Below are 57,671 nucleotides of genomic sequence, written 5' to 3'. Positions count from 1 at the left end.
TGCTCCTGCTAAAACCAGTAAAAGGACAATGATCAGTGCAATGAGCCAAACCGGAAACCGGTCTCTCTTTTCGACTATTACCTTTTCTTTATTTTCCTTTACAGAAGGTTTTGTCTTGGATTGAACAACTTCTGATTTCACCTTGACGGGCTGAGGTTTTGGCGCATCAGGTTTTTTCTCTACCGAAGGAACCACAGGCGGCGCAGTATATTTTTTATGATCATCAGGAATCTCCTTAGTCTTTGGCTTGCTGGCTATATCCTCAACAGCATCTGTGTCCAGATCCAATAAATCTTCATCGGCGCTAATAGCACCGTCCGTATTATCCTGCGGATCAGATTTTATCGAATCAGTTTCCTGAGTGGCGCTCACCTCTTGTTCAAATCGTAAGACTCCGTTATCATCTTTAGTAAAAACGCCAATACCTTTTATGGTATATAATCCCTCTGAATCCAAAGAGCTTTTAATGGTATTGACATACTCCTCCACTTTTTGAGCGGCAGTGGCAGAATCAATGCTTTCAACCGCACAAATATGACTGATGAGCAAGCCATCATTAAAACTCAAAAAATTATTAAACAATATATTCTGACCCTTCTCTCTGGAAACAATAAATGCTCCGAAATTGGGAATAATTATACGATTGTTCTCTTTAATTAGATCCAGTAAATAATTTTCCATATTCAACAGTTTTTGTGAATGGCGGATTATTATTATTTATATAAAAACAAATATCTTATCAATAATCTCTCAATAGAAGCAAATATAGTTATTTTTCAGATAATTGCTCATTTTGTTTACAAGATTCAATTTTTATACAATAAATCTTATAAGTATATAAAAAACGGGGCGGCTCTGCGAAGCCGTCCCGTTGTAGTACAATAAATATCTGTTATAGAATCTGCTATTTATTCAGCAGAGAAACAACTTTTTCAAATACCGCCTCACCGGTGAAACCAAACTCTTTATCCAGCACCGTGAAAGGAGCAGAATATCCGAAGTGATCCAATCCGGCTACAACTCCGTCGGCACCAACAAGACCTTCAAGATTTACAGGAAGACCGGCGGTTAATCCAAACTTCGGAGTTCCTGGAAGCAATACCTCATCCTGATAAGATTTTGGCTGGTTTCTAAGCAAACCTTCAGAAGGAACAGAGATGATCTGGATTTTTAATCCTTTCTTCTCTCGCAATAACTTTGCACCTTCAACCAAAGTAGATACCTCAGAACCGTTTCCAACAAGAACCACATCTATCTTTCCTTCATCCTTGCATACAATGTATGCACCTTTCTTAGCCTGAAGTGACTTCTCATAATTATTATCAGGAAGATTGGTAATGTTCTGACGAGAAAGAATCAGTGCAGTAGGTGTGGCATTATTCTCCATAGCCATTTGCCAAGCAACGGTGGTTTCAATGGCATCGCCAGGACGAACAACCAACATGCTGTTGTGTCCTTTATGGTTTTTCAGTTTTTCCAACAAACGGATTTGCGCCTCTTGCTCTACAGGTTGGTGCGTAGGGCCATCCTCTCCTACTCTGAAAGCGTCATGCGTCCATACATACTTAACAGGAAGCTCCATTAAAGCAGCCAAACGAACTGCAGGTTTCATGTAATCACTGAACACAAAGAAGGTTCCACACACCGGAATAACTCCGCCATGAAGTGCCATACCGTTGGCAATGGCAGCCATGGTAAGCTCAGCAACACCTGCCTGAAGGAATGAACCTGAGAAGTCTCCTTTTGTGAAAGAAGTTGTTTTCTTTAGAAAACCGTCAGTTTTATCAGAGTTAGCAAGGTCAGCAGACATTACGATCATGTTTTCAACCTTACCGGCAAATTCGCTCAAAACCTTCGCTGAAGCTGATCTGGTGGCATCGTTTTCCTTCTGTTCAATAGCAGAGAAGTCAAATCCGGTCACTTCTCCTGAGAAGAATTTGTTAAATTTCGCCGCCAGTTCAGGATTCTTAAGCTCCCATTCTTGCTGTGCAGTTTTACGCTCACGAGCGATTTTTGCTTTCTCTTCATTTACTTTGGCGTAATATTCAGCCACATCGGGGAAGATCACAAATGGATTCTCAGCATCACCACCAAGGTTTTCAATGGTTTTTGCGAAAGAGGCGCCAGCTGCGCTCAAAGGCTGTCCATGGGTGCTTACCATCTTCTCGAAAGATGATCCGTCTTCTTTAACAGCTCCTTTACCCATAATGGTTTTTCCAATAATCAGGAAAGGCTTTTCTGTTTCACCAGCAGCTTCTTTTAAAGCAGCTCTAATTTCATCATGGTTATGGCCATCAATTGTTTTAACTTTCCAGCCCCAGGCTTCGTATTTTTTTTCTGTATCTTCAATGGTTACAGCATTGGTTTCAGTAGATAACTGAATATCATTGCTATCATAAAACATCACCAGGTTGCTCAATCCCAAATAACCGGCTATTCTACCAGCTCCCTGAGAAATCTCCTCCTGAATACCACCATCAGAAATGAAAGTATAAGTTTTATGTTGTAACCACTCACCAAAACGATCAGCCAGAAAACGTTCGGCAATAGCAGCTCCAACGGCCATGGTATGCCCCTGTCCCAGAGGTCCTGATGTATTCTCAACCCCACGAGGGATATCAACTTCAGGGTGTCCGGGTGTTGGACTACCCCACTGTCTGAAGTTGGACAGTTCTTCCATGGTATAGGTTCCGGTTAGTGCCAGAATAGAGTATAGCATGGGCGACATATGACCGGGATCTAAAAAGAATCGATCTCTGTTGATCCAGCCTCTGTCGTTGGGATCGTAGTTTAGAAATTCTGAAAACAGGATGTGCACGAAATCTGCTCCACCCATTGCTCCACCGGGATGACCCGATTTTGCCTTTTCTACCATTGCTGCAGACAATATACGAATGTTATCTGAAGCTCTTATTCCAATCTCTTTATTCATGTTTTGTGACTATTATTTAAGATTTATGCAAATTTAATTCATTATTATGTAGTTATAGGTGGACATTTATGGATAATACCACCACAAAAAAGGAAAGTTAAATACAAAAATAGCTTTTTTATTAGAACCTAAAAAATCAACTTTCATCACTTTAAATTGATTTGAAGGAATATAATCCCATGAGACAAGGGTTTTCAATTGATTATGTATAATTTACTTTTATTTAAAATTTACAAATTAAATTGATTCTGACGACAATTCTTTGCATTAAAACCACTAAATTTGATTATTAGAAAGACTTAACAAACTCTTCCAGATCAAGATGAAGATAATAGCCGATGATAAAATTCCTTTCCTTAAAGGAGTATTTGAACCATATGCAACCGTTGAATACTACACCGGAAAAGATATTCAACCTGAACATGTTAAAAATGCCAACGCGTTAATTGTCCGCACAAGAACAAAATGCAATGAACAGCTATTAAAGGATTCGTCAGTTAAAATAGTTGCTACTGCAACCATTGGAACCGATCATTTTGATATTCCTTGGCTGGAGAAAGCAGGCATTGATTGGTGTAACTCGCCGGGATGTAATTCAGGTTCAGTTCGACAATACATTGCATCTGTTTTTGCTCACCGGATAAAAGAAGGTTTAAAGCCGGAATCAACCACATTAGGAATTGTTGGTGTAGGCATGGTTGGTTCTAAAATTGAAGCATTGGCTCGCAATCTTGGATTCAATGTATTGCTGAACGATCCCCCACGGGAAAGAAATGAAGGCTCCGATAAATTTTGCTCATTGGAATCCCTTCTAAATAAATCAGACATTGTAACTTTTCATACCCCTCTAAACATGGAAGGTCCTGATGCAACCTTTGACCTTCTGAACAATGATTCAATCAAATTTTTAAAAAAAGGGGCAATTATCATCAACTCCTCACGCGGAGAGGTAACATCATCCAACACATTATTGAGTGGTTTGGATAGTGGAGATATTTCACGTTTGGTTCTGGATGTTTGGGAAAACGAACCGCACATACACCCTGAGTTACATAAAAGAACCTGGATTGCAACGCCTCATATTGCAGGTTACTCAATGGATGGAAAAGCAAACGGCACCACAATGGCAGTTCAAAAAGTGGCCTCAAAGTTAGGATTTCCTCTTACCGAATGGGCGCCGGAATCAATCCCGTCGCCTGCAAATCGTTACATATGCCTTGATGCTCATGATAAACATCCATCCTTAGTTGCAGCAGATGCCATTTTATCAACGTATGATATTAAGGATGATGATCTTGAACTAAGAAACCACCCCGAAGAATTTGAAAAAATCAGAGGTAGCTATCCGATCCGAAGAGAATTTGAGGCATGGATCATTCATCCTGATTCATACCTGAATCAGGAATCTGTAAAAACACTAAAAAATCTGGGGTTTCAGTTTGTAATAGATCGTTAGAGATTTAGAAATTTAGATGTTAGACAATAGTAAATACTTAATTTTAAGCAAATTACATACCTGACCAATAACTTTACATATGCGTGAAAATCAAACAAATATAAAAGTTTAACGAACTATTAAGTTTGAACAATGATCAATTTTACATTAACACCGAACCAAAAACGACACTCCAACCTAACAAAAACCCAGCATACACCTGAGCCGGTGTATGTGCACCAAGGTGCAAACGGGCTGTAGCAGTAATACCGGATGCAAGGAAAAGAAGTACCATCCACCCCGACATATCAAGACCATACCTTAAAGCCAATGCCATAACCGCACCGGTTACACCTCCAATTCCTATCATATGCATGCTTATTTTCCAAAAAATGGTAATGCCAACCGCCAATAGGAGAGCAAGCAAGGTAACAAGCATAAAATTTCCGATGAGTACCGGCACTCCCATTTTTTTCAATAAAGCATACCCTAAATAGTAAAAAAGTCCGGCAAAAAACACCGGAAACAGCCTCTCACGAGCTGTTTCCATGTTAAAACTCTTTATCAGTTTAAACTGATAAAGTAAAGGCAGTAATGAAAGAGGTAATATGGCCGTAGAAAGAAACACAGTAAAATATATGATCCTTTTTGCATCCATCGACATATAAGAAACATGCGTGCCGGCTTGGAAAATCAAATAAATTCCAATGGTCGGCATCAACATAGGGTGAAAAAGAATGGAAACAATCTTACTGGCTAACTTCATATGGATTTTTCTTTAAAAAAGTCAAAATGCAACCACTCAAACATTATTCAAATAAGAGAAATAAACCTGTCTCAGAATTTCGTCATGACACACTTCTATAGCTCTTTCCTAAGTCGTGCAACGGGAATATTCAACTGCTCACGGTATTTTGCAACGGTACGGCGGGCAATATTATAGGATTTTTCTTTAAGTATCTGTGCCAATCTGTCGTCGGTGAGCGGTTTTCGCTTGTCTTCTGCTGCAATACACTCTTCCAGGATTTTTTTAATCTCCCGTGTTGAAACCTCCTCACCCGAATCGGTTTGCAGTCCTTCTGAAAAGAAATACTTCAAAGGGAAAATTCCGAAATGCGTTTGAATGTACTTACTGTTTGAAACCCGTGAAATGGTACTAATATCCAGCTGGGTAACATCTGCAATATCTTTAAGAATCATGGGGCGAAGGCGGGTTTCATCTCCCTCTACAAAATACTCCTTCTGATAATCGAGAATGGCTTCCATAACAGTCATCAGGGTATTTTGTCGCTGTCGGATGGCATCTATAAACCATTTAGCCGAATCAAGTTTTTGCTTCACAAACATCACAGCCTCTTTCTGCTCTTTGCTCTGATTCTTTTTATTGGCCTGGTAGTCGGTAAGCATTTCTGAATAGGTATGACTGACGCGTAGTTCCGGGAGATTTCGGGAGTTCAGACTAAGTTGAAGCTGACCATCCTCCACCTCAAGCATAAAATCAGGTATGATATGCTGAACTGTCTTGGTCATAGGATTGCTGTATGCACTTCCTGGCTTGGGATTCAGTTTCAGAATTTCATCTATTGCATCCTTCAATTCCGCATCTTCCATATGAAGACGCTTTAAAATCTTATCGTAATGCTTCCTGGTGAACTCCTCAAAATGATTCTTAAGAATGTTGTAGGCACTTTCAATGGCCGGATTAGACCGATCCTTTTTAACAATCTGCAAAAGCAGGCACTCCTGCAAATCACGTGCACCCACCCCTGCCGGATCAAAATCATGAATCACCTCCAGGATATCCAGTGCTTCTTTTTCGTCTACCTCAATGTTTTGTGAAAAAGCCAAATCGTCAATTATTTCATCCACTTCGCGCCTCAGATAGCCATCTTCATCGATGTTACCAATCATATATTCCGCAATCATGCGTTCATGCTCAGTCATGATTCTGAGTCCCAACTGCGCCACAAGATGTTCGTGAAAAGTAGTCCCTGTTGAAAAAGGAATGTCTTCATACTTATCATCCTTCGAGTAGTTATGGCTTTGCAGTTTATACGTAGGAATATCGTCTTCCCTTATATAATCATCGATGGACAGCTCATCTTTCTCCACTTCATTTTCAGCGGGTGCATCGTTGTTGTCCTCATAATTATCATCGGAATTATTTTGGCTATCCTTTGAATATTCAAGAACAGGGTTTACCTCCAACTCCTCCTTGATCCTTTGCTCAAGTTGCGCAGTTGGAATTTCAAGCAGCTTTATCACCTGAATTTGAAGGGGCGACAATTTCTGCAATAATTTATGTTGTAAACTCTGTTTAAGCATACTTTATCGAAATATTGGAAACAATAACGCTTCAATACAAAAATACAGTTATTTCCTCAATTTCGAAACACAATTGAATTGGGAATGATATTTTATATCATTAAGAAGGAAATGAAAATCATGTTTACTTCCTATTTTCTCAAAATGCCTTAAACAAAAAAGCACCCCCAAAAACCGTGTGAATTGGAAACTCGGTTTCGGAAAGTGCCTTTTTCAACAACCTGTTTTTTGTTTTGCTTTGGTCTAATAGATTAAGGGAAGGGATTTACTCCTTGTTTGTTATCTCTATATCAAAAGTAGGATATTTCCTAAAAAAAGTATTTGCAAATGGTAAAAAGCATTTGCATAACGTAAAAAATGCACCAAATGGTGCATTTTTTTATAAAGGATCAACATCGTTAACAATCTGTACATATTTCCACCTCTCATTTGCCAAAGTCTGGTTAATGCAATCCCGAATCAGCTTTTTAACCTGCGATGGGGAAGCCTTCCGTTCATATTTAATCATAATTCTTTGGAGGTGATGATCCTGAATTCTGTTTACAGGTGGCACTTGCGGGCCAAGAATTCTTGATCCAAATACCGACCGCAACAATCCTGCAAGATAATTTGCTGCCTGATTGGTCACATTTTGGTTTTTGTGTTTTATGGTGAGATGGATGATCCTGTAAAATGGCGGGTAATTGAATTGCTCACGTTCTTCGATTTGTTCCTGATAAAAGGCCGCGTAATTGTTACTTCGAACCTTCGCAATAACTGGATGCTCAGGATCTGATGTTTGAATAATCACCGTTCCACGTTTATGTTTTCGTCCGGCACGACCGCTCACCTGTGCCATCATCTGAAAACTCTTCTCAAAGGCTCTGAAGTCTGGATGATTCAACATTTGGTCGGCATTTAAAATGCCGACCAGACTAACCCGGTCAAAATCAAGGCCTTTTGTCACCATTTGTGTGCCTACCAAAATGTTATATTCACCCTGCTCAAATCCTGAAATGATGTTTTCATATCCTTTACGTGATCGCGTGGTGTCGTAATCCATACGTGCAATGGATGCATCGGGAAAAATCTGCCCTATCTCCTCCTCAATTTTTTGTGTTCCAAAACCTTTTAAATTCAGGGTCGGACTTTCACATGCCTGACAGGTTGCGTGGACATTTGATGAATAACCACAATAGTGGCAAATAAGTTGATGAATATGTTTATGATATGTTAAACTTACATCACAATGTTTGCATTTGGGAATCCAGCCACATGACATACACTCCATGAACGGTGCAAAACCGCGTCTATTCTGAAAAAGAATGACCTGTTGTTTATTGCTCAAAGCCTCGCTTATGTGTTCAAGCAACTGAGGAGAAAAATGAGATTGCATCATTTTTTTTCGCTGCGCCTCGCGGGTATTCACCACAATGATTTCTGGCATCATCATTCCTTCAAAACGGGTGGTAAGCTCAACGAGTCGGTACTTGTTATTCTGAACATTATAATAGCTTTCGATGGAAGGAGTGGCAGTTCCCAACAGAACGCTCGACTTGAATCCCTGCCCCAACACGAGCGCCACATCTCTGGCATGATAGCGTGGTGCAGGATCAAACTGTTTAAAAGAATTCTCGTGCTCCTCATCAATAATGATCAAACCGAGGTTGCTAAACGGCAGAAAAACTGAAGATCGCACACCCAGAATGACCCTATAGCTTTTATTGTTCAGCAGATTATTGTAAACTTCAACCCTCTGATCGTCGCTGAACTTACTGTGGTAAATTCCTAGTTTTTCTCCAAAGTGCGCCTTTAATCTGTTGGTAATTTGAGTAGTGAGTGCTATTTCAGGAAGGAGATACAAAGCTTGTTGACCCTTCTTTATTGCTTGATCAATCAGATGTATATAAATTTCGGTTTTACCGCTTGAAGTAACCCCGTGCAAAAGTACCGGCAAATTTTCATCGAAGCCTTTAAGGGTTTCCTGCAATGCTGAGTCCTGTTCGGGCGATAAAGTTTTTACTTTCTGAACATTCTCTATTTTACTGGTCAATAAACGATCCACATTCCGTTTTACCTGAACCAGCATCTCTTTCTTAATAAGCTCATTAATAGCAGTACTGGAATTCACTGCTTTTGATGCTAACTCTTTTTTAAGGACTTCTTTCCCTGTCATCGCTTCACTTACCCCCCCGGTACTTTGAAGGAAAAGCATCAAAACCTCCAGTTGTTTTGGAGCCCGGCTGAGACTGTCAAATGCATCCCTGAGAGAATTCTCATTTCGCACGTTGTTATGCAACGAAAGAAAAACTTCTGTTTTTGGTCGCCAGGAGCCCTTAAGTTGCTCATTAACAACTACAGCATCCAGTTCAATTAACTGCTTAATAATGTGATGACAACTCTTAAGTCCCGAAAACTGGTTGATCTCACTAATGGTACTATATTTTTTTGCAGCGAGAAAATCCAATATCTGTTGAGTTTTTTCAGGCATCTCCGTTTCGGCTTCAAACTCATCGTTGTAAAAAATGCGAGTTTCACTTTCGAGTTTCAAACCCGATGGCAGCGCTGCTTTATAAACCTCTCCTAAGGTACATTGATAATAATCGGCCATCCACTCCCAAACCTTTAATTGGCTTAAAGTTACAATGGGTTTGTCGTCGAGAATTGATATAATAGGTTTGGTTTCATAAGCCTCAGGCTTGTTGTTGTGAAGCGAGAATATGATTCCAGACAAAAGTTTCTTTTTCCCAAACGACACTACAACCCTCTGGCCTGCTGCTAAGGTTCCATGATATTCATTTGGAACTTCGTAGGTAAACAATTTTGGCAATGGTACCGGCAGCACTATATCAGCATATCTCATATTCTTACCTCTTACTGGAATTAATCGGAGAAAACAATCATTCATAGCAAATATAGTAATTCGAAATTACTCCTTAATTGAATTCCTTACTATTTACGTATGAAAAATGGGTAAAAATACCCATTTTGAAACCTCAAATATTTGTTAAAATTACATCTTGAAATAAAATGCCCAAATCAATAACCAAACAAAAGCATCCAAATGCTTTTGTTATGAATGCTGTAATTCTCTGTAAGCAAAAATTTAAACCAACTAAATCGAACCCATAGAATGCCATTTGAAGCCTGTATTGTAATTATAGTCATTGCATTAATGGTTGTAGCTCTGATGAAAGAGCTCGTCAGACCGGGTATGATCCTGTTTTCTGCCATGATTCTGTTGATGGTTATGGGAATCATCAGTACTGACGAAGCATTATCGGGGTTCTCAAACAGGGGAATGATTACAGTTGCTGTACTTTTTATTGTTAGTGAAGGTATCAGTTTAACCGGAGCTCTGCGGTTTACAGCAAGAATGATACTTCCGAAGCGCAGAAAAGCCATTCACTGGCTATATCTGCAAATTGCACTACCCATTTCATTTTTCTCAGCATTTCTGAACAACACACCGGTTGTAGTCATATTTGCTCCCATCATAAAAAACTGGTCGGAAAAGTTACAACTTCCCGCATCCAAATTCCTGATGCCTCTCTCTTATGCAGCCATACTGGGCGGAATGTGTACTCTCATTGGTACTTCTACCAACCTTGTGGTACATGGTCTGATGCTTGAAAATGGGATGAAAGGTTTTTCCATGTTTGAACTTGGAAAAGTGGGACTTCCAATTGCCATTGCAGGGCTTTTGTACATTGCTTTGATGGGTGGACTGCTTTTACCCGGAAAACGGGCAAAACACATGACAAAGAACCAGTTCAAGGAGTATTTTTATGATGTATATGTTACCGAAAAAAGTCGGCTAATTGGTCAGAAACCAGTACGAGGATTTCTTCCCGACCTGAGAACCGTAAAAATTGAAAAACTGGTACGCAATGGTAAAGAGTACAATCTTGAAGATGAAGAAACAACCATTGAAGAGAACGATAAACTTTTATTGCGAGGCACGTCGGAAACATTTTATGATTTAATGAACAGCCCTTACGTTAAACTCAAGGGCATTGACAATCTGGACGAATCATTAAAAAATAAGAAGCTGAAACAGGTTGAGGCCGTTTTGGCACCTCGTTTTCCGGGGTTGGGACAAACTATTGGTGACTTTGATTTCTATCACCACTATCAGGCTGTCGTAATGGCTATAAATCGCAATGGCGAACGCATTACCGACAACATTGAAAACATTGTACTTCAGGAAGGAGATACTGTTATATTATTGGCTACCGAACAGTTTATCAAGAACTGGAGTGAGTCCAAGATTTTTTATCTCACCTCATACATTGGCGATGTGAGCAACGGAACCAATAAAAACAAAAAAATACTTGCGGCAGTTATTGTTCTGTTGATGGTCATAGGTGCCACCATTGGCGAACATTTGCCACCAATTGGGCCAAACAAGCTGGACATGTTCTGGTTTGCTTCTCTGGCAGCCATTATTATGGTGTGGACATCGATTGTTCCCCACCAACGTTATACCAAAGCCATCAGTTGGGACGTTCTGATTACCATTGCCGCCTCATTGGGTATCAGTAAAGCCATGCAAAATTCCGGTGTGGCAGAGCTGATTGCCTCAACAGCCATTAGTTTTTCCCAAAATCATGGTCCAATTGTAGTATTAGCAACAATTTATATAATTACCAATGTTTTCACAGAACTAATAACCAACAATGCAGCAGCTGCTTTGGTATTCCCCATTGCACTATCCGCCGGTCAGCAAATGGGAGTTGATCCCAAGCCATTTTTCGTTGCCATTTGCATGGCCTCATCAGCCAGTTTTTCCACACCAATTGGTTACCAAACAAATCTGATTATTCAATCGATAGGTAATTACAAGTACACTGATTTTGTAAAAATTGGTTTGCCTCTGAATATCATAGCATTTATTGTTTCGTTAACGGTAATTCCGCTTTTGTGGAATTTTTAATAATAAATATCGCAGAATAACGCATAGCATCGTACGTGTAAGGTGTTTGATATTTGTCATATACTATATGAAACTCAAATTAATCCATTAGTAAACGGGTCGTTTTTTTGAGTCAGCTTTCAGAGATATAACAAGCAGTTAACAATTTCTTGATTCTTAGGTAACACAGTCTGAATAGCTTTAGCTATTCAGAAGCATAAATAACCATTCGAATTAAGAACAAAAATGTAGGTGAATTAGTTATTTACCTGTATAAATTGAGATGTTTTCCTAATTACCATTAACCTATACTGATTTTATGCTGCAATCGAATATCACACTATCAGAAAGTAACTCTTTTTGCAATCAGGTTATGCCATCTTGGTCAAACCGATATTATGAGCCGGATCGGTTTTATCAGTCCGGATATGAATTAATAAGAACAAATAGCAACCGAAATCAGGCCTTCCTGATGGTTCTCTCGTCCATCACATCATGGGACGAGGAGGTGATTATTTGTGGTAAACAAAAGGAAAGAGATGAAACGGAGTCTCTGACAAAAAACCTGGGCATTGTTTGCCAGGCATATTTCGAATATCCCGATGACCTGGAGCCAATCAATAATATTCTGAAAGCGCGTCCGGGTATTTCCCACATGGTTTTGAATATAAACTCGGGATTCAGAGTTACAGATAAATTTCTTTCATCCATTAATTGGTTAAAGGAAGTTCATCGTCTGAACCTGATAGTTAATTGTCACTCTGCTTTCTCCGGTATAAACGATGTTTTCAACGGAAACATCGATTTTCTGATTGGAGAAACTCCCGATGGGGATTCCTACGTGATAGCCAGACGCAACCGTCTGGTACAAACCGAAGGAAATTCAAGATCTCTGCAATTGGATCTATACGATCTGTGGCAAAAGCAGGTAACTTCCCGCAAAGCCATTATTGAACCTATGGATTTGTGCGAAATATAGTATTATACAAATACGCCGAAAAAATAAGCTGCCAATAGCAGGTAAACAAACATTCCTGAAATATCATTAAGCGTTGTTATAAAAGGGCCAGTGGCCATCGCCGGATCAATCTTCAACTTGTGTAGGAACAGCGGCAAGAAAGTTCCAAACAGAGAAGCAAACATCACCACAGAAAACATGGCTGAAGCAACGGTTAGAGTAAGGGCAAACACCGACCCTATGGCCATGTTATAAGCAAATACAAGAAGTGCAAGAGCAGTGGCATTTAACAATGCCACGGACAACTCTTTCAGCAGTTTTTTCAGATTACTTTCAATACCAAGACTTCCACTGGCCAAAGACTGAACCATAATAGCTGAGGACTGTATCCCGACATTTCCTCCCATGGCGGCAATAAGTGGCATAAAAAATGCCACTTGCGGATTGTCATCTATATTTCCCTCAAAAACACTGATCACCCTGGAGCCAAAAAGACCGCCAACCAATCCAATCATTAACCAGGGAATACGGGCTTTGGTGTGCCGGAACACGCTATCGGACACTTCAACATCATGGGTAATACCCGATGCAAGCTGATAATCCTTCTCGGCTTCCTCGCGCATTACATCCACCACATCATCGATGGTTATGCGGCCAACCAACCGACCTATGCTATCGGTAACCGGAAGAACAACCAAATCGTACTTATTCATAATGTTGGAAACCTCCTCCGAGGTAACATCGGCGTTTACTGAGATAACGTCAGGATTGTAGATGTCTTTAACGATGGTATCTGTAGCGCTTAGAAGCATTTTTTTCAATGACAGGGTTCCTTTCAGAATGCCATCATTATCTACTACATAAACAAAATAAACCTCATCCACCTCTTCGGCTTGTCTGCGCATACTGCGCAGGCAGGTTATAATGCTCCATGATTCTTTAACCTTGATTAACTCCTTGGCCATCAACCCACCGGCAGAATTTTCCTTGTAGTGAAGCAAATCTACAATGTCGCCGGCAACAGAGATGTCATTCAGGAAAGAGAGTACCTCCTTTTGTCGCTCTTCGTCAAGTTCGGAGAGAACATCTACGGCATCATCCGAATCCATCTTGTCGATGAATCGGCGGGCAATGACCTCACTAGGTAAAGCTTTCAGGAATCTTAACCGATCCTCCTCTTCAAGTTCAATCAGAACGTCGGCGGCGGTGTCGTCGTCGAGTAGAAAATAGAGGTATTTGGCCTCTTCTATACTGAGTTCTTCGTATATTTCAGCTATATCGGCAGGGTGTAACTCTCCGAGCAACTGTAACAAAGTCTCCTCATCTTTCTGTTCAATCAGAAGTCTGAGATTCTCAATGTATTCCCTTGTGAGTTCAAAATTTGCCATAGACCGGAGTTTTATTCGGTTACACAATTAAGTACACATCATTCACAAAGCGGATGCTCCTGAATCAGTGATGTGAGTTCCTGAAATCCCTCTACAGATAACTGCTCAGGACGAAGATTAAACACCGGGAGGTGTTTAATCGCTTCCATGTTACATGGAATATTCTTCAAGCTGTTTCGCATCGTCTTTCGACGTTGGTTAAAAGCAGCCTTCACAACCTTAATAAACAGTTTTTCATCGCATGGAAGTTTTTCCACATCGTTTCTTAGCAGCCTGATTACACCAGATTTTACTTTGGGAGGCGGAATAAAAACATGTTCATCTACGGTAAAAAGATATTCAGCCGTGTAAAATGATTGTAAAAACACGCTCAGAATGCCATACTCTTTTGAACCTGGACCTGAGGTTATTCTTCTTCCTACTTCTTTTTGTACCATACCAACCAAAGCTTCCACCTGATGGCGATTCTCAAAAGCCTTAAAGAAAATCTGGCTGGAAATATTATATGGAAAATTCCCGATGATACTAAACTTTCCAGGGAATAACTTTTGAAAATCCAATTTTAGGAAATCCCCTTCAATGATTTTGTCCTGCAGTTGCGGATAATGCTTATGAAGGTATACAACAGATTCGGTATCTATTTCAACCAGTTGAAGTTCAATATCGGGTCTTTTAACAAGGAATTGTGTAAGCACACCCATCCCCGGCCCCACCTCAATGACATGAGCTGGAGGGGTTGATAGACTTTCTGTTATTCTTTCGGCAATGGCCGGTTCGTTCAGGAAGTGTTGCCCCAGATGTTTTTTTGCTCTTACACGCTTCATCGTCCATGGTTCACCGGTTTATAAAGACATTCATTCTCGGTTTTGGCCAATATCATTTCATTTCGTAACATTGTAAATAAAATAAAAATTAGCGGAACAAAGGTAAGACTATTTTTGTAACCTCTTTTAGCTTTACATATTTCTTTATTCAACCTGAAATAAAAAACCGGTAATTTGAAAACCCAAAAGTATAAAGCGCTCCAGTTTGTCTTTTTTTTGCTCCTGGGACTTGGAATATTGTGGTGGTTGTACAAAGACCAGGATCCGGAGGAACTCATGAATGCTCTGCAAAAAGAGGTGAATTACTTTTGGATTGCTGCCATGATATTTATTGCGTTCCTAAGCAATTTAAGCCGCACCATACGCTGGCAAATGCTGGTTGCACCTGTTGACCGGCGTCCCGGATTCATCAACACTTTTCTGGCTTTGATGATAGGCTATATCGCCAATTTGGCCATTCCCAGAATGGGCGAACTTTCGAGATGTGCAGTGTTAAGCCGATACGAAAACATCTCGTTTTCAAGATTGGTAGGTACTGTGGTAACAGAGAGAATTTTAGATTTGATTATGTTGATCATCTCCTTTTCTCTGGTTTTAGTTCTTGAATTTGGATTGCTTCGAAGAATGCTTGCAGGAATGATTGATATTAGTGCGTTCAAAAGATATTTTCTGACTCCTGCGCCTTATATTTTCATCTTTCTGCTTTTCATGTCGTTTTGGTTCTTCAGAAAAAAGATTAAGGCAAGCGGCCTGTTCTTTAGAATACAAACACTGTGGGAAAAATTCAGAGAGGGACTGCTCTCTTTTCGGAAAGTGATACACAAGCCTTGGTTCATCATACATACTCTTCTTATTTTTTTCTTCTATTTTTTAATGATGTATATAAGTTTCCAAGCTTTTCCGGCAACTCAACACCTATCTCTTCTTGCCGGGTTAACTGTCTTTGTTTTTGGGACTTTGGGCATGGTCGCACCGGTTCAGGGAGGAATCGGCCCATGGCATTTTATGGTTATAACGGCTTTGGTCGGTTACCACGTTCCAACGTCGCAGGCTGCTGTTTTTGCCCTGGTAACACATGGTGCTTTCAATTTAATGGTAGTGGTTTGCGGTCTTATTTCATTGCTGGTTCTACCCCTTATTAATCCGAAAAAAGGCAAAAAATGAATGATCAGAAAAATCAATCCGTCATCAGATTTGCCAGATTAATAATTACTGTTGTATCTCTGGCGTATGTATTTTACCGGATTTATAATTTCCAAAAATGGGATGAATTTTTACAACATCTTTCTGACAATCGCGCTCTCTTTTATCTCTTGCTGATTGTTCAATTCCTGATGCTGGCTATCAACATCTCCTTTGAAGGAGCAAAATGGAAATATCTTTTAACGCCGGTTAGAATTCAAAATTTTAAATCGTCAGTCATCCAGGTTTTGAAAGGACTTCAATTGGGAGTTATAACGCCTGCACGAATAGGAGAACCAGTGGCCAGAGCGCTAATGCTTCCGCAGGGATCGCGCGTTAAAGCTTTTCTGTTATCATCAGCCGGGAGCATCCTGCAAAACATAGTATTGGGATTTAGCGGAATTGGCGGGATGGTTTACCTCGCCTCTACAAGTGATTTTAATTCAACCCTATTATCGGTGCTGAAGGAACAGATCATTTTCTATGTCGGGATATTTTTTGCAGCCATGCTGATCGTTCTGGGAGTCCTTTTTAGAATCATTTCTTCCAAAAAAAACAAACGATATCTGAAAAAAGCAGCACAACATATTGTTGTGCTTCAACAGTTAACAATTAAAAACATACTCATCGTAACTGGGTTTACAGTTCTAAGATACCTGGTGTATACTTCTCAACTATGGTTAATGTTATGGTTTTTCGACATCTCCATACATCCTTCCGATCTTAATCTGATTTTCATCTATTTTGCAACCATTACATTTATACCTGCAATTGCAATTGCTGACATAGGCATAAGAGGATCGGTGGCGCTTTTTCTCTTTGGAATGATATCTGCTAATCATGAAGCCATTATGGTTTCGGTATTTATTCTCTGGGTTATTAATGTTGGAACCCCTGTAATTATAGCTTCATTTTTAAAAAGTCCGGAGAAAGCGAAATCTCTGCCAATAAACCAAACATGAATTGAAAGTAAAATTTGGCTTGCACTATTATAAATTTTCCTGACCATAAATATTTACTTAAAGAATTAATCTTAAAACAAATTCATATATTTGTTACTTATATGATCCAAATTCTGTTTTACCCAAGCCGGGATCATCTGTAAAACACTTACAAGAAGCCAAATAAAACACCATTGGTATTTAATCATCTGAAACGATAGTTTTTCAGGCAATGCTAAAAACTAATTTCGAATGAGTAAAAAGAAAGTAAAACTAAACATATTAGGATTATCATATTCACAAACCCAATCGGGTGCTTATGCACTGGTTTTGGCAGAAGAGGAGGGTGAACGGCGAATCCCAATCATCATTGGTGGTGTTGAGGCGCAATCCATAGCCATCAAACTTGAAGGCCTTGAGCCTCCCCGTCCATTAACGCACGATCTGTTTCTTAAATTTGCCAGAGCTTTTCAGGTTGAACTGTTGGAGGTGGTCATTTACAAACTGGAAGAGGGTATTTTCTACTCTGAACTGGTTTGTGTAAAAGAGGGAGAAGTAATCAGAATTGATTCCCGCACTTCCGATGCAGTTGCTTTGGCGCTGAGATTTAACTGTCCCATTTATACTTATGAGGAGATCTTATCAAAAGCAGGCATTGTTCTTGACTTTGGCGATCCCAAAGATGAGCCGGCCGAAAGCAGTGGGGCAAAAGCCGGAAAATCGTCGTCAGGAACTTCCAGTGCCTATGCAGCCAAGTCGCTGGATGAATTGAAGGTACTGCTGGAAGAAGCTGTTGAAAGTGAGAATTATGAAAAAGCTTCAGAAATAAGAGATGAGATAAAACGCCGGGAAAAATAAAGAATCCCCTAAAAAATGAAAAATTAAGGCCTGAATTATGAAGAGATCTGCTGCTCTGCTGTTTTTCCTGATGATTTTGATCCTCCCCATTACCGGAGAAAATGTGGTAGTTCCGATACCCGAAAGCATGGGATTTACTTTTACAGGGTTATTTAGAGGCCTTCTTGGTATGTTGAGCATCATGGCTATTGCATGGTTGTTTAGTTCCAACCGCAAAGCCATCAACTGGCGGGTAGTTGCAATCGGATTAGGAATACAAGTCGCTTTAGCTCTAAGCATTCTTCACATCCCTTTTGTTGAATCCATCTTTGATTTTGTAGGAAAAATATTTGTAAAACTTTTAAGTTTTACTGAAGCCGGTACGCATTTCCTGTTCAGCAGCTTTCAAACGGATACCATTGAATCGCCATTGCTGAATTTTGCCATCACCATACTTCCAACCATAATCTTTTTCTCGGCCATTACCAGCGTACTTTTTTACTTCGGAATCATTCAACGGGTTGTCTATTATCTGGCGCTGGGTATGAGCAAGTTGTTGCGCTTATCGGGTGCTGAAAGTTTATCGGTAGCCGGAAATATATTTTTGGGTCAAACCGAATCCCCGCTAATGATAAAGGCCTATCTGGAAAAAATGAATCGTTCAGAGATGCTTCTGGTTATGTCTGGAGGCATGGCAACCCTGGCAGGCGGAGTTCTTGCAGTATATATAAAAGTACTGGGAGGCGGTGATCCGGTTCAGGAATTGATTTATGCTAAGCATTTATTGGCGGCATCCATAATGGCAGCTCCGGGAGTTGTTGTCATTGCCAAAATGCTGATTCCACAGACCGAGGCTATCTCAAAAGAAGTTGAAGTAAGCAAGGATCGAATTGGAAAAAATGTGTTGGATGCCATATCCAATGGAACCACTGAAGGCATTCGTCTGGCAGTAAATGTAGCAGGGATGCTGCTGGTTTTCATCTCATTTATTGCCATGTTTAATTTTATATTTCTTAAAACCGGCGATTGGTTTGGATTAAACGAGAGAATTGCAGAAATGACCAATGGTCAGTATACCGAGTTATCGTTACAATTTCTTCTGGGATATATTTTTGCTCCTTTAATGTGGCTTTTGGGGGTTCATGCGCAGGACATTGATTTGGTTGGACGGGTTTTGGGAGAGAAAATCATCATGACCGAATTTATTGGTTATGTCAGTTTGGGCGAATTGAAACAAACCGGGGCATTTTTTCAGGAGAAGTCAATTATAATGGCCACTTACATTTTGTGCGGTTTTGCTAATTTTGCCTCAATTGGTATACAAATTGGAGGAATTGGATCACTGGCACCGGGAAAAAGGATTCTTCTTTCTCAGCTTGGATTAAGAGCTTTGCTTGCAGGAACACTGGCTTCCCTTTTATCAGCTACAATTATTGGCACCATATTAGGTTAAAAGAGATTTCTGATATCCACAGAATAATAACACAAAAGGCGATTCGTAGGAATCGCCTTTTATTCTTTACTCTCAACTATTTCTTAGTTACAGAATTGCATCAAGTTTAGAAGCCAAAATTGTTTTAGGAACAGCTCCTACCTGCTTATCTACAACCTCTCCATTCTTAAAAAACAGGATGGTTGGAATATTTCTAATTCCAAACTTCACAGAGGTTTCAGGATTACCATCAACATCCATTTTTGCAACAACAGCCTTATCCTTATACTCATCGGCCAACTCTGCTACAATGGGAGTTACCATTCTACATGGGCCACACCATTCGGCCCAAAAATCCAAAAGAACAGGTTTGTCTGAGTTCAGAACCAGTTCATCAAAATTGGAATCAGTTACTTCAATTGCCATAATTATCTGGTTTATTTAATGTTGTTAGATATAAATTTAAAACTAATTGAATATATTACAAAACACAAAAAATACCCTCTTGTTCAAAGATAGCCATTTTTAGATTAAAATTCCTAACTTAATATCATTGAAATTTCAGGCCTTTCTTCGAAAAAACGCACCAAATCACCGGTTAAATTGACCATTACATTTCGTGATAAGAGTTTGATGTTTTGACGCTCATTTTCTTCGTCATAAACTTGAAAGCGGAGAGATACCTTGCCTTTGTTCTCCATCGTGATATGAGCCAACTCGGTTACCACCTCGTTGGTTAATCCGCTCAAAGGAATTCTCAGAGTCAGACATTTAACCTGATTATCCAAAATGTCGGCCAAAAGAGAAATACTATGAACTTTTGCCTCGAACTCTTCAGGTCTGAATTTTTTAGGCTGAACTTTGCCTTTTACCATGATAAACAGATTGGATTCAAAATAGTTGTTGAACTTGATGTAATCCTCCCCGAAAAAAGCAAAGTCAAAACTACCTGAGTAATCTTCAAGCGTTAAAATGCTGAACTTGTTCCCTTTTTTTGTGAATCCCTGACGAACATTTGTTACCATGCCTCCCACTGTAAACTCTCTTCCCTTAAGAGTCTCGATATCATTTAACTTACTGACTTCCAAATTGCAATAATTTTGAATTTCGAGCCGATAGTCATCAAGGGGGTGCGCCGACAGATACATGCCTATCAAATCCTTTTCTTTTTCCAGCTTTTCGAGGGTAGAAAATTCAAGGCATTGAGGAATGTCCGGTTTCTTAATTTCTACAGCCAGTTCAGCTGTTCCAAAAAGAGAGTTCTGGTTGGTTGCTTTATCACTTTGATAGCGATTTCCGTAACGAATAAGTTTCTCGATAAAAGATCCGTCATCACCTGCAGCTACTGCAAAAAACTGAGCCCTGTGAATATTGCCGAGGCTATCAAACCCACCTGCACCAGCTAGAGCCTCGATGGCCTTTTTGTTTACAGTTTGCAAACTAATTCGCTCAATAAAATCGAAAACATCTTTGTATGGTCCGTTCTTCTCGCGTTCTTTTATGATTTCCTGAACAACGCCTTCTCCAACACCTTTGATTGCAGCCATCCCAAAGCGTAAAGCTCCTTTTTTATTTACGGTAAATTTGAGGTGACTTTCATTAACATCCGGTCCAAGAACTTCTAACCCCATGCGACGGCATTCTTCCATGAAGGTGGTAATCTTGGAGATATCGTTCAAATTTCGACTTAAAACCCCTGCCATGAATTCAGCAGGATAATGTGCTTTTAAGTACCCCGTTTTATAGGCCAGATTTGCATAACAAACCGAGTGAGATTTATTGAAGGCATAACTGGCAAATGCTTCCCAGTCTTTCCATATTTTCTCAATCAACACATCCGGTTTTTTGGCAACTTTTTCGCAACCCTCAATGAATTTCGGATTATTCTTACACCCATCTGAGAATTTGGCCTTTAATTTGGCCATCACTTCCATCAACTTTTTCCCCATGGCCTTACGAAGGGAGTCGGACTCGCCACGAGTAAAACCTGCGAGCTTCCTCGACAGAAGCATCACCTGCTCCTGGAAAACTGTAATTCCATAAGTTTCTTCAAGGTAAGATTCCATCAATGGATGATCGTAGTTGATATCCTCACGGCCATGTTTACGGGCTACATAATTGGGAATGTATTCCATCGGGCCCGGACGGTAAAGCGCGTTCATGGCCACCAAATCTTCAAAACGGTTGGGTTGAAGTTCGCGGAGGTATTTTTTCATCCCTGCCGACTCAAACTGGAAAATGGCGGTTGTTTCACCACGTGAAAAAAGCTCAAAGGTTTTTTCATCGTCATAGGTAAAGTTGGTATCATCCATATCGAGATCAAACCCTTTTGATAGCTTAATGGCCTCAAGAGTTTCCTTTATGATGGAAAGCGTTTTTAACCCGAGGAAGTCCATTTTAAGCAACCCGATGGATTCAACCAGATTTCCTTCGTACTGTGTAACCAAAAGGTTTACACCTTCCTTAGCAGGCATTAAAGGAATGTGTTCATCTAATGGATCCCGACCAATCAGAACTCCGCAGGCATGCACACCTGTTTGACGAATCGATCCCTCCAGGTCACATGCTAGTTCAAGGGTTTTCAACAAGGTCTCATTTCCGGAATTTCTTCCATTCAGCATCTCTGTGGCAAATATGCGGAGCATCTCTAAACGCGCCACCTCTTTATCTTTATTCGCAGAACGTGCTGCACTAAGCTTTCGCTCCAGAGCAGGCAGAACATTTTCTAAAGTCCCATTTTCAACTTCCAGGTTCAAAACCTCCTTATATGCATTGGCGAGTTTGGTTCCCGGTTTTTCAGGAATTAACTTGGATATTCGGTCGGTTTCCGATAAAGGAAGCTTAAGCACCCTACCCACATCCTTTATGGCCGATTTTGCGGCCATGGTTCCCAGAGTACAAATATGCGCCACTTTATCTTTGCCGTATTTATCTGCCACCCAGTTAAGAACGAGCTGTCGGCCATCGTCATCAAAATCAATGTCCACGTCAGGCATCGAAATCCTGTCGGGATTGAGGAATCGCTCAAACAGCAAATCAAATTTTATGGGATCAACAGAAGTAATACCCACGCAATATGCCACGGCTGAACCTGCAGCTGAACCACGACCGGGCCCTACCAAAACCCCCATATCACGTGCTGCATTTATGAAATCCTGAACTATCAGGAAGTAACCTGGAAAACCCATGGTTTTCACGGTGTTCAGTTCAAAGTCAATTCGCTCCTTAACATTATCGGGAACCGGATCTCCATAAAACTTTTTTGCACCAACATAAGCCAAATGTTCAAGGTAATCAGCTTCCAACTTAACCCGAAGCAAATGATCATAGTCCCCACCCAGAGACGCATAACGTTCTGCTCCAAACTCTTCCTTTAAATCATCTTCACTAATCTTTTCACGATACCCTTCCCAGCTACCAAAATCCTCAGGAATTGGGAAAAGTGGCATAATTGGAGGCGAGTCCAACTCATATATTTCTACCTTATCGGCAATTTCCATGGTGTTTTGTAACGCTTCCGGAATATCGGCAAAAAGTTGATTCATCTCTGCTGTTGTTTTGAACCACTCCTGGCGCGTATAACGCATACGGCTTTCATCGTCCTGATCCTTACCGGTGTTGAGGCATATCATCACATCATGTGCCTCAGCTTTTGCTGCATCAGCAAAATGCACATCATTGGCAGCAATCACCTTTACACCCAATTCTTTACTGAATTCAACCAATTTTTCATTAACGATCTTCTGTTCATCGTAAACCAACTTTCGCATGCGGGGATCTTCTGAAGGATGTCGCTGCAATTCAAGATAGAAATCTTCCCCAAAAAGATTTTTGTACCAAAGAATTGCTTCTTTGGCTCCGTCAAAATCATTGTTGATGATTTTCCTGGGTATTTCGCCTCCCAGGCAGGCCGATGTGATAATTAATCCTTCATGATGTTTTTCAAGTAGCTGTTTATCAATTCGGGGGCGATAGAAAAAACCTTCAACATAGGCAATGGATGTAAGTTTCAGGAGATTTTTATATCCCTTCAGGTTCTTAGCAAGTATGACCAAGTGCCGTCCCGACCGATCCAGATTTTTATCGGAACGATCAGCAATGGTTCGCTCTGCCACATAGGCCTCCACTCCTATAATTGGTTTAATTTTTTTCTTTTTACATAAATCATAAAACTCCTTAATGCCAAGCATAGTTCCGTGATCGGTGAGGGCAATGGCAGACATGCCATCCTCAACAGCTTTGTTAACCAACGCCTGCACACTGGCTTGACCATCAAGTATAGAGTATTGAGAGTGAACGTGTAAATGTGTAAAGGGAATATTAGCCATGATAAGTTTTAACTTTCAATAAAATTTTCTGTTTCGAACAAAAATAGCAATTCCATTACAGAGGTAACAGTTAAATTTGATGAAAGTTTTTCTTTTGAGAATACAAGATTTTTAAATTCGGAGACAACGAGTGACAATATAGTATCATTGATTTAAATACTCCAAACAGAGCCCTTCTGAATTCATATCCATCTGTAATTATACAATTTATGATCTACTGAATAATAATGACTGTTAATTGCAACTAGGTGTTCTCAAACATATCCATAACCAATAGCATTAATTTTAATCACATCGGATTCGCTCATTAAAATCAATCTAAGACACTCTTTTAATGCAATATAATTAACACTACGGCATAAAATACTCTCAGAATTCAGTCGAAGATCAACTAAAAAAGAGATGTACAACGATCTTTTACATTTGTATCTCAATATATTACACTTCTAAAATGTCAAAATACATAATAGTATCAGGATGTGATTAATTCGTATTTGTTTCATCACTAAAATCCATCTATTTTTCGTTTTAAAAAACAACAGACAATGATCTCTGAATATCAATTACATACAAAGCTATAAACATGAAAACAGCTATTATCTCATTCCTGCTTTCTCTTTTTATTTTGGCAGGCTGTGCAAATCCTTCATCCCAAACTGGTGAGGAGAATAAAAGTGTTGCTCAAAAACTTTTTGACGACCTGATGTCCATCACCGGAAAAGCAACCCTCTTTGGCCATCAGGATGATTTGGCATATGGAATTGGTTGGAAATACGTGGATGGCGAATCAGATGTAAAAAGAACGGCAGGTGATTACCCCGCTCTTTTTGGATGGGAGCTTGGAGGCATTGAACTGGGTCATGAGATGAATCTGGACAGCGTACCATTTAATAAAATGAGGCAATTTGCCATTTGGGCCCATCAAAATGGAGGTGTAAATACATTCAGCTGGCACCCGTTTTCAGCTCTGGATGAAAGTAAAAGCTCCTGGGTAACCGATGAAAAAGTGGTAAAACACATTCTTCCGGGAGGATCGCATCACGAGGTATTTCTAAAACACATGGATAAACTGGTGGCGTTTTTCAAAGAACTAAATGAGGAAAATGGCGAAAAATTACCTTTTATTTTTCGTCCGTGGCATGAGATGGATGGAGGTTGGTTTTGGTGGGGAGCAGACCTGACAACTCCGGATGAGATGAAAGAGTTATTCAGATTCACCATTGATTATATGTGGGAACAGGGGTTAGACAACTTTCTGGTGGCCTATTCACCCGACAGATTTTTTAATTCAATCGACGAGTACTTAACCTGGTATCCGGGAGATGAATATGTGCATGTTATTGGTGTGGACAACTACTATGATATGAGAAGAGGACCTGATGGACTTCAGGATGCCATATTAAAACTTGAAATTGCCGCCAAATACGCAAAAGAAACAGGAAAAATAGCTGCGTTTACCGAAACAGGTCTGGACACAATTCCTGATGAAAACTGGTACACCCAATCCTTGGCAAAAGTACTGAATGCCAACGAATGGACCAGAAGAATGGCCTACGTCATGGTTTGGAGAAACCATGATCTTGACCACTTTTATGTTCCCCATCCCCAACATCCGGCAGCAGATGATTTTCGCCAATTCACATCTCAGCAACATATCTGGCTTTTAAACGATTGGGCAAATTACCAGCAAAAATAATTGTTCCAAAAGCAAACACATTTACAAGATTATAATTGAGAATTGATGCAGAAAGATTTATTTTCATCGCGGTATAACCGCGTAAAAACAGAGCACGAAGCTCTGTTATCAAAACCTAATGAGGCACTATTTAGCAGCAATGGCATTTACAGCCGCTATAAAAACCCCATTCTTACGAGGAATCACGTCCCCCTTCACTGGCGATTTGATTTGAATCCTGAAACCAATCCATGTTTTATGGAGAGAATTGGTTTTAATGCCACCTTTAACTCAGGTGCCATCAAATGGGGAGATAAATACCTGTTAGCTGTTCGCGTAGAGGGGAACGACCGAAAATCGTTTTTTGCCATTGCTGAAAGTCCAAACGGCGTTGACAATTTTCGATTTTGGAATCGCCCCATCACACTGCCGGAAACCGAAGAGCCTGACACCAATGTGTATGACATGCGCCTAACCAGGCATGACGATGGATACGTTTATGGCATATTTTGCACAGAGAGAAAAGATCCTGAAGCGCCTCCAGGGGATACCAGCAGCGCTGTTGCTGCAGCAGGCATTGCTCGCACCATGGATCTTGTAAAATGGGAACGTTTACCTGATTTAATTTCAACCACCGGCCAACAAAGAAATGTGGTGCTTTTCCCTCATTTTATTGAGGGGAAATACGCGTTTTACACCCGCCCTCAGGATGGATTCATCGATACCGGAAAGGGAGGAGGAATCGGCTTTGGATTCTCCGAATCCATTGAAAATGCAGAAATAAAAGAGGAAGTCATCGTTGATGCCAAAACCTACCACACCATTTATGAAGTAAAGAACGGACTGGGACCGGCTCCCATCCGGACAGAAAAAGGATGGCTTCAAATGGCACATGGGGTAAGAAATACCGCAGCAGGTTTGCGATACACCATTTATATGTTCATGACCGATATGGAAAAACCATGGCTGGTGACACACAAACCCAATGGTCATTTTATATCACCGTTAAAAGAAGAGCGAGTGGGAGATGTTTCCAACGTAGTTTTTAATAACGGATGGATTGCCGATGAAGACGGAAAAGTATATATTTATTATGCTTCATCGGACACCCGTATGCATGTGGCAGTTTCAACCATCGATCAGTTGGTTGACTACTGCATTAATTCGCCGCAGGATCAGTTACGTTCGGCAGCGTCGGTGCAAACCATCAACAACCTGATTGACAAAAATCTCAAATTCATGTAATAACAATATCTATTAAAAAAGAAGGGTCTACGAATTGGAGGCTAAACAATCTTTGCCGATAACCAGATTAGAGACCGGCACAAACCAACTTCACAGCCTCTTCTTTTTTATCCCAATATAATTTTATGAACCTGGATGTTTCTAAACTAAAAAATGAACTGAAACAAGAGTACATCAACATTCTTGATTTTTGGAAAAACTATACCGTAGATAAGGAAAACGGAGGTTTCTTCGGAGAACTATGTAATGATGGTACACCAAATTCTGAAGCCATCAAAGGAGTTGTATTGAATACTCGCATTTTATGGACTTTTGCTTCGGCATATAACTTTCTGAAAAATGAAGAGTATCTGAAGGTGGCAGATCTGGCCTATAATTACATCACTCGGTATTTCTGGGATGAAAAATACGAAGGCCTATTCTGGAGCGTTGATGCAAAAGGGAATGTTTGCAATGATCGAAAGCAAATCTATGCACAGGGATTTGGCATATATGGGTTTTCTGAATATTTTAAAGCAACAGAGAATATGGAGAGTCTTGACTATGCCATTAAACTTTACAACTGCATTGAAAAACACAGTTTTGATCATCAACACGGAGGCTACGTTGAAGCTCTTTCGCGGGACTGGAATCCTTTAGAGGACATGCGTCTCAGTGATAAGGATGCCAATGAACCAAAATCAATGAATACTCATCTTCACATCATAGAACCATATACTAACCTTTTCAGAGTATGGACTGATGATGGCTTAAAAAAGAAAATGGAAGATCTCGTTAAGGTTTTTCTTGGTAAGATAATCAACCCTGAAAATGCGCATTTTGAACTGTTTTTTGATAAAGATTGGGCTGTAAAATCAGAAATGGTATCATATGGCCATGATATTGAAGGAGCCTGGTTGCTGTGTGAAGCCGCTGAATTTATTGACAACCCGGAATTATTGCAGAAGGTTGAATCCATGAGCCTCCGAATGACGGATGTTACGCTAAAAGAAGGGCTTGCTCAGGACAATTCGCTATATTACGAAAAAGATCTCTTGTCCGATCATTTAGACAGAGACAGGCATTGGTGGGTACAGGCAGAAGCCATGGTAGGTTTTATGAATGCCTTTCAGCTAAGCGGTGAGGAAAAATACCAGACAGCCATGATGAAAATGTGGGATTATATCAAAAAGCATATCATTGACAGGGAAAATGGAGAGTGGCACTTGAGGGTGAATAATCAGGGATTACCCATGCTTTCCGATCCAAAAGCAGGTTTCTGGAAATGCCCGTATCATAATTCACGTGCATTAATGGAATTATATAACCGTTTATAATACTGACAACTGAACTTATAACGAAATATCACTAAAATGGCTCAAACAATTCAGTCTAAGGTTAGCCTTAAAGAGAAAATAGGGTATGGATTTGGAGATGCAGCATCTTCCATGTTTTGGAAAATATTTACCTTTTATCTGGCCATATTTTATACCGATGTTTTTGGCATTCCGGCTGCGGCAGCAGGAACCATGTTTCTGGTCACACGTATTTGGGACACGGCCAACGACCCCATTATGGGGATAATTGGAGACAGAACCAACACCAAATGGGGAAAATTCCGACCCTATTTATTATGGATTGCTTTTCCGTTTGCCATCATTGGCGTGTTGCTTTTTACCACTCCAAATCTTGATGTGACTGGGAAAATCGTTTATGCTTACATAACGTATACGCTGATGATGATGGTTTATACTGCGATAAATGTACCTTACGCAAGCCTTTTGGGTGTTATGACAGCAAAATCAACAGAACGTACAAGTTTTGCCTCATACAGAATGGTATTTGCTTTTGCCGGAAGTTTGCTGGTGGTAGCACTTTTTCAACCATTGGTAGATGGTTTCAACAGCCTGGAAATGGTAGATATTTCCACTGCCTATCAATTGACCATGGTGGTTATTGGTTTAATCGCAGTGGGTTTCTTTCTTCTTACATTTTCATGGACAAGAGAAAGAATTACCCCTCCTAAAGATCAAAAAAACAATCTGAAAGAAGATTTGAAAAACCTTGCAGGCAACATTCCATGGTTTGTAATACTTGGAGCCGGAGTAATGACACTTATATTTAATTCAGTAAGAGATGGTGTTGCGATGTACTATTTCAAATACTACATAAGTAATGATATAACCAGTGAATCAGCATTAGTGTTTTCAAGAATGACATTTGCCTTAAGCACTTTCTATATATTTTTAGGTCAGGCAACCAATATGATTGGAGTGATGATGGCCAAGCCAATATCAGCAATTATTGGAAAACGAGTGACCTTTATATCAGCTATGTTTACTGCAGCAGCATTAAGCTCACTTTTCTTTTATCTTACAAGAGATAACCTTTTCCTAATTTTTACGCTTCAGGCCATGATCAGTTTCTGCGCAGGCATCATCTTCCCGCTGATGTGGGCTATGTATGCCGATGCAGCCGATTACTCACAGTGGAAAACCGGACGTCGTGCCACGGGACTGGTATTTTCGGCATCAAGCATGTCGCAAAAACTTGGATGGACACTGGGTGGTTCCATAACGCTCTGGCTACTGGCCTATTTCGGATTTCAGGCCAATGTAGAACAAAATCCAGAAACCATACAGGGCATCAAGTTAATGATGAGTTATGTACCCGGCATTGCAGCTCTTATTTCAGGAATTTTCATGATCTTTTACAAATTGAGCGATGCTAAGATGGAAAAGATTATTACCGATCTTGATAATAGACGGGAGATGGAAGAGATCAACAATTGATATACAGATGGCTTAATGCAATCTATGGTTTTCGCATTGAAATAATTTAAATGCGAAAACTGTTTGCTTTTGTTAATTTTTGTGTATATTTGCATGCGAAAGTCACAATAATGCCTTTCCCATAGAATCAGCTAAAAAATCTAAATGAAAAAAAAGGCCCCACCGGGGCTTTTTTTTATGGCAGAAAGTTTCCCATACAATTAAATATCTGCATCTTACAAACCAATCACAAAAAGACTTTTCATTACTGCCTTTCAAATATTTTTATCATATAAAAAAAGCATTATTTTTGCAGTAACAGAGGCCGGGGTTGTTAGCTCAGTTGGTTTAGAGCATTACCTTGACAGGGTAGGGGTCACTGGTTCGAATCCAGTACAACCCACTTAAATTTAAACAGGTTGCATTTAGCAACCTGTTTTTTGTTTGTATGAAACGAGCCATGAGAATCGCAAGATCGGCGCAGCCAAAGATTATTGGCGAGTTCTCCCGAGTACTCAAAAACAAATTATACACAGATGAAAGAATATTCGGCACTTCAAATCCATTAACAAAACATTAACACACACCATTTTCCTACACAGCGTCATTCTAACATCCCTATTTGGTGGGAATTAGGCTTTAATCTTTATTTGTTCTAATTCTAAATTGCCTGCAACGATTCAATGGTTCATCTCTTTTTAATAACTTTAAATGAACCAAGAGGTTAACATGGCATTCAACAACGGATTATCCGTATAATTTGGGATGCAATATTTAAACAGCAACAGATATGATGAAAAGAAGAGAATTTGTGACACGCAGCGTAGGAGTAGGTCTTTTAGGAGCAGTGGCTCCAATGTTTGGGGGTTTAGACACTCTTGCTTCTCAGCCCGCAGTGCAGGGAAATTATGATTTGGCTGCAGTTCGTGGCGGTACTCCGCCACAAATGTTCGACAAAGCCATGGAAGCCATTGGCGGAATGGGACGTTTTGTAAAACAAGGACAGCGGGTACTAATAAAACCAAATATCGGCTGGGATACACCACCTGAAAGAGCTGCCAATACCAATCCCGACTTGGTTGGACGTATGGTAAAAGCTGCATTTGAGGCAGGCGCCGCCGATGTTTTTGTATTTGATCACACCTGTGATCAGTGGGATCGTGCATATCGCAACAGTGGAATTGAAGCAGCTGTGCGTCAAAATGGTGGAACCATTGTTCCCGGAAACAATGAAAGGAACTACCGTGAAGTGAGCATTCCGGGTGCAAAAATCCTTAAAACAACCAAAGTCCACGAAATGGTTTTAAATACAGACGTTTTTATAAATGTTCCGGTTTTAAAACATCACGGGTCAACAACAGTTACCCTCGCAATTAAAAACCTAATGGGTTGCGTTTGGGATCGCAGATTTTACCATGGAAACGATCTAAGTCAGTGCATTGCAGATTTTCTGGCCTTTAAAAAACCGGATTTGAATGTTATCGATGGTTACAGAATGATGACCAGAAATGGCCCTCGTGGAGTCTCAGTTGCCGATGTTGTAGATCTGGGAGCTTTGGTAGCAGGAACAGACATTGTAGCTGTAGACTCGGCCGCAACACTTATGTTTGGTAGTCAACCCAATGAAATTGGACATATAAGAATCGCAGAAGAGATGGGGTTTGGTACTACCAACCTGGAACAACTGTCAATTAATCGCATCAGAATCTAAACAAATATGACGCTGTTTTCAAAACTGAAAAAGCTCAGGGTGATACTGGGAATTATTTTCCTGTTACTCACCCTGTCGCTTTTTATTGATATATTCGAGAAGTACGCCGATGAACGTTTCGGGCAGATACTCTATCTACAATTTGTACCTTCAATTCTTAACTTTGTACAAACTTTCTCCTTGCTGACCGCAGGAGGTTTTATTATTGTATTAATTTTAACTTTGTTGTTTGGACGATTGTATTGCTCAACCATTTGTCCACTTGGAATTTTGCAGGATATTGTGTCAAACATATCCAAAAGGTTTTCAAAGAAAAGAGTGTTTTACAAGTATAAAAAAGCACATCCAATATGGCGATACTCTTTCATGGGATTAATGATTATTTCTATGGTCGCGGGTCTTGGTTTTATAGTGGTATGGCTGGATCCATACAGTATTGCCGGTCGATTTTTCTCATTTATCATTGATCCTTCGGTACGAAGTATGAACAATGTGGTTGCAACCTTTATGCAAAATCAGGGAAACTATTCTTTTTTCCATGTTCCCATATACCATGTATCTACTGTCCCTGTTCTGCTAACCATTGCGTTAACCTCTTTTATCTTTGTTTTGGCATGGAAGCGGGGACGTTTTTTTTGTAACGTGATTTGTCCTGTCGGCACATTTCTGGGAATTACTTCTAAGGCGGCTTTGTATAAAGTCAAATTTAATCCGGACAACTGTACTAAATGCGGAAAATGTGCTGCAGTATGTAAAAGTGAATGCATCAGCATTAAAAACTATTCAGTAGATGAAACAAGGTGTGTAACCTGCTTCAATTGTTTACAGGTATGTCCCGATGCGGCATTGGATTTTGGGAACTTGAAATCAGTTCCAAAACCAAAAGTGGAATTGGACTCAGGTAAACCTTCAACTGATGAAGTGAATGTGAATGTGCATGAAAATGATGCAACCAGGCGGAAACTGTTGGTAACAGGATTGGCTATGATGGCAGGATCGGGCGTATATGCACTTAAGAAAAACAAATTACCGGAAAGTCAGCACAACCTAACCCTTAACAATAGGGACTTCTTCCCTTCCCCTCCGGGATCGGGAGGAGTAAGACGTTTTAACAGCATATGTACCGGATGCGCACTTTGTATATCTGCCTGTCCTACTCATGTTTTGCAGCCATCAATCAACCAATACGGATTGAGAGGGTTTATGCAGCCATTTATGGATTATGAAACCAGCTACTGCAACTTCGATTGTCATAAATGTGCCGATGTTTGTCCCACCGGAGCCATATTACCCCTTCCGATGGAGGAGAAACAGTTGACACAAGTCGGAATAGTTAGATTTTTAAAAGAAAACTGTGTTGTTGTAACCGATGGCACCGATTGTGGCGCCTGTTCAGAGCATTGCCCGACAAAGGCTGTGGACATGGTTCCTTATAAGGATGGTTTGATGATTCCAGAAGTCTATCCGGAAATCTGCATAGGCTGCGGTGCATGTGAGTATCCATGCCCCGTTCTGCCTCCCTTCAGAGCCATTTATGTGAATGGAAACGGGGTTCATAAGTTGGCTGATAAACCAGAATTTGGCGAACAACAGTCAGTTGATTTTGACGATTTTCCTTTTTAACCAAATACTAACTTAACCAATTGAGAAAACGGCTTTTCGCAATGCGAAAAGCCGTTTATTTTTTATCTGTATATCCTCTCTCTAAATCATACTTAAGGCATTTTATACATAAATGCATTGATGTTCATTCCTGCTCCCACCGAGGTCATCATAACATTATCACCTGATTTTAGTTCATGCCCTTCCAGCTTTCCCTTAACAATGAGATCGTACAACGTTGGGACTGTGGCCACACTGCTATTCCCTAAAGTTCTTATGGTCATAGGCATTACGCTGAAATCAACGTTCTTCTCTCCATAAAGACGGAAAATTCTTTTTAAAATGGCTTCGTCCATTTTGGCATTGGCCTGGTGAATCAAAACTTTCTTAACATCCTTGAGTTGCATATTGTTTTTGCTCAAACACTCCTGAGCTAACAATGGCACATAGGTAAGAGCATAATTGTATAATTTACGACCAAGCATTTTTAAATAGGTTCCCTCTCTTTCAGGATTGTAAGAACATCCCATTTTCAAGAGATCCAAATAATCATCAACATCGGTACGGGCTACATGTTTAAGCATTCCCACAGGCTCTTCGCTCACACGTCCTTCGAGAATAGTGGCAGAAGCACCATCGGCAAAAATCATGGTATCACGATCATGCGGATCCATGGAACGACTGATGGTATCGGCTCCAATAACCAGAACTTTTTGAGCGTCTCCAGACTTAATGTAATAGTTAGCCTGAATCATCGCCTGCGTCCATCCAGGGCATCCAAAAGTCATGTCGTATGCAACGGCGTTAGGGCTTTTAATCCCCAACTTATTTTTTACCCGCGAAGCCAGCGTAGGCAATATATCAGGATACAATGAGCCACTTTTCATATCACCCAGGTTATGAGCCACAATAATATAGTCTAACTCCTCGGGGTCAATTCCCGAATCAGCAATGGCTTCTTTGGCAGCTTCGGTAGCCATATCAGAGGTAACCATCTCTTTGGGCGCCAAACGACGCTCAATTATATCGGTAATTTGCTCAAACTTCTCTGTAATCTCTTTTCCCGGGGTGTCAATAACACTCCCGTCTTCATTCATGAAAACATTGTTCTCAAAGTGTGAATTTTCAATCACAACAGAGGGAATATAGCTTCCCGATCCTGTGATTACTGAATAAATGGATTTTTTTGCACACATGCTTACTTATCAAGTTTTAGTTTTTATGCTCAAAGAACTCCAGGTTAAAGGTATTCCCGTCCCAAACTCCATAGGAGTAATGATTCACCCAATCGCCCAGATATATTAGTTTACTATTATTTTTTAAATCAATCACTTTTGCAATATGTCGATGACCAAATACAAAGAAATCAAAATGATTAACTTCCAGCTGCTCTTTAGCCCATACAATTAGCCACTCCTTATCCTCCCCTTGGAAAACAGATCCGTAAGACTTCAGATTTTTCTCACGACTTTTTCCGGACCAAAGCCTGGCGAACCAAACACCACAATCCGGATGTATTAATCTGAACAGTTTTTGAGCGATATTGTTTGTGAAAATCGCCTTTAACCTGTTGTAGGACTTCTCAAAACGTGTTAATCCATCCCCATGTGCCAGGAAAAATTTCTTTCCATCAATTTCCCGGATTAAGGGCTTGCGATAAATCTGAATTCCGGTTTCTGTAGGCAAATAATCAAACACCCAAATGTCATGATTTCCGGTAAAGAAATGTACTGGAATCCCTGAATCCGTTAGTTCACAAAGCTTACCAATAAATCTGGAGTAGCCTTTTGGTATGGCTCTCCGATATTCAAACCAGAAATCAAAAATATCGCCCAAAAGATATATCTCAGAAGCATCATGCTTTACGCTATCCAACCAACGCACAAAACGTCGTTCATGCTCTTGGGGATTTTTAATTGTTGGTGCCCCAAGATGTACATCCGAAGCAAAATATATTTTCTTTTTCTGTTCCAAGCCTTTATATTAACACAAACAGATACTTACGATTCTTTATGAGAAAATTTAACCACGTACGTGGTTAAATTTTAGCCGACAAATATATCTGTTTTTAAGCATATCCTCCAAACTAAAAAAGCTTAACATTCTAAATTTAAAGCGAATATGCACTTAAAAAGTTCGAAAAACGGATCATAACTCCTCGCGAAGCCTTTCTTCCAGCCTTGTTCCAAACAGATCTTTGCCCACGAGCTCCCCTTCCCTGCTGATCAAATAATTGGCAGGAACTCGTTGAACATTAAAAACCTGTGCTGCATAGGAATTCGTAAATTGCAAATCGCTTACACTTATCCATGGCAATTCATCTCTAACAACAGCGCTTTCCCACAACACACGGCTTCGCTCCAATCCCACCTGATAAATTTCAAAACCCCGATGATGATATTGAGAATACAACCTTTTTAAATTGCGGTTTTCACGAACTGAGGTTTCATCCCATGAACCCCAAAATGAGACCAAAATCACGTTGCCTTCGAGAGAAGAGAGTGCCACATCATTTCCGTCCAGATCAGGTAGTACCAGTTCAGGATAAGATCGTCCTTCATTTGCAAGTTCCTGTATCATTCGAGCCATGCGCTCTTCAGCTTTAACACTCAGAACCATGTTGTATAAATGGCGCACCCGCTCAGAATCGGGGTATATTAGGTTTAAGCTGGTGGCAATTGTTGCAAAAAGCCTCTGATCATCACGATCTAGAATATTCATCACCAGAGTTTCATCAGAAAAAGTCAGAAATAGTGCATAATAACTGGCAAATGAACGAGGATTTTCCAACACGAACGCCTCAATAAATTTTTTATATTCATCAATTTCTTCAGTGAGTCTCGTGCTAACTGCTTCCAATTCTTCGGCTTGTTGTGATTCAGGTAAGTCGTTGAAATTATCGATTATAGCATCCACTTCGCTGCGTAAAGCCGTAATTCTTCGCTTTAGAATTTGCACTTTTTCTGAGCCGGGTGAATTCTCAACCGTGTAATCCCTTGAAAAACGACTTAACGAAGCAGTGATATTTATATGTTCAGCGGAATCGCCCAAAAGCGTAATAAAACGACTAGGTGTCAATGAAAGTTTAAAAAATGTCGGTTCAAACAGCGCATTTTGCCTAAAAGTAAATTGATCATTCCTGCCAATTACCGTACTATCAATAAGTACGTCTCCTCCCAAATCCATTCGATACAAATATAGGGTTTCACCGGCACCCTCAGTTACACTTCCCTCAATAATGAATCGGTCTTGTCTGGCACAACTGCCTAAAACAACCATTATTAAAAGAAAAATTGATAGCTTCCTCATAGTTTTATTCTAAAATTGCGATTTTGCATATAAGTTACAAAGGTAAATAATCTCCGGAAACTAATTCCAAAGTTTAATTCTCATTAGCCGCTGATGTTAAAAGAAAATTTTTAACCTCGTCAATTTGTTCATCCCAAACGTTTCTGGCAATAATAATGCCCTGATCGTTTACAATAAAATTTACAGGAGGTTTTCCAATCGGTATCATCATGTATTTGTAATCCTGTAACTTCAGATAACGGAACAATGTGTTACGTTGAATATTATAATCATCCTCAGGATTAAGCACAAAACAGACTTCAAATCCCTCTGAATGAAGAGTTGTCAAACGATTCAGTTGAACACGGGATAATGTAAAATCCGTAGACGGGAATTCCAGATATAGATGACTCCCTTTAAAATCTTCAATTGAGATGGTTTCACCATTCTGGATAAATTCAATATCAGGAAAAGGACGATCGGGGTTAAAACTCTGAAATTCTTTTTCCCTCTGACGTATTTTGCCAACCATGTTGGTAAAAACTTCAACTTCTCTCAGATATTTCTGATTTTCCAGCATAGAATCTGCCCTGTAAAAAAGATTCCGATCGCTCCAAGGATCGAAGAGAGAGTGATTGCCAGCTCTCTGTAGAAGGGCATACATACGTACCATTGGAGCACGTGAGAGCTCCAATGCCCGTCCTCGAAAAATATTTTTCAAAGAATCCAAATCCTCATAAAGATTTTCAACATTGACAGGAGTTGGAGTCCATGACGGACTGTCGACAATTGAAGTCATCCGGTTCATCTCCGAAAGCCACTCTTTGCTGATCCTTTCGATGGCTAAAAATTGGATGGAATGCTCTGAGCCATTTAACTGAACGTGATCCGGGAAAATTATATATTGTGCATCCACAAAGACCGGTTCTCTGGCTGAAATTTGAAGGAGTAACGATTCGCCTGAAGTCTTTGAGAGCAAATAAAGCCCAGGAACAATGGTATCAGGATTCCAGTAAATTTGACCCGATGAACTGATAAGTAATGTATCAGGTAAAAATAATGAATCGTTGGGTGCAGATATTATCATGCGATTACCCTCACCACCCCACATGTAACCCGACAACAGCGGTTGTTCCTGCTGCTGAACGCAGGAGGTAAGCAGAGCAAAAATGGAAATAATCCATATAATCATTAATACTTGAAACTTGTTATATACTAACACAGTACATTGATACATAAAGTTAATCTAGTGAACTCAAAAATAACCAAATTTACACAAAGCATCCTTATAATTAGGGAAAAGATTAAAGCTGTTATTATTAAAAGAAACTTAAAATCATTGTAGCCTTCCCTAAAAATAGGACAGTTTAAAATCAGACAGTTATTAATCATCTGAATCTAATACGCTGTCTACCTACAACCTAACAGTCTAATAATTTGAAACATATATTTAGAAACTAAAATTAGACAGTTTATAATATGATGATCACTATCGGCTTAAATAAAGACAAATAGTAATGAAAATGGATGTAACGCGTATGCGCAGATTTTCTCAAAGCGCATTAAAAATCATTAGTGCAAATTCAGAATAAACAATACGCAAAATTAAATCTTGGCAGTATTTAATCCTACTTAACCTTTACAGACTTGTCCTTATGTTTATTATCACTTCTTCAAACAATAACATAAGCCAAATCAACTCCTGTCATATAATCGAAACCTATAGTTTTATCTGTCTTTTTTTCAACGCTTTTGAAAATTCTATTAAAACAACACCAAGCAATGTTAGTGAAATAAACAAAAAATGAAATACATTTGCATCGAACAAAATACATATTATTTAATTTTATCTAATTGTTATTATGAAAATTTACGCATTTAAATTACTATTTATTATTGTGTTAACTGCCACTATAGGGGGGGGGCAAAATCAACGCACAGCTAAAACTTTTTAACGACGGCAAAGTCTCTATTGGAACGTTAACAGAACCACCCCAATACCACATGGTATATTTGTATGGGGCGAGATTTCAATTTGGCGGATGGCAAAATCGATTTGTTAAAATGGATATTAGTGCTCAGGATCCAAGAATTTGGAGTCACTCAACTGACAGAATTGTTTTCTTTAATACAGAAAGAGCACGATTCAATACTATTCAGGTTGCTAGTGTCGTTCAGTCATCAGATGTCAAATACAAGAAAAATATAGAAACAATTAACTCTTCTCTCGAAACCATTCGTCAATTAAGAGGAACATCTTTCCTTTGGACGTACCAGGATGAACTAAAAAGTGCCGGCTTAGGAAATTATGGTTTCATTGCACAGGAAGTAGAACAAGTAATTCCTGAGATTGTATCAACTGATAGTCTTGGATATAAAGGTGTTGATTATAGCGCAATTATACCAATTGCCGTTGAAGCCATTAAAGAGTTATCCCAGATGGTAGAGGAACAGGCAAAAGAGATTGAGGTACTAAAGGCACAAAACAATGGCATCGCAACCAGGGTTTCTTCTGCAGAAATAGACGATGACAAGGCTATTCTCTTTTCCAATATCCCTAATCCTTTTGGAGATAAAACAGAAATTTCTTGCTACTTACCAAATTCCAGCAAAAGTGCATTCTTGATAATTTATGACTTAAACGGTAATCAAGTAAACCGCATGACTGTGAAAGGTACAGGCAATGTAAAAGTTACTGTGCCTGCTTCAGATTTAAAGTCGGGTATGTACTTATACTCACTGATTGTGGATGGCAAAGAAATTGACACCAAGCGAATGATCGTTTTATAAACCTATCCAATTCGAAGATAATGTATAGATATTTATTATTATTCATAGGTGTGTTCTTATTCAGTGCGGTGAATGCACAAACGGGATGCCACAAACAAACCTCAGTTCCTGATGTCCCCAATTTTCTCACCGGGTTAAATGGAGAAGAATCGCCAGTGGTGTTCAGTCAAAAATATTTTGGGAAATTTAACCTCGATGAGATTAAAACATCCTATGAGTTTGCCCCGGTCAATAACGACTCGATGTATCTGGTGGAGTATGATGAGGAGTATTTTCGTAAACGTCCGGGACTGGGTTCTACATATCAAAAAATGTATGAAGTTTACATAGACTTTAAAGAGCATGCCACGAAGTTTGAGTTAGATGAGGGGACGCTATGGATTTTTAAAATTACGGCTACAACAGCTGTAAGCTTGGGATTTTCATTTAAAACAAACACCAAAATACCTGAGGGGGCAAGGTTTTCTTATTATATTAATGACCCTTTTGAAAAATATCATTATGGCGAAGTAGATGACCATACCTCTCTATCATTTCTTTATTCGATTCGTCAACTTGAATATGGAGACGAGGAGGAATATGTCAGGTTCAATGATTTTTATATTGAGTATTTTGAACCACATGATGCACTATTTAGCCCCAATTTAATAATTGACCAATTAGACTATGGATATGGAAACCGCCGTAACTATATGAAAAGCACAATTCTTAAAGGGGCGCATGGGGAGTCTGAATTTCAATGCCTAAATGACATTGTTTGCCCCGTGGGCGAATACTGGAAAGAAGCTTCCAGGTCTGTATGTCATATATATGTATATAATCGGACATTGTTGGGAGTAGGAAGAAGAATAAAAGGATCAGGGGTACTTATCAATAAAAGTGGGAGCGGATATGCTCCTGATGACATGCCATACATTCTCTCAGTAGCTCATCTTTTTGGACATCAGCAATTTAATGAAGAAAATGAAGTTCCAATATTACTACATGACCATGCAGACACCAGAATCGAAATAGTAGTAAACTATCAATATGGCGATTGCGGCATAACAAATCGCCGAACCAGTGGTGAAACTATTCGCAGTGAACTTAGAGTGGGGAACATAAAAGCAATCGGGGATAACTTTTGGTATAAACAGGATAATTCTCTATATGACCCAAAGAATGATTACGTTTTACTTCAATCTCGCCGAACCATAAAGCAACTCACAAAACACGACCTTGTTTTTTCAGGCTGGGAAAGGTTTAAGCATCCACGGGAGGGTGCAGCCATAGGTCATCCGAATGGAGCTCCCAAAAAAGTAAACGTAGCCAACCAAGCGCCTCAAAATCTTGAAAACGGAACCTTCATTATGAATTGGAACGTTGGAGTTTCAGAAGGAGGCCTGTCAGGTGGGCCGGTTTTCTCTTCATCATGGGGGCAATACTTGCAAGGGATAGTAATTGGTGAACCACATAACCCAAACAAACGTTGCGGACACTCCGAAAGTATTTGCATAAAATTTGATGACATATATCCCCACATAAGGGATTACGTTGGTACAGGATTGTCGGCACAGCACAAACGCTACACAACAGATCCAACTTATTTGCCGGCTCATTGCAGTAATTGCATAAGAGATAATGGTGAAACAGGTATTGATTGCGGTGGTGATTGCTTACCTTGTGGAATTGAGGATTACATTGAGATTACCTCAGTAATGGACTTTTTCAGTCGAGAAGTAATGGAATCAAGATTTACAACCAACATTAATACCGGTTCTAATGCTGTTATGAAAAGTGGAAATAAAAACTTGGTTGCAGGAGAATCAATTTCAATGAGGGGTGTTGAATTTCAAAAAGGAGCAACCTTATACATGAACATTGATGAAAGAATAATGGATACGCCTAACAACGGCAGAGGATGTTATGTTCCTTGCGTTGCAATGCCAAATACATTTACTCCCAATGATGATGGGATAAACGATTTTCTACGTGTTAATCAATCATTTGTTTATAAATGGAGGGTGAATGTATGGGATAGAAGAAATCGACTCATTTATTCATCGGATGTGCATACCGTTAATTATGATGGACCAATAAACATCTGGGCAGGTCAAAATACACAATCCTTACAAGCTTATAAAGTAAGATTCACTTATGCGGATTGTAAAAATAATTGGCGTAATTTTGAGCAAATGGTACATGTTATTAAATAATTGATTGACAAGGCGTAAAAGCAAAAAAGCGACAAGTTTTGAGACTTGTCGCTTTAAAAATTCAATTAGTTCTTTATCCGTTTTTCCTGATATAATCAGCCAGCCAGTCTCCAACTTCAGAGGTCTTTTTGGCATTTTCTTTATCAATGTCTTCGGTTACAAAACTCTGTTCCAATGAGGCTGTTACCGCTTTGCGGATCATTTCTGCTTCGTCTTTCAAATCAAAAGCATACTCAAACATAAGAGCTGCTGATAGAACTGTGGCAATAGGGTTGGCAATGTTTTTCCCGGCAGCCTGCGGGTAAGAACCATGTATGGGTTCAAAAACGCTGGTGTGCAACCCGATGGATGCAGATGGCAATAAACCCAGAGAACCTGTAATAACTGAAGCTTCATCGGTAAGAATATCACCAAACATATTCTCAGTAACCATTACATCAAAATTCTTTGGCCATTGTATGATTTGCATGGCAGCGTTGTCCACAAACATATATTGGGTATCCACTTCCGGATAATTGGGAGCCATTTCCTGAGCAATTTGACGCCATAACCTGGAAGTTTCAAGAACATTGGCTTTATCTACCACGGTAAGTTTCTTGTTACGTTTCATGGCATACTCGAATCCCAGTTTTAGGATGCGTTCAATTTCTTCACGGGTATAAACACAGTTGTCGAAAGCCATGTTTCCATCTTCACTGCGGCCTTTTTCACCAAAATAAATACCACCTGTAAGTTCTCGAATGCACATGAAATTGGCACCTTCAACCAAATCCTTTCTCAACGGAGATTTATGTAACAGTGATGGAAAAGTTTCAACCGGACGAAGGTTGGCGTATAAACCCAATTGCTTACGCATGCGAAGCAATCCTTGCTCGGGTCGAACTTTTGCGTTAGGATCGTTGTCAAATTTTGGATGTCCAATGGCACCGAACAACACCGCGTCAGCATCCATACATACTTTGTGTGTTGATTCCGGATAAGGATCACCAACCGCATCAATGGCGGCAGCACCGGTTAAAGCTTCTGTATAAATTGCCTCATGACCCTTTTTTTCGCAAACGGCGTTTACAACCTTAATGGCCTGATCAATGATCTCGGGGCCGATTCCGTCACCGGCCAGTACAGCAATATTAAGTTTCATAATTATATAGTTATTTTTAAAATCAAAGGAATTACCCTTTAAACCTCACCTCATCACTTTCAATGATGTTCAGCATTTTAAGGGTAGCTTTAATAGCAGCTTCGGTTTGGTCAGCATCCAAACCACGGGTTTTAAACTCTTGTCCTTTAAAATCCCATGTAATTACAGTTTCAACCAGTGCGTCGGTCTTTCCACCGGGAGGTATCGATACCCAATAATCGGTTAATACCGGATGATCCAGATTCAATGATTCGTAAATTTTCCATAACGCTTTCATAAATGCATCGTACTGTCCATCACCTATAGACGTCTCTGCGTAGGTTTTATTATGAATTTGAATACGGATGCTTGCAACAGGTTTCATTTTACGAACCAGACTTAAACTGTAATTTAACAGTTTAATATTTTCAGGGGTCTCCTTATTTTTTAGAACATCTGATATAATATATGGGAGGTCTTCGGTTGTAACGGTCTCTTTTTTATCCCCTAAATCGATCACCCTTTGGGTGACCTTCTTCATATCTTCAGCATTCAGTTCTATCCCAAGTTCCTCCAGATTCTTTTTGATATTCGCTTTTCCGGAAGTTTTTCCCAAAGCATAGCGGCGAACCCGACCAAAACGTTCGGGCATCAGTTCATTAAAATAAAGGTTGTCCTTATTATCGCCATCGGCATGAACGCCGCTGCACTGCGTGAATACATACTCTCCTGTTAATGGTTTATTGGCAGGAATACGCACTCCACTAAAAGACTCAACCATTTTAGATACTTTCGTGAGCTTTGACTCATTCAGCGAGTTCTGAAGTTTCAAGTGGTCATTCATCATTCCCAGCACGCTGGCGAGTGGAGCATTACCAGCACGTTCTCCCAGTCCGTTCACAGTGGTATGAAGTCCTTTCATTCCGGCTTTTAGTGCCATAAATACATTGGCCACCGAAAAATCGTAATCGTTATGAGCATGAAAATCAAAATGTACCCCGGGATATCGGTCATACATATCTTTGCAAAACTCATAAGTCTGCTCCGGATTAAGAATTCCAAGTGTATCAGGCAGCATGATTCTTCGAACCTTTGCTTTGCTCAGAAAATCTACCATAAAGTAAACATACTCTCGGGAACTTAGCATTCCGTTTGACCAGTCTTCTAAATAAACATTGACTGTTATGCCGCGTTTTTCAGCTTCATCAATCACAAACTGGATATCTGCAGCATGTTGTTCAGGGGTTTTTCTCAATTGACCCTGCAAGTGCTTCAAAGAGCCTTTTGTTAATAAGTTGATAACCTTTCCTCCAGCTTCTGCAATCCAATCTAATGATACAGTCTGATCAACAAATCCTAAAATCTCGACCCGTTCAATACAATTGTTCTTTTTGGCCCAATCGGTAATTCTCTTCACTGATCTGAATTCCCCATCCGATACTCTGGCTGAAGCAACTTCAATGCGATCAACCTTAATTTCCTCGAGCAAAAGCCGGGCAATTGCAAGTTTTTCCGCTTCACTGAATGATACCCCTGTGGTTTGTTCTCCATCCCTAAGGGTTGTATCCATTACTTCTATATTGGTCATGATTCTGTTTTTTGATAAGATTTGCAGGCGAATGGAAAAATTCGTGATTGGAGTTTTCCAATCACGAATACTTTAAATTATGCATTGGCTTTTTCTTCCCAAGCCTGAATATCATCAGTAATACTTAGTAGATAATCAATATCATCATACCCGTTAATCAGGCATTTCTTTTTATAAGGATTGATATCAAATTTCTCTGAAATATTTTTTGACGGTACTGAAATCGTTTGATTCTCAAGATCAACTTTTATAATCACCTTTGCATCAGCCTCAATGGCTTCAAACAATTGATTTAGAAAATCATCAGATATCTGAACAGGAAGTACTCCGTTGTTTAGTGCATTATTCTTAAATATATCTGCAAAAAAGCTTGAAACTACCACTTTGAAACCGTAGCCATGAATTGCCCATGCAGCATGTTCCCTGCTGGAACCACTACCAAAGTTTTTACCTGCTACAAGAATGGAACCAGAATAAGTTGGATCATTCAGCACAAAATCGGGCTTTGGATTGCCTTCCTTATCATATCTCCAGTCACAGAAAAGGCTGTCACCAAATCCATCGCGGGTGGTTTTTTTCAAAAATCTTGCCGGTATAATCTGGTCGGTATCTACGTTTTCAATGGGCAACGGTACACAGCTGGATTCAAGTGTTACGAATTTATCTATTGGCATTGAATTAAAATTTGTCGTTAATACTTTAATCTTTAAAACCCCTGCTACAGCAAAGTTCTGGGGTCAGTAATTACTCCGGTAACGGCTGCAGCAGCGGCAGTGAGCGGACTGGCCAACATGGTTCTGGCTCCGGGTCCCTGGCGTCCTTCAAAGTTTCTGTTGGAGGTAGAAACCGCGTACAATCCCTCGGGAATTTTATCATCATTCATGGCCAAACAAGCAGAGCAACCGGGTTGACGCAATTCAAATCCGGCGGCTTCCAGTTTTTCCTTTAAGCCTTCTTCAAGTGCCTGCTTTTCAACTTGCTTACTACCAGGAACAATCCATGCTACTACGTTGTCGGCTTTTTTCTTTCCTTCAACGAATTGGGTAAACGCGCGCAAATCCTCAATACGTCCGTTGGTGCAACTTCCAACAAACACATAATCTACACGCTTTCCAATCATGGCATCTCCAGCGTTAAAGCCCATATATTCGAGCGATTTCACAAAAGATTTTTGAGAAGACTTCTCAATTTCGTCAACTTTTGGAATATTACCTGAAATTCCCATTCCCATACCGGGGTTGGTTCCATAGGTAATAATGGGCTCAATGTCTTCTGCCTTAAAGTGAATCTCCTTATCAAAAACTGCGTCGGGATCAGATGGCAGTTGTTTCCACTCTGCCAAAGCTTTTTCCCACTCTTCACCCTTTGGAGCAAATTCGCGCCCTTTCACATATTCGAAAGTGGTTTCGTCCGGAGCGATCATTCCGCCTTTGGCACCCATTTCGATGCTCATATTACAAATGGTCATGCGCGCTTCCATAGACAAGGAGCGAATAGCTGAACCTGCAAACTCAACAAAGTATCCAGTTCCTCCCCCTGTGGTTAGTTGAGAAATGATGTAAAGAACAATGTCCTTGGATGTTACTCCTTTTTTAAGTTCTCCATCCACATTTATTCTCATGGTTTTTGGCCGTGTTTGCATCAGACATTGAGTAGCCAACACCATTTCCACCTCACTGGTTCCAATTCCGAAAGCAATGCTTCCAAAGGCACCATGGGTAGATGTATGACTGTCGCCGCAAACAATGGTCATTCCCGGACGGGTTAATCCAAGCTCAGGACCAATCACATGAACAATTCCATTGTATGGATGTGTTAAACCATACATGGTTATCCCGTTAACTTCACAATTCTCCTTGAGTTTATTCACCTGAAAACGGCTTAACTCATCATGAATCTGCAAATGCTGATCCATGGTTGGAATATTATGGTCGGGTGTTGCGATGGTCTTTTCGGGGCAACGAACTTTTATATCTCTCTCTTTAAGTCCGGCAAAAGCCTGCGGACTGGTCACCTCATGAATCAGGTGACGATCTATGTACAACACACTGGGTCCTCCTTCAACATTGTTTACAACGTGTTTTTCCCAGATTTTGTCGAAAAGTGTTTTTCCTGCCAAGGTTCTCTGTTTTTATATTATTATACAACTATTTTTTATATGATAAGTTCAAACTTAAATCGAACAATCGTTCGATTTAAGTTGACTCAATGGCTATTGGATTTTCCCCAATGCATCCAAAAATGCTTCAACAGAAGCCGTTATGATATCGGTATGCGCAGAAAATCCGTAATAGGTATGTCCCTGGTGTTCAATCTGAACGTGAACCTTACCAAGGTCATCACTTCCCCGGGTAATGGCTTGTATAAGAAACTCTTCCAAACGCACACGTCTTTTAACCAGTGCTTTAACGGCTGTAAAAGCAGCGTCAATGGGGCCGTTACCTGATGCTGTTTCAGTAAATACATCTCCATTAAAATTAACCTGTACAGTTGCTGTTGGAATGGTTGATTTTCCACACACCACCTGAAGAGATTCAAGTTTTAGCGGACGTTTAGAGTCCTTTTCAACATTACGTCCAACCAGAATTTCCAGATCTTCATCGGTAATGTCTTTCTTCTTATCGGCCAGTTCAAGGAATTTTTGATATATTTCATCAACTTCGGCCGGCTCAAAATTATAACCCAATACGCTCAGACGGTGTTTAAGAGCTGCACGTCCACTTCTTGCTGTTAAAACGATAGAAGATTCTTTTACACCCACGTCAACCGGATCGATGATCTCATAATTTTCCCGGTTTTTCAGAACTCCATCCTGATGAATACCGGAAGAGTGAGAAAACGCATTGCGACCAACAATGGCTTTGTTGGGCTGGATGGGCATACGCATCAATGTAGAAACCAATCCACTGGTTTTCATGATTTGCTTGGAGTCAATTCCGGTATCGAAATTAAGATCCTTATGACAGCGCAATGTCATTACAATCTCTTCCAAAGAGGTGTTGCCTGCTCTCTCACCAATACCGTTCATTGTAACCTCAACCTGACGCGCTCCATTGATAATTCCGGAGATTGAGTTGGCTGTTGCCATCCCTAAGTCGTTGTGGCAATGTGTTGAAATAATGGCTTTATCAATGTTGGGAACATTGTTAACCAAATAGGCAATTTTTTCTCCGTATTCTGAAGGCAGACAATAGCCGGTTGTGTCAGGAATATTAACCACAGTTGCTCCGGCTTTAATGACAGCTTCAATGACTCTGGCCAAATACTCATTCTCAGACCGGCCTGCATCTTCTGCATAAAACTCAACGTCTTCAACAAACTTTTTAGCAAACTTAACCGCCTCAACGGCGCGCTCTATTATGGCCTCGGGTGTTGAGTTCAGTTTATTGTAGATGTGGTATGGTGAAGTTCCGATACCTGTATGAATTCTTCCTTTTTTTGCAAACTGAAGTGCATCGGCAGCTACTTCAATGTCTTTTTTTACCGCGCGGGTTAGCGCGCAAATGGTTGGGTTGGAAACAGCTTTGGAGATTTCTACCACTGAGTTAAAATCTCCCGGACTCGAGACCGGAAAGCCGGCTTCAATAATGTCCACTCCCAGTTTCTCCAGTTGACGTGCCACTTCAATTTTTTCAATGGTATTCAGCTGGCATCCGGGTACCTGTTCGCCATCCCTTAAAGTGGTGTCGAAAATATAGACTCTATTGCTCATAAATGTCTCTTTTTGTCCGGTTGTCTCCGGATTTTTGATTTTGAATGATTTAAGGAAGTGATAAAGGAGGAAACTCCTTTATCACTCATTGTATTCTCTAATGACTATTTATCATTTTCGGGACGCAAAGTACGAACAGCTGCACCGGCACGCCACATTTCAGATTCGCGCAACTCTTTAAGTTCAGCTTCAAGTTTCACACGATAATCAGACTGACTGTTTGAATCGATGGATCGTTGAGCTTCGTTGCCTTTGGCAACTTCGCTGTAAAGATCGCTAAACACAGGCAGGGTAGCGTCACGGAATTTCTTCCACCAGTCAAGCGCTCCGCGTTGTGCAGTGGTTGAACAGTTGGCATACATCCAGTCCATTCCGTTTTCAGCCACTAATGGCATCAAACTTTGGGTAAGTTCCTCAACCGTTTCGTTAAAAGCTTCAGACGGACTGTGTCCGTTGCTTCTTAAAACTTCGTACTGAGCAGCAAAAATTCCCTGGATGGCACCCATCAGGGTTCCTCTTTCACCGGTAAGGTCACTGTAAACCTCTTTTTGGAAAGTGGTTTCGAACAAATAACCGCTACCAACTCCGATTCCAAGAGCAACAACTCTCTCTTTGGCTTTTCCGGTAGCATCCTGGAAAATCGCGTAGCTGGAATTCAATCCACGTCCTTCAAGGAACATGCGACGAAGGCTGGTACCTGATCCTTTAGGAGCCACAAGAATTACGTCCACATCAGAAGGTGGAATAATACCTGTACGATCTTTGTAGGTAACACCAAAACCGTGTGAAAAATAAAGAGCTTTACCAGGTTTCAGATATTTTTGAACAGTTGGCCAAACAGAAATCTGTCCGGCATCCGAAAGCAGATATTGGATAATGGTTCCTTTGTCAAGGGCTTCTTCAATGGGGAAAAGGGTTTTTCCGGGCTCCCACCCGTCGGCAACAGCCTTGTCCCAGGTTTTGGATTCTTTACGTTGTCCAATGATAACGTTAAAACCATTGTCTTTCAGGTTGAGAGCCTGTCCCGGCCCTTGTACGCCGTATCCAATAACAGCAATTACTTCGTCTTTAAGCACTTCGCGTGCTTTATCCAAAGGAAATTCCTCACGTGTTACTACGTTTTCTTCGGTTCCTCCGAAATTAATCTTAGCCATAATAATGTTTGTTAGTAATATTTAATCGGAAATAAAATTAGTTTTTTACCGGGTTGTCCAGTTCCAGTTTTCTTAAATAGTTGTCCAGCATTTCGGTCTTTGTTTTTGTTATTGATATTCTTCCCGAACGCGTAAACTGGGATACTCCGTATTGATCCAGTTTTTCGAATAACTCCTGGGTTTCCTTCTTGTGTCCTGTTTTTTCGATGACAAAAAATTCGGGTGTAACCTCAAGAATGCGTGCGCCATACTGGCGCACTAAGGTCTCAATCTGATTCCCATTGAGCAACGAGGCGGTTGGTACTTTATAAAGTGCCACCTCTTCATGGATGATATCATCTGCAGTTAGAACAAATGCCTTTATAACATCTATTCGCTTCTCAATTTGCTTGGCCACCTTTTCAATCTCATTGCGGGTACTAAATACCACTATGGTAAACTTATGAATTCCGGCAATGGCAGATTCGGAAGTGGTTAAACTTTCTATATTGAGATGTCTGCGGGTAAACACATTGGTTATCTGATTCAGAAGACCTACTACGTTTTCTGAAAATATAGATAGTGTAAATTCCTGTTTTAAGCTCATGACTTTTTTAGTTTTAATTGATGTAAACCTGTCAGTTTTCTCCTATTCTAAACGGATATCCGAAACAGAAGCTCCTGCAGGAACCATCGGGAATACGTTTCCTTCTTTCTCAACAACAACTTCCAGTAAATATGGTCCGTCATGCTCCACCATTTGCTGAATGGCCTCGTTCAGATCGTCTCTTTCTGTTACTTTTCTTGATTCTATAAAATAACCTTTTGCGATGGTCTGAAAATCAGGGTTAATTAACTCTGTAGAAGCATACCGGCTGTCGAAAAACAGCTCCTGCCACTGGCGCACCATTCCAAGAAAATTGTTGTTTAGCAACACAATTTTAACCGGAATTTTAGTCTGGAAAATGGTTCCCAACTCCTGTATGGTCATTTGGAAACCTCCATCGCCAACAAACAATATCACGTGACGGTCAGGCTGTCCCAACTTAGCTCCCATTGCAGCAGGTAAACCAAATCCCATGGTACCAAGGCCACCCGATGTCACATTGCTTCGAGTCTGCTTGAACCGGAAATACCGGCTGGCCATCATCTGGTGCTGACCTACATCGGTAACAACAATGGCATCATCATCTACTGCTGCAGATACTTTATTTACCACTTCACCCATGGTCATACCTTTTTCAGCAGGGTTTAGCTGGCGATTGATAATTCTGTCATGCTCAATTCTGTCACAGGCGCGGAATTCATTCAACCATTCCTGATGCGAATTTTTAGATACTTTTTCCGTTAGCTTTGGTAATGACTCTTTTACATCAGCCAAAACAGGAACATCGGCATGTACATTTTTGTTTATCTCTGCATCATCAATTTCAAGATGAATCACTTTGGCGTTGGTAGCATAGTTTTTCAAATCGCCGGTTACCCTGTCGTCAAAACGCATTCCGATGGCAATGATTAAATCGGCCTCATTGGTTTTGATATTGGGCCCGTAGTTTCCATGCATACCCAGCATTCCAATATTCAATGGATGGTTCGAAGACATGGCCGACAGTCCAAGCAATGTCCATGCAGCAGGAATTCCTGTCTTTTCAAGAAAAGCCATTAATTCTTTTTCCGCATGCCCAAGGATTACTCCTTGCCCAACCAAAGCGAGTGGCTTTTTTGCCAGATTGATTAATTGTGCAGCAGCTTCAATCTGCAGAGGATCCAAAACAGGTACAGGCTTGTAGCTTCTGATGTACTTAACCGGTTCGTACAGATAATCAAAAGTTGCAAACTGTGCATCTTTTGTAATATCTAATAATACAGGACCTGGACGGCCACTTCTGGCTATATAAAAAGCTCTGGCAAAAGCGTGTGGAATATCTTCCGGCCTTTTGATCTGGTAGTTCCATTTGGTAATTGGTTGGGTAATGCCCACAACATCAGTCTCCTGAAAAGCATCGGTTCCCAACAACGATGACCCAACCTGACCACTGATGACCACAAGTGGTGTAGAGTCGATCATGGCGTCTGCAATACCGGTAACGGCATTGGTGGCTCCGGGGCCGGAAGTAACAATGGCAACTCCCACTTTTCCGGTAACTCTTGCATATCCCTGTGCAGCATGAACAGCTCCCTGTTCATGACGGACAAGCACATGATGTAATTCCTTCTGAAAACCATATAAGGCATCATAAACCGGCATGATTGCTCCACCGGGATAGCCAAAAATTAAATCTGTCCCTTCATTTAACAGGGATCGAACAACGGCCTCTGAGCCAGTCATTTTGATTGCTTGATTACTCTTCTCTTTCATCACTGTTTGGGATTGTGTTTCCATGGCTTAAAGCTTATGGGATTTACAATTACCTTGCAGAATAAAAAAACCTGCAAAGCCTTTTCAAAACATCTCTATTTACATTCATCAGGTAATACTCGAATTGCACCGGTATCGGCTGATGTAACCATTCCGGCATAAGCACGCAGAGCTTTGGATACAAATCGCTCACGCGCAGAAGGTTTCCAGGCATTATCGCCCTTAGCATCTTCCGCTGCCCTACGTTGGTTCAACTCATCTTCAGTAACATCTATATTTATTGACCGTTGAGGAATATCAATGATCACTTTATCTCCGTTTTTAATAAGTGCAATGGCTCCACCTGCAGCTGCCTCGGGTGAGGCGTGTCCAATTGACAGTCCCGAAGTTCCTCCTGAAAATCGTCCATCAGTCAGTAAGGCACACTTTGCTCCAAGATTCCGGGATTTAAGGTAAGAAGTGGGATACAACATTTCCTGCATTCCCGGCCCGCCTTTTGGTCCTTCATATTTTATAATGACCACATCGCCTGCTTTAACTTCTCCGGAAAGAATTCCATCGCAGGCATCGTCCTGTGATTCATAAACACGAGCCGTTCCTTCAAAATGAAATATGGATTCATCCACTCCAGCTGTTTTTACTATACATCCGTTTTCAGCAATATTTCCAAAAAGGACTGCCAGACCGCCATCCTGAGAATAGGCATGACTGATATTTCTGATGCAACCCTTTTCACGATCCAGATCCAACTCACCATAAATGGCTTTTTGGGAGCCCATTACAAGGTTTACAAACCCTCCGGGTGCACTTTGATAAATTTCTTTTGCCTCTGCAATTGCACTCTTACTCGCCATATCATAAGCATCCAAAGCTTCGGACAGGCTTGAGTAATCTACTCTGCCTACAGTTGCATCCAGTAAACCTCCGCGATTTAATTCGGCCAAAATGCCCATAATTCCTCCTGCACGGTTCACGTCCTCTATATGATAATCGCTGTTTGGTGCTACTTTACACAAAACCGGTGTTTTTCTGGATATTCGATCGATATCCTGCATGGTGAAATCAACACCCGCTTCGTGAGCTATGGCTAACAAATGTAAAACCGTATTTGTGGATCCTCCCATGGCTACATCAAGTGTCATGGAGTTATTAAAAGCTGCCTTGGTGGCAATATTGCGGGGCAAAACCGATTCATCCCCATCTTGATAATATTTATATGCAAGCCTTACAATCTGATTGGCTGCTTTTTCAAATAGCTTCTTTCTGTTAACATGAGTTGCAACAATGGTTCCATTTCCAGGCAGGGCCAGACCCAAGGCTTCGTTCAGGCAGTTCATTGAATTGGCTGTGAACATCCCGGAGCAGGAGCCGCAAGTTGGGCAAGCGTTTTGCTCCACCGCAAGTAGCTCCTCGTCAGACACCGAATCATCGGCAGCCATAACCATTGAGTCAACCAAATCCAGAGCTTTATCTCCAACTTTACCTGCCTCCATGGGTCCACCTGATACAAAAATCACAGGGATGTTTATGCGCATGGCAGCCATTAACATCCCCGGTGTAATTTTATCGCAATTACTGATACAAACCATGGCATCGGCCTGATGGGCGTTAACCATATACTCTACACTATCAGCTATTAAATCTCGCGAAGGTAAGGAGTACAACATTCCGTCATGCCCCATGGCAATGCCATCATCAATGGCAATGGTATTAAACTCAGCAGCAAAACATCCTTGTTTCTCTATCATTCGTTTAACATCCTGACCAATTTGGTGTAAGTGCGCATGCCCGGGTACAAATTGTGTAAATGAATTTACAACCGCAATCAGTGGACGGCCCATTTGTTCGTCCTTCATTCCATTGGCTCGCCATAAACTTCTGGCTCCGGCCATTCTTCTTCCCTGTGTGGTTGTATTACTCCTTAATGGTATTTTCATTTTTATGCACTTTTTAAAAGGATACTTCTGTTTGTTAAATATTTCAACACCCCGTTCTGCAAGTCAGCTGTTTTATTCAACCAAAAACCCCTCTCACAATGGAAGTGAGAGGGGTTTAAAGTTCGTTTATATCGTTTTACTTTTTACATACCTGTCTCACTTCCCTAGTGGTTAACCACGAGAATAATAATGACGACGAGAAGTAGAGATGCAAAAAGTGTCATGCGCTCTTTTATTTATTCAAAATTCTATGCAAATATATGAACTTTGTCATAAAATCAAATCAAAACAAGAAAAAAAGTTTCAATTTTCTTTCATTCTTTACGAAAACCATAAAGTTTTTCGTATAAAGATGAATATTTATACAGTTCAGAAAGCTTGTTATTCTAATCTATGTAGTAATTAACATGAATAACTCAAAATAGTTCATTACAAAGTAAAAAAACATTTCTACACTGCTGACACCTCAAAATTGAATTCTTCAAAAATCTCACACCCATTAAAAAAAGTGAAATATTTCATTCAATATTCACATGCGTTGCCCAATGATAATTATCAAGCCCCGTTGGTTAAATTCATCAAGATTAATTTTAAAATACTTTTTCATCTTCCATTTATATTTGGAAAGTATAATATCAAAATAGATGTTCTATCCGATGCATATTAGACAAACACATCAATATGTTAACATACGTGCTCAAAGATTAATTATACTTTTAATTGCTTACGTTTTGAAACTCCAATTCAATTTAGCCGTTAAAGGCTATTGAACAATACTTTTACATAGTTTCATCCTGATTCGAATCCAATTATAAACTTACTATTAAACTATCTACAATGAAAATTAGCGCAAAATTAATTGCAATGTTATTATTTGTTGCAATGCCATTAATGGCACAAACCGATTATTGGGAACCTCAAACAAATTTTACTGGTTATGTTGGGACTGAATTTAACTACTTTAATGGGTTAAAAGGGTACGAGAGAGATTACTCTATCGCATTATCCGAGGCTGGTTTTCTCTCGTCATACCAACCAACCCGAGACTTGACTATTACCGGAGTACTGGTTTACAGACCAAATTTCAGCTTTGAACAGATGCTGAATGAATTAAATGCTCAGTACAGCATCAATAATAGTTTAAATCTTAAGGCAGGGAGATTTCTCACTCCATTAAGCCCCATGAACACTTATTACTATGCTCCGGTAAACAACAGTGCTACCTTACCAATGATTATTACAAACCATGAATTTTTCCCATTAAACATGGATGCTGTTTCCTTAAATGGCGAAGTAGGTGAAGATATAAGGTTCAATTATAACGTTTTTGCGGGGGGATTTAAAAACAGCCTTTACCAGGGGTCAGGAGCAATGGGTTTTTTTGCCACTGAAAGTGAGTATTTTCAGAATCAACGAATGCCAGCAGAGAGCCTTGGATATGACATGATAACAGATCCTAATGAATCTTTGCAATTTGGAGGAGGTGGATATTTGGGAATCAACATCAATAACTTCATTTCATTAGGTGCAGGTTTATTCAGTTCAGATGAAAATATCACAACAACATCCAGACTCATACGTTTCGAAGAAGCTGATGAGTTCGATTTTGATGGCATTGATATGGGTGATTTCGATTTCTCTCAATGGGAGGTTCATGATGACCACTATGTTAGAACCTCTTCAATCGAAAGTAAAATCAAAAAAACTTCATTTGGAGGAAATATTAAAATGCACTATTCCTCATTTTCTTTGATTGGCGAATACTGGCAAACAAAAGCAAAACTTAAAACTTTCGGTTTTAATACAGATTTAAATTTGAAAGGAGCTTATGTAGAAATCAGCAATAACTTCTACATAAATAGTTTAGGTTCCATAACTCCATATCTTAGATATGAGTATCATAGTGTCCCAGAAATTGGAGCATCAATGGTATCAGATAATAGTCAAGAGTACTATCGATATACAGCGGGTGTTAATTTCAAACCTTCATTTGAAACCACTTTCAAAATGGAGTATGTGTATTACGAATATGGTTCTCTAGACCTAGGAGGACTTGTTCTGTCTGCAATCTTTTCATTCTAACTATTAGCCAACCAAACGGAAAAACATGAAAACATATATACTTACAATCAGTCTGTTCTTTACACTAACTATTGCCTATTCACAATCATATAAAGTTATTGTAAATTCAGATAACTCTACAGCTTCGTTGACATCAAAAGAGGTATCAGACATTTTTCTAAAACGAACTTCAAGATGGGATAGTGGAGTTGCAATACTACCCGTTGATTTAACACCTAACTCATCTGTAAGGGCAACATTTACGCAGGAAGTTCATGGCAGAAATGTAAATGCTATCAGAAGCTTCTGGCAACAGGCTGCATTCTCAGGCGCAGGATCGCCTCCTCCGGAACAACCAAATGATGAGGCTGTGGTAAATTACGTTAGAAATAACCCGGGAGCAATAGGTTATGTATCTGCTGCTGCCAGTACGGTCGGAGTTAAAACAATTACTGTTAGGTAATGTGGTATATAATTAATGAATGAGTTATTACCTGTCTGATTGAATCAGACAGGTAATTCTGCATCTTTCATTAAAGAACATAAACATCCATTTCCATAATCTTATAAAAATATCCATATGAATTTTAACAAATTCATTTTAAATCTCAAGTTTAAATATAAAATATTGCTGTTACCCTTGATGTTTATGATGTTCTTAACAGGCATCATGATTCTCTTTAACTGGGTAAATGGTAAAAGCAATTCGCAGATGCACAGCATCGAACAGGGATACATTCCATATATTGAGTTAAGTCATCAACTTGATATGACAATGAAGGATTTGCAGAGAGAGTTTATGGATGCAGTTGCGGTAGCAGATATGTATCAACTAAGTGGTGCAGAAGAGTTCAAAATGGTATTTGATAGCTTAATGGCTGGAGCTGAGAACAACATTGTTCTTCAGGATGATACCATAATATTGAACCTCTCAGATAAATTTCACAACTATTTTGACATTGCATATTCTGCATCGGAAAGCATGATTCAGGGAGACTACAGCGAGGAGACTTCACTCAGGATACAAGCAATGATTGAAGGTTATCAGGAAATCATTCAATTGCTTGCACAAGTGAATGAGGACAGTAAACTCAGAATGGAAGAACTATTTAGGGAAACCCGAGCCAACAACCGGATGGTTGGAAATATTATGCTCATTGTTTTTCTGGCTCTGGTTGGTATAATTGGGTTCTTTACATTTAAAATAAGCAACTCTATTGTTAAGCCCCTCTCAGCATTTTCAGGCAACCTCAATGCATTATCAGGTGGAAACCTAAATGTAAACATCGATAATCAGTACCTTGAAAGAAAAGATGAAATAGGTGTAATTTCGAGAGCCATAAACGATCATGTGATAAAACTTAAAGAGATTATTGTTGGCATTCAAACTGAAGTTGTTCAAATTGCAACCATGAGCAAACAATTAAGTCAGACATCAGAAGAAATTGCACAAGGTTCCAATGAGCAAGCGGCATCGGTAGAAGAAATATCTTCAACCATGCAGCAAATCACTTCTAATATTGATCAGACTGCCGAGTATTCCATCAACACAGAGAAGATAGCAGTAGCATCAGCAAAAGATATGAAAACTGTAAGTATTGCTGCGGTAGAAAGTTTGGAGTCGGTTAGTTCAATAGCAGAAAGAATTAATATCATTAACGATATTGCATTCCAGACCAATATTCTGGCATTAAATGCTGCTGTAGAAGCAGCCAGAGCAGGTGAACATGGAAGGGGCTTTTCAGTTGTTGCCGCAGAAGTAAGAAAGCTGGCGGAACGCAGTAAAGTTGCAGCGGAAGAAATTATTAAACTAGCAAAACTTAGTGTTAGTAATACGGAGAACTCGAAAGAGTTAACCCAATCAATTATACCTGAAATTGAGAAAACATCAGAGTGGATACAGGAAATTTCTTCAGCCAGTATGGAGCAGAAGAATGGCGTTGGACAAGTGAATGAAAGTGTTCAAATATTAAACAACATTGCCCAACAAAATGCTGCTTCTTCCGAAGAAATGGCAACCACAGCAGAAGGACTGTCAGATCAGGCCTCCAAACTGACCAATCTAATTGGGTTTTTTAAAAAATAAGCTACTTTTTTGAAGATGCAAGTTAGTATAGAAAACACACATTAAAAAAGATAAGCATTTAATATCGCGCATTGAGATTTAAACAAACCTCAATGCGCTTTTTTTTTATAATTATAATAATCTACGTTTATTAAGTAACAGTATAAATTTAGTTTCTCTTTAATTGCGAAGAAACTTATTACTACTCCACAACATTTATGTCACTTTTAATAAGCTCCTCTTTCAATAATGCCTTAAAGTCCTTTATAATCTGCATTTCCTGATCTGACTTTAATTTATCATGATTCATAGCAATCTCAACTTCAAGTTCGTAGGTTTCTCTACCAGTTCTAATATTAAAAACTTCTCTGGAGTAACTCGTAGTAATTTTTTTTAATGATATTTGAATTTGCTGCACCTGTTTCTTATCAACATCGGGATATCTGGCATATATTTGTTTATGTATCTCTGTTCTATCAATATTCTGAACAATAGTTTTTAGATTTTGATAGTCGGCATCAATACCATCTTTGGTCGTTTTTACTACAATTTTCTCAGTAACCGAAATGGTATTGCAGCTACCTAAGAAGATAATCAAAGTGGAAACCACTACAAAACATAGATTTTTCATCAATACTGTCCTAAATAATCTTCAGTAGAATTTATTGCTCTTTAAAAATAGTAGTTTTAGCCAGAAACATCTACAATTTCAGAATAAAACCCCCTGTATGTATTTTTGAACTGGTTCAGGAGGTTCATCAAAGGGTTTATCCAACCACTTTTGCAAGTGAATTTTCACAAACATATTCAACCTGATAAACGCAACTAAATTTGACAACCTCCAGCCATATTGGGCTAATGCTTTTAAGTATTTTAGGACAAGTATAGTTATCAAAGCAGTCCATATTTGTATCATTACAGCATTTTCGCTAGTTCCGATGAAAGATTTAATATGAAGGAGTTG

Annotated in this window: 41 protein-coding genes, 1 tRNA gene and 1 pseudogene (1 of these 43 running past the window's edge); 19 read left to right on the top strand and 24 right to left on the bottom strand. The window is 39.8% G+C overall.

Going from position 1 to position 57,671, the window contains the following annotated elements:
- Positions 1-681 carry the 5' portion of a hypothetical protein gene (locus tag B5X70_RS15760; RefSeq protein WP_079558872.1) on the bottom strand. 381 nt of this gene lie to the left of the window's left edge, so the window shows 681 of its 1,062 coding nt (coding positions 1-681); its start codon is at positions 679-681; its stop codon lies off the left edge, out of view.
- Between the two features lie 223 nt (positions 682-904).
- Positions 905-2,932, bottom strand: a complete 2,028-nt coding sequence (locus tag B5X70_RS15750; protein WP_079558870.1) for a transketolase family protein — start codon at positions 2,930-2,932, stop codon at positions 905-907.
- Between the two features lie 322 nt (positions 2,933-3,254).
- Here B5X70_RS15750 and B5X70_RS15745 point away from each other — a divergent pair, with 322 nt between their 5' ends.
- Entirely contained in the window at positions 3,255-4,388 is a 1,134-nt protein-coding gene (locus B5X70_RS15745; RefSeq protein WP_079558869.1) for a 4-phosphoerythronate dehydrogenase, read from the top strand.
- 142 nt (positions 4,389-4,530) lie between these two features.
- Here the strand turns inward: B5X70_RS15745 and B5X70_RS15740 are convergent, their stop codons facing one another.
- The 3 genes from B5X70_RS15740 to priA form a co-directional block, all read right to left on the bottom strand.
- Positions 4,531-5,133, bottom strand: a complete 603-nt coding sequence (locus B5X70_RS15740; RefSeq protein ID WP_079558868.1) for a hypothetical protein — start codon at positions 5,131-5,133, stop codon at positions 4,531-4,533.
- A 95-nt stretch (positions 5,134-5,228) separates the two neighbouring features.
- On the bottom strand, positions 5,229-6,692 hold the full coding sequence (gene rpoN, locus B5X70_RS15735) for an RNA polymerase factor sigma-54 (protein ID WP_079558867.1): 1,464 nt from the start codon (positions 6,690-6,692) through the stop codon (positions 5,229-5,231).
- 379 nt (positions 6,693-7,071) lie between these two features.
- Positions 7,072-9,534 carry a replication restart helicase PriA gene (gene priA / locus B5X70_RS15730; protein ID WP_079558866.1) on the bottom strand — a complete coding sequence of 821 codons (2,463 nt, stop codon included), beginning with the start codon at positions 9,532-9,534 and terminating at the stop codon, positions 7,072-7,074.
- 270 nt (positions 9,535-9,804) lie between these two features.
- Here priA and B5X70_RS15725 point away from each other — a divergent pair, with 270 nt between their 5' ends.
- Both B5X70_RS15725 and B5X70_RS15720 read left to right on the top strand, forming a co-directional pair.
- On the top strand, positions 9,805-11,607 hold the full coding sequence (locus tag B5X70_RS15725; protein ID WP_079558865.1) for an SLC13 family permease: 1,803 nt from the start codon (positions 9,805-9,807) through the stop codon (positions 11,605-11,607).
- Positions 11,608-11,905: 298 nt separating this feature from the next.
- Complete coding sequence (locus B5X70_RS15720) at positions 11,906-12,565, top strand: hypothetical protein (protein ID WP_079558864.1); 660 nt, start codon at positions 11,906-11,908, stop codon at positions 12,563-12,565.
- A 2-nt stretch (positions 12,566-12,567) separates the two neighbouring features.
- On the opposite strand, the gene mgtE is transcribed toward B5X70_RS15720, so the two are convergent.
- Both mgtE and rsmA read right to left on the bottom strand, forming a co-directional pair.
- On the bottom strand, positions 12,568-13,932 hold the full coding sequence (mgtE, locus tag B5X70_RS15715) for a magnesium transporter (protein ID WP_079558863.1): 1,365 nt from the start codon (positions 13,930-13,932) through the stop codon (positions 12,568-12,570).
- Positions 13,933-13,970: 38 nt separating this feature from the next.
- Positions 13,971-14,756, bottom strand: coding sequence for a 16S rRNA (adenine(1518)-N(6)/adenine(1519)-N(6))-dimethyltransferase RsmA (gene rsmA / locus B5X70_RS15710; RefSeq protein ID WP_079558862.1), 786 nt, complete (start codon positions 14,754-14,756; stop codon positions 13,971-13,973).
- 174 nt (positions 14,757-14,930) lie between these two features.
- On the opposite strand from rsmA, the gene B5X70_RS15705 reads away from it, so the two are divergent.
- The 4 genes from B5X70_RS15705 (at position 14,931) to B5X70_RS15690 (ending at position 19,169) form a co-directional block, all read left to right on the top strand.
- On the top strand, positions 14,931-15,920 hold the full coding sequence (locus B5X70_RS15705) for a lysylphosphatidylglycerol synthase transmembrane domain-containing protein (RefSeq protein WP_079558861.1): 990 nt from the start codon (positions 14,931-14,933) through the stop codon (positions 15,918-15,920).
- On the top strand, positions 15,917-16,900 hold the full coding sequence (locus tag B5X70_RS15700; protein WP_079558860.1) for a lysylphosphatidylglycerol synthase transmembrane domain-containing protein: 984 nt from the start codon (positions 15,917-15,919) through the stop codon (positions 16,898-16,900). Before B5X70_RS15705 ends, B5X70_RS15700 begins: the two co-directional genes overlap by 4 nt.
- A gap of 231 nt (positions 16,901-17,131) precedes the next feature.
- Positions 17,132-17,737: a bifunctional nuclease family protein gene (locus B5X70_RS15695; protein WP_079558859.1), complete on the top strand. Its 606-nt coding sequence runs from the start codon at positions 17,132-17,134 to the stop codon at positions 17,735-17,737.
- 37 nt (positions 17,738-17,774) lie between these two features.
- Positions 17,775-19,169, top strand: a complete 1,395-nt coding sequence (locus B5X70_RS15690) for a NupC/NupG family nucleoside CNT transporter (RefSeq protein ID WP_079558858.1) — start codon at positions 17,775-17,777, stop codon at positions 19,167-19,169.
- 87 nt (positions 19,170-19,256) lie between these two features.
- On the opposite strand, the gene trxA is transcribed toward B5X70_RS15690, so the two are convergent.
- A complete protein-coding gene (gene trxA, locus B5X70_RS15685; RefSeq protein ID WP_079558857.1) occupies positions 19,257-19,574 on the bottom strand; it encodes a thioredoxin in 318 nt (105 codons plus the stop codon).
- 113 nt (positions 19,575-19,687) lie between these two features.
- Positions 19,688-23,476, bottom strand: coding sequence for a DNA polymerase III subunit alpha (dnaE, locus tag B5X70_RS15680; protein WP_079558856.1), 3,789 nt, complete (start codon positions 23,474-23,476; stop codon positions 19,688-19,690).
- Positions 23,477-24,059: 583 nt separating this feature from the next.
- Between dnaE and B5X70_RS15675 the strand changes: the two genes are divergently transcribed.
- The 7 genes from B5X70_RS15675 to B5X70_RS15645 all read left to right on the top strand — a co-directional run bounded on the left by B5X70_RS15675 (position 24,060) and on the right by B5X70_RS15645 (position 32,480).
- Complete coding sequence (locus B5X70_RS15675; RefSeq protein WP_079558855.1) at positions 24,060-25,172, top strand: glycoside hydrolase family 26 protein; 1,113 nt, start codon at positions 24,060-24,062, stop codon at positions 25,170-25,172.
- Positions 25,173-25,217: 45 nt separating this feature from the next.
- A complete protein-coding gene (locus tag B5X70_RS15670; RefSeq protein WP_079558854.1) occupies positions 25,218-26,396 on the top strand; it encodes a glycoside hydrolase family 130 protein in 1,179 nt (392 codons plus the stop codon).
- 125 nt (positions 26,397-26,521) lie between these two features.
- Positions 26,522-27,712, top strand: coding sequence for an AGE family epimerase/isomerase (locus tag B5X70_RS15665; protein WP_079558853.1), 1,191 nt, complete (start codon positions 26,522-26,524; stop codon positions 27,710-27,712).
- Positions 27,713-27,748: 36 nt separating this feature from the next.
- The gene (locus B5X70_RS15660; protein ID WP_079558852.1) at positions 27,749-29,167 is read left to right on the top strand and encodes an MFS transporter; all 1,419 of its coding nucleotides are present in this window, start codon (positions 27,749-27,751) and stop codon (positions 29,165-29,167) included.
- Positions 29,168-29,474: 307 nt separating this feature from the next.
- Positions 29,475-29,549, top strand: a tRNA-Val gene (locus B5X70_RS15655).
- Between the two features lie 387 nt (positions 29,550-29,936).
- On the top strand, positions 29,937-30,857 hold the full coding sequence (locus tag B5X70_RS15650; RefSeq protein WP_232468422.1) for a DUF362 domain-containing protein: 921 nt from the start codon (positions 29,937-29,939) through the stop codon (positions 30,855-30,857).
- A 6-nt stretch (positions 30,858-30,863) separates the two neighbouring features.
- A complete protein-coding gene (locus B5X70_RS15645; protein WP_079558851.1) occupies positions 30,864-32,480 on the top strand; it encodes a 4Fe-4S binding protein in 1,617 nt (538 codons plus the stop codon).
- A 92-nt stretch (positions 32,481-32,572) separates the two neighbouring features.
- Here the strand turns inward: B5X70_RS15645 and B5X70_RS15640 are convergent, their stop codons facing one another.
- The 4 genes from B5X70_RS15640 to B5X70_RS15625 form a co-directional block, all read right to left on the bottom strand.
- Positions 32,573-33,655 carry a 3-oxoacyl-ACP synthase III family protein gene (locus tag B5X70_RS15640; RefSeq protein ID WP_079558850.1) on the bottom strand — a complete coding sequence of 361 codons (1,083 nt, stop codon included), beginning with the start codon at positions 33,653-33,655 and terminating at the stop codon, positions 32,573-32,575.
- A gap of 16 nt (positions 33,656-33,671) precedes the next feature.
- On the bottom strand, positions 33,672-34,433 hold the full coding sequence (locus B5X70_RS15635; protein ID WP_079558849.1) for a UDP-2,3-diacylglucosamine diphosphatase: 762 nt from the start codon (positions 34,431-34,433) through the stop codon (positions 33,672-33,674).
- A gap of 174 nt (positions 34,434-34,607) precedes the next feature.
- Positions 34,608-35,768, bottom strand: coding sequence for a TlpA disulfide reductase family protein (locus B5X70_RS15630; protein WP_079558848.1), 1,161 nt, complete (start codon positions 35,766-35,768; stop codon positions 34,608-34,610).
- 73 nt (positions 35,769-35,841) lie between these two features.
- Positions 35,842-36,939, bottom strand: a complete 1,098-nt coding sequence (locus tag B5X70_RS15625) for a hypothetical protein (protein WP_079558847.1) — start codon at positions 36,937-36,939, stop codon at positions 35,842-35,844.
- 872 nt (positions 36,940-37,811) lie between these two features.
- On the opposite strand from B5X70_RS15625, the gene B5X70_RS15620 reads away from it, so the two are divergent.
- Together B5X70_RS15620 and B5X70_RS15615 are read left to right on the top strand one after the other, a co-directional pair.
- Positions 37,812-38,537: a tail fiber domain-containing protein gene (locus B5X70_RS15620; protein WP_159450015.1), complete on the top strand. Its 726-nt coding sequence runs from the start codon at positions 37,812-37,814 to the stop codon at positions 38,535-38,537.
- Between the two features lie 20 nt (positions 38,538-38,557).
- On the top strand, positions 38,558-40,732 hold the full coding sequence (locus B5X70_RS15615) for a T9SS type B sorting domain-containing protein (RefSeq protein ID WP_079558845.1): 2,175 nt from the start codon (positions 38,558-38,560) through the stop codon (positions 40,730-40,732).
- 73 nt (positions 40,733-40,805) lie between these two features.
- On the opposite strand, the gene leuB is transcribed toward B5X70_RS15615, so the two are convergent.
- From leuB to ilvD, 9 genes are all read right to left on the bottom strand, one after another.
- Positions 40,806-41,873, bottom strand: a complete 1,068-nt coding sequence (leuB, locus tag B5X70_RS15610) for a 3-isopropylmalate dehydrogenase (protein ID WP_079558844.1) — start codon at positions 41,871-41,873, stop codon at positions 40,806-40,808.
- 31 nt (positions 41,874-41,904) lie between these two features.
- Positions 41,905-43,440, bottom strand: a complete 1,536-nt coding sequence (locus tag B5X70_RS15605) for an alpha-isopropylmalate synthase regulatory domain-containing protein (protein WP_079558843.1) — start codon at positions 43,438-43,440, stop codon at positions 41,905-41,907.
- Between the two features lie 77 nt (positions 43,441-43,517).
- The gene (leuD, locus tag B5X70_RS15600; protein ID WP_079558842.1) at positions 43,518-44,114 is read right to left on the bottom strand and encodes a 3-isopropylmalate dehydratase small subunit; all 597 of its coding nucleotides are present in this window, start codon (positions 44,112-44,114) and stop codon (positions 43,518-43,520) included.
- 44 nt (positions 44,115-44,158) lie between these two features.
- Positions 44,159-45,559, bottom strand: coding sequence for a 3-isopropylmalate dehydratase large subunit (gene leuC, locus B5X70_RS15595; protein WP_079558841.1), 1,401 nt, complete (start codon positions 45,557-45,559; stop codon positions 44,159-44,161).
- A 93-nt stretch (positions 45,560-45,652) separates the two neighbouring features.
- Positions 45,653-47,152 carry a 2-isopropylmalate synthase gene (locus B5X70_RS15590; RefSeq protein WP_079558840.1) on the bottom strand — a complete coding sequence of 500 codons (1,500 nt, stop codon included), beginning with the start codon at positions 47,150-47,152 and terminating at the stop codon, positions 45,653-45,655.
- Positions 47,153-47,256: 104 nt separating this feature from the next.
- Entirely contained in the window at positions 47,257-48,306 is a 1,050-nt protein-coding gene (ilvC, locus tag B5X70_RS15585) for a ketol-acid reductoisomerase (protein ID WP_079558839.1), read from the bottom strand.
- Positions 48,307-48,343: 37 nt separating this feature from the next.
- Positions 48,344-48,892 (bottom strand): acetolactate synthase small subunit, encoded by a 549-nt coding sequence (gene ilvN, locus B5X70_RS15580; RefSeq protein ID WP_079558838.1) that lies wholly within the window; start codon positions 48,890-48,892, stop codon positions 48,344-48,346.
- A gap of 42 nt (positions 48,893-48,934) precedes the next feature.
- Positions 48,935-50,668 (bottom strand): biosynthetic-type acetolactate synthase large subunit, encoded by a 1,734-nt coding sequence (gene ilvB / locus B5X70_RS15575; RefSeq protein ID WP_079558837.1) that lies wholly within the window; start codon positions 50,666-50,668, stop codon positions 48,935-48,937.
- Positions 50,669-50,739: 71 nt separating this feature from the next.
- On the bottom strand, positions 50,740-52,581 hold the full coding sequence (ilvD, locus tag B5X70_RS15570; protein ID WP_079558836.1) for a dihydroxy-acid dehydratase: 1,842 nt from the start codon (positions 52,579-52,581) through the stop codon (positions 50,740-50,742).
- Positions 52,582-53,445: 864 nt separating this feature from the next.
- On the opposite strand from ilvD, the gene B5X70_RS15560 reads away from it, so the two are divergent.
- The 3 genes from B5X70_RS15560 to B5X70_RS15550 all read left to right on the top strand — a co-directional run bounded on the left by B5X70_RS15560 (position 53,446) and on the right by B5X70_RS15550 (position 56,728).
- Positions 53,446-54,663, top strand: coding sequence for a hypothetical protein (locus tag B5X70_RS15560; RefSeq protein WP_143255090.1), 1,218 nt, complete (start codon positions 53,446-53,448; stop codon positions 54,661-54,663).
- A gap of 25 nt (positions 54,664-54,688) precedes the next feature.
- Complete coding sequence (locus B5X70_RS15555; protein WP_079558833.1) at positions 54,689-55,105, top strand: substrate-binding domain-containing protein; 417 nt, start codon at positions 54,689-54,691, stop codon at positions 55,103-55,105.
- A gap of 186 nt (positions 55,106-55,291) precedes the next feature.
- Positions 55,292-56,728, top strand: coding sequence for a methyl-accepting chemotaxis protein (locus B5X70_RS15550; protein WP_159450014.1), 1,437 nt, complete (start codon positions 55,292-55,294; stop codon positions 56,726-56,728).
- A 181-nt stretch (positions 56,729-56,909) separates the two neighbouring features.
- Here the strand turns inward: B5X70_RS15550 and B5X70_RS15545 are convergent, their stop codons facing one another.
- Both B5X70_RS15545 and B5X70_RS18395 read right to left on the bottom strand, forming a co-directional pair.
- Entirely contained in the window at positions 56,910-57,338 is a 429-nt protein-coding gene (locus tag B5X70_RS15545) for a hypothetical protein (RefSeq protein WP_079558831.1), read from the bottom strand.
- A gap of 78 nt (positions 57,339-57,416) precedes the next feature.
- Positions 57,417-57,671: pseudogene (locus tag B5X70_RS18395) on the bottom strand (hypothetical protein); the annotation flags it as partial.

Origin of the sequence: Alkalitalea saponilacus (genome assembly GCF_900168165.1) — a bacterium.
GTDB classification, from domain to species: Bacteria; Bacteroidota; Bacteroidia; order Bacteroidales; family Marinilabiliaceae; genus Natronoflexus; species Natronoflexus saponilacus.
Note: the sequence above shows the minus strand (reverse complement) of the source record. Positions and strands in the feature narration are given on the sequence as shown.

What these genes read in the sequence shown, in the direction of transcription:
- B5X70_RS15750 (WP_079558870.1), bottom strand. Translation starts at nt 2,932, where the DNA reads ATGAATAAAGAGATTGGAATAAGAGCTTCAGATAACATTCGTATATTG.
- B5X70_RS15745 (WP_079558869.1), top strand. Translation starts at nt 3,255, where the DNA reads ATGAAGATAATAGCCGATGATAAAATTCCTTTCCTTAAAGGAGTATTT.
- B5X70_RS15740 (WP_079558868.1), bottom strand. Translation starts at nt 5,133, where the DNA reads ATGAAGTTAGCCAGTAAGATTGTTTCCATTCTTTTTCACCCTATGTTG.
- rpoN (WP_079558867.1), bottom strand. Translation starts at nt 6,692, where the DNA reads ATGCTTAAACAGAGTTTACAACATAAATTATTGCAGAAATTGTCGCCC.
- priA (WP_079558866.1), bottom strand. Translation starts at nt 9,534, where the DNA reads ATGAGATATGCTGATATAGTGCTGCCGGTACCATTGCCAAAATTGTTT.
- B5X70_RS15725 (WP_079558865.1), top strand. Translation starts at nt 9,805, where the DNA reads ATGCCATTTGAAGCCTGTATTGTAATTATAGTCATTGCATTAATGGTT.
- B5X70_RS15720 (WP_079558864.1), top strand. Translation starts at nt 11,906, where the DNA reads ATGCTGCAATCGAATATCACACTATCAGAAAGTAACTCTTTTTGCAAT.
- mgtE (WP_079558863.1), bottom strand. Translation starts at nt 13,932, where the DNA reads ATGGCAAATTTTGAACTCACAAGGGAATACATTGAGAATCTCAGACTT.
- rsmA (WP_079558862.1), bottom strand. Translation starts at nt 14,756, where the DNA reads ATGAAGCGTGTAAGAGCAAAAAAACATCTGGGGCAACACTTCCTGAAC.
- B5X70_RS15700 (WP_079558860.1), top strand. Translation starts at nt 15,917, where the DNA reads ATGAATGATCAGAAAAATCAATCCGTCATCAGATTTGCCAGATTAATA.
- B5X70_RS15695 (WP_079558859.1), top strand. Translation starts at nt 17,132, where the DNA reads ATGAGTAAAAAGAAAGTAAAACTAAACATATTAGGATTATCATATTCA.
- B5X70_RS15690 (WP_079558858.1), top strand. Translation starts at nt 17,775, where the DNA reads ATGAAGAGATCTGCTGCTCTGCTGTTTTTCCTGATGATTTTGATCCTC.
- trxA (WP_079558857.1), bottom strand. Translation starts at nt 19,574, where the DNA reads ATGGCAATTGAAGTAACTGATTCCAATTTTGATGAACTGGTTCTGAAC.
- dnaE (WP_079558856.1), bottom strand. Translation starts at nt 23,476, where the DNA reads ATGGCTAATATTCCCTTTACACATTTACACGTTCACTCTCAATACTCT.
- B5X70_RS15675 (WP_079558855.1), top strand. Translation starts at nt 24,060, where the DNA reads ATGAAAACAGCTATTATCTCATTCCTGCTTTCTCTTTTTATTTTGGCA.
- B5X70_RS15670 (WP_079558854.1), top strand. Translation starts at nt 25,218, where the DNA reads ATGCAGAAAGATTTATTTTCATCGCGGTATAACCGCGTAAAAACAGAG.
- B5X70_RS15665 (WP_079558853.1), top strand. Translation starts at nt 26,522, where the DNA reads ATGAACCTGGATGTTTCTAAACTAAAAAATGAACTGAAACAAGAGTAC.
- B5X70_RS15660 (WP_079558852.1), top strand. Translation starts at nt 27,749, where the DNA reads ATGGCTCAAACAATTCAGTCTAAGGTTAGCCTTAAAGAGAAAATAGGG.
- B5X70_RS15650 (WP_232468422.1), top strand. Translation starts at nt 29,937, where the DNA reads ATGATGAAAAGAAGAGAATTTGTGACACGCAGCGTAGGAGTAGGTCTT.
- B5X70_RS15645 (WP_079558851.1), top strand. Translation starts at nt 30,864, where the DNA reads ATGACGCTGTTTTCAAAACTGAAAAAGCTCAGGGTGATACTGGGAATT.
- B5X70_RS15640 (WP_079558850.1), bottom strand. Translation starts at nt 33,655, where the DNA reads ATGTGTGCAAAAAAATCCATTTATTCAGTAATCACAGGATCGGGAAGC.
- B5X70_RS15630 (WP_079558848.1), bottom strand. Translation starts at nt 35,768, where the DNA reads ATGAGGAAGCTATCAATTTTTCTTTTAATAATGGTTGTTTTAGGCAGT.
- B5X70_RS15625 (WP_079558847.1), bottom strand. Translation starts at nt 36,939, where the DNA reads ATGATTATATGGATTATTTCCATTTTTGCTCTGCTTACCTCCTGCGTT.
- B5X70_RS15620 (WP_159450015.1), top strand. Translation starts at nt 37,812, where the DNA reads ATGGATATTAGTGCTCAGGATCCAAGAATTTGGAGTCACTCAACTGAC.
- B5X70_RS15615 (WP_079558845.1), top strand. Translation starts at nt 38,558, where the DNA reads ATGTATAGATATTTATTATTATTCATAGGTGTGTTCTTATTCAGTGCG.
- leuB (WP_079558844.1), bottom strand. Translation starts at nt 41,873, where the DNA reads ATGAAACTTAATATTGCTGTACTGGCCGGTGACGGAATCGGCCCCGAG.
- B5X70_RS15605 (WP_079558843.1), bottom strand. Translation starts at nt 43,440, where the DNA reads ATGACCAATATAGAAGTAATGGATACAACCCTTAGGGATGGAGAACAA.
- leuD (WP_079558842.1), bottom strand. Translation starts at nt 44,114, where the DNA reads ATGCCAATAGATAAATTCGTAACACTTGAATCCAGCTGTGTACCGTTG.
- B5X70_RS15590 (WP_079558840.1), bottom strand. Translation starts at nt 47,152, where the DNA reads ATGAGCAATAGAGTCTATATTTTCGACACCACTTTAAGGGATGGCGAA.
- ilvC (WP_079558839.1), bottom strand. Translation starts at nt 48,306, where the DNA reads ATGGCTAAGATTAATTTCGGAGGAACCGAAGAAAACGTAGTAACACGT.
- ilvN (WP_079558838.1), bottom strand. Translation starts at nt 48,892, where the DNA reads ATGAGCTTAAAACAGGAATTTACACTATCTATATTTTCAGAAAACGTA.
- ilvB (WP_079558837.1), bottom strand. Translation starts at nt 50,668, where the DNA reads ATGGAAACACAATCCCAAACAGTGATGAAAGAGAAGAGTAATCAAGCA.
- ilvD (WP_079558836.1), bottom strand. Translation starts at nt 52,581, where the DNA reads ATGAAAATACCATTAAGGAGTAATACAACCACACAGGGAAGAAGAATG.
- B5X70_RS15560 (WP_143255090.1), top strand. Translation starts at nt 53,446, where the DNA reads ATGTTATTATTTGTTGCAATGCCATTAATGGCACAAACCGATTATTGG.
- B5X70_RS15555 (WP_079558833.1), top strand. Translation starts at nt 54,689, where the DNA reads ATGAAAACATATATACTTACAATCAGTCTGTTCTTTACACTAACTATT.
- B5X70_RS15550 (WP_159450014.1), top strand. Translation starts at nt 55,292, where the DNA reads ATGATGTTCTTAACAGGCATCATGATTCTCTTTAACTGGGTAAATGGT.
- B5X70_RS15545 (WP_079558831.1), bottom strand. Translation starts at nt 57,338, where the DNA reads ATGAAAAATCTATGTTTTGTAGTGGTTTCCACTTTGATTATCTTCTTA.